This is a genomic window from Ignavibacteria bacterium, from assembly GCA_041649015.1.
Classification (GTDB): Bacteria; Bacteroidota; Ignavibacteria; order Tepidaquicellales; family Tepidaquicellaceae; genus CAIKZJ01.
On record JBAZNU010000003.1, the window covers coordinates 1 to 57671 of the forward strand.

At 37.0% G+C, this 57671-nt stretch carries 44 protein-coding genes (1 of these 44 running past the window's edge); 33 read left to right on the forward strand and 11 right to left on the reverse strand.

Going from position 1 to position 57671, the window contains the following annotated elements:
- Nucleotides 1-727 precede the first annotated feature (727 nt).
- Nucleotides 728-1261, forward strand: coding sequence for a hypothetical protein (locus WC644_05845; protein ID MFA5011459.1), 534 nt, complete (start codon nt 728-730; stop codon nt 1259-1261).
- Nucleotides 1262-1382: 121 nt separating this feature from the next.
- On the opposite strand, the gene WC644_05850 is transcribed toward WC644_05845, so the two are convergent.
- Nucleotides 1383-2075, reverse strand: coding sequence for an RNase H family protein (locus WC644_05850; protein ID MFA5011460.1), 693 nt, complete (start codon nt 2073-2075; stop codon nt 1383-1385).
- Between the two features lie 113 nt (nt 2076-2188).
- Between WC644_05850 and WC644_05855 the strand changes: the two genes are divergently transcribed.
- The 13 genes from WC644_05855 to queG are packed head-to-tail and all read left to right on the forward strand — an operon-like array spanning nt 2189 to nt 13192.
- A complete protein-coding gene (locus WC644_05855) occupies nt 2189-2902 on the forward strand; it encodes a hypothetical protein (GenBank protein MFA5011461.1) in 714 nt (237 codons plus the stop codon).
- A gap of 15 nt (nt 2903-2917) precedes the next feature.
- Nucleotides 2918-3913, forward strand: coding sequence for a succinate--CoA ligase subunit alpha (gene sucD / locus WC644_05860; protein MFA5011462.1), 996 nt, complete (start codon nt 2918-2920; stop codon nt 3911-3913).
- A gap of 4 nt (nt 3914-3917) precedes the next feature.
- The gene (gene folB, locus WC644_05865) at nt 3918-4283 is read left to right on the forward strand and encodes a dihydroneopterin aldolase (GenBank protein MFA5011463.1); all 366 of its coding nucleotides are present in this window, start codon (nt 3918-3920) and stop codon (nt 4281-4283) included.
- Nucleotides 4280-4771, forward strand: coding sequence for a 2-amino-4-hydroxy-6-hydroxymethyldihydropteridine diphosphokinase (folK, locus tag WC644_05870; GenBank protein MFA5011464.1), 492 nt, complete (start codon nt 4280-4282; stop codon nt 4769-4771). The genes folB and folK overlap by 4 nt, the downstream gene beginning before the upstream one ends.
- 5 nt (nt 4772-4776) lie before the next feature.
- Entirely contained in the window at nt 4777-5439 is a 663-nt protein-coding gene (locus WC644_05875) for a deoxynucleoside kinase (GenBank protein ID MFA5011465.1), read from the forward strand.
- Nucleotides 5440-5625 carry a hypothetical protein gene (locus WC644_05880; protein MFA5011466.1) on the forward strand — a complete coding sequence of 62 codons (186 nt, stop codon included), beginning with the start codon at nt 5440-5442 and terminating at the stop codon, nt 5623-5625.
- Nucleotides 5612-6655, forward strand: a complete 1044-nt coding sequence (locus WC644_05885) for a glycosyltransferase family 9 protein (protein ID MFA5011467.1) — start codon at nt 5612-5614, stop codon at nt 6653-6655. The genes WC644_05880 and WC644_05885 overlap by 14 nt, the downstream gene beginning before the upstream one ends.
- A gap of 3 nt (nt 6656-6658) precedes the next feature.
- Nucleotides 6659-8203: a Ppx/GppA phosphatase family protein gene (locus WC644_05890; protein MFA5011468.1), complete on the forward strand. Its 1545-nt coding sequence runs from the start codon at nt 6659-6661 to the stop codon at nt 8201-8203.
- Nucleotides 8204-8215: 12 nt separating this feature from the next.
- Complete coding sequence (gene hflX / locus WC644_05895) at nt 8216-9505, forward strand: GTPase HflX (GenBank protein MFA5011469.1); 1290 nt, start codon at nt 8216-8218, stop codon at nt 9503-9505.
- A 2-nt stretch (nt 9506-9507) separates the two neighbouring features.
- On the forward strand, nt 9508-10683 hold the full coding sequence (locus WC644_05900) for an acyl-CoA dehydrogenase family protein (GenBank protein ID MFA5011470.1): 1176 nt from the start codon (nt 9508-9510) through the stop codon (nt 10681-10683).
- A 17-nt stretch (nt 10684-10700) separates the two neighbouring features.
- Nucleotides 10701-11930, forward strand: a complete 1230-nt coding sequence (locus tag WC644_05905) for a 4-hydroxy-3-methylbut-2-enyl diphosphate reductase (protein MFA5011471.1) — start codon at nt 10701-10703, stop codon at nt 11928-11930.
- Nucleotides 11927-12271, forward strand: coding sequence for a nitrite reductase (NAD(P)H) small subunit (locus WC644_05910; protein MFA5011472.1), 345 nt, complete (start codon nt 11927-11929; stop codon nt 12269-12271). Before WC644_05905 ends, WC644_05910 begins: the two co-directional genes overlap by 4 nt.
- The gene (gene queG, locus WC644_05915) at nt 12272-13192 is read left to right on the forward strand and encodes a tRNA epoxyqueuosine(34) reductase QueG (protein ID MFA5011473.1); all 921 of its coding nucleotides are present in this window, start codon (nt 12272-12274) and stop codon (nt 13190-13192) included.
- On the opposite strand, the gene WC644_05920 is transcribed toward queG, so the two are convergent.
- From WC644_05920 to WC644_05930, 3 genes are all read right to left on the reverse strand, one after another.
- The gene (locus WC644_05920) at nt 13182-14261 is read right to left on the reverse strand and encodes an outer membrane beta-barrel protein (GenBank protein ID MFA5011474.1); all 1080 of its coding nucleotides are present in this window, start codon (nt 14259-14261) and stop codon (nt 13182-13184) included. The two genes, queG and WC644_05920, sit on opposite strands and share 11 nt — an antisense overlap.
- Nucleotides 14262-14366: 105 nt before the next feature.
- Nucleotides 14367-15791 carry a Glu/Leu/Phe/Val dehydrogenase gene (locus tag WC644_05925; GenBank protein MFA5011475.1) on the reverse strand — a complete coding sequence of 475 codons (1425 nt, stop codon included), beginning with the start codon at nt 15789-15791 and terminating at the stop codon, nt 14367-14369.
- A gap of 575 nt (nt 15792-16366) precedes the next feature.
- Nucleotides 16367-17290, reverse strand: coding sequence for a hypothetical protein (locus tag WC644_05930; protein MFA5011476.1), 924 nt, complete (start codon nt 17288-17290; stop codon nt 16367-16369).
- Between the two features lie 1502 nt (nt 17291-18792).
- Between WC644_05930 and ppdK the strand changes: the two genes are divergently transcribed.
- Nucleotides 18793-21591 (forward strand): pyruvate, phosphate dikinase, encoded by a 2799-nt coding sequence (ppdK, locus tag WC644_05935; GenBank protein ID MFA5011477.1) that lies wholly within the window; start codon nt 18793-18795, stop codon nt 21589-21591.
- 65 nt (nt 21592-21656) lie between these two features.
- Here the strand turns inward: ppdK and gdhA are convergent, their stop codons facing one another.
- A complete protein-coding gene (gene gdhA, locus WC644_05940) occupies nt 21657-23015 on the reverse strand; it encodes an NADP-specific glutamate dehydrogenase (GenBank protein MFA5011478.1) in 1359 nt (452 codons plus the stop codon).
- Nucleotides 23016-23221: 206 nt separating this feature from the next.
- Nucleotides 23222-26383, reverse strand: a complete 3162-nt coding sequence (locus WC644_05945) for a DUF4175 family protein (protein ID MFA5011479.1) — start codon at nt 26381-26383, stop codon at nt 23222-23224.
- Nucleotides 26384-26534: 151 nt separating this feature from the next.
- Here WC644_05945 and ptsP point away from each other — a divergent pair, with 151 nt between their 5' ends.
- The 6 genes from ptsP (at nt 26535) to WC644_05975 (ending at nt 34714) form a co-directional block, all read left to right on the forward strand.
- Complete coding sequence (ptsP, locus tag WC644_05950; GenBank protein ID MFA5011480.1) at nt 26535-28274, forward strand: phosphoenolpyruvate--protein phosphotransferase; 1740 nt, start codon at nt 26535-26537, stop codon at nt 28272-28274.
- A complete protein-coding gene (locus WC644_05955; GenBank protein ID MFA5011481.1) occupies nt 28271-29329 on the forward strand; it encodes a bifunctional phosphoglucose/phosphomannose isomerase in 1059 nt (352 codons plus the stop codon). Before ptsP ends, WC644_05955 begins: the two co-directional genes overlap by 4 nt.
- 98 nt (nt 29330-29427) lie before the next feature.
- Complete coding sequence (locus tag WC644_05960) at nt 29428-30879, forward strand: response regulator (GenBank protein MFA5011482.1); 1452 nt, start codon at nt 29428-29430, stop codon at nt 30877-30879.
- Between the two features lie 14 nt (nt 30880-30893).
- Complete coding sequence (locus WC644_05965) at nt 30894-33317, forward strand: heavy metal translocating P-type ATPase metal-binding domain-containing protein (protein ID MFA5011483.1); 2424 nt, start codon at nt 30894-30896, stop codon at nt 33315-33317.
- The gene (gene ccoS, locus WC644_05970) at nt 33317-33481 is read left to right on the forward strand and encodes a cbb3-type cytochrome oxidase assembly protein CcoS (protein ID MFA5011484.1); all 165 of its coding nucleotides are present in this window, start codon (nt 33317-33319) and stop codon (nt 33479-33481) included. Before WC644_05965 ends, ccoS begins: the two co-directional genes overlap by 1 nt.
- 27 nt (nt 33482-33508) lie before the next feature.
- Nucleotides 33509-34714 carry an aminotransferase class I/II-fold pyridoxal phosphate-dependent enzyme gene (locus WC644_05975; GenBank protein MFA5011485.1) on the forward strand — a complete coding sequence of 402 codons (1206 nt, stop codon included), beginning with the start codon at nt 33509-33511 and terminating at the stop codon, nt 34712-34714.
- 59 nt (nt 34715-34773) lie between these two features.
- Here the strand turns inward: WC644_05975 and lhgO are convergent, their stop codons facing one another.
- Both lhgO and WC644_05985 read right to left on the reverse strand, forming a co-directional pair.
- Nucleotides 34774-35973: an L-2-hydroxyglutarate oxidase gene (gene lhgO / locus WC644_05980; protein ID MFA5011486.1), complete on the reverse strand. Its 1200-nt coding sequence runs from the start codon at nt 35971-35973 to the stop codon at nt 34774-34776.
- A gap of 6 nt (nt 35974-35979) precedes the next feature.
- On the reverse strand, nt 35980-36633 hold the full coding sequence (locus WC644_05985; protein MFA5011487.1) for a hypothetical protein: 654 nt from the start codon (nt 36631-36633) through the stop codon (nt 35980-35982).
- Between the two features lie 649 nt (nt 36634-37282).
- Here WC644_05985 and WC644_05990 point away from each other — a divergent pair.
- From WC644_05990 to WC644_06000, 3 genes are all read left to right on the forward strand, one after another.
- On the forward strand, nt 37283-38569 hold the full coding sequence (locus tag WC644_05990) for a Glu/Leu/Phe/Val dehydrogenase (GenBank protein ID MFA5011488.1): 1287 nt from the start codon (nt 37283-37285) through the stop codon (nt 38567-38569).
- Between the two features lie 64 nt (nt 38570-38633).
- Nucleotides 38634-40364, forward strand: coding sequence for a PEP/pyruvate-binding domain-containing protein (locus WC644_05995; GenBank protein MFA5011489.1), 1731 nt, complete (start codon nt 38634-38636; stop codon nt 40362-40364).
- Entirely contained in the window at nt 40361-43528 is a 3168-nt protein-coding gene (locus WC644_06000; GenBank protein ID MFA5011490.1) for a PEP/pyruvate-binding domain-containing protein, read from the forward strand. The genes WC644_05995 and WC644_06000 overlap by 4 nt, the downstream gene beginning before the upstream one ends.
- Before the next feature lie 14 nt (nt 43529-43542).
- Here WC644_06000 and WC644_06005 read toward each other — a convergent pair whose 3' ends face one another.
- The gene (locus WC644_06005) at nt 43543-44412 is read right to left on the reverse strand and encodes a metallophosphoesterase (GenBank protein ID MFA5011491.1); all 870 of its coding nucleotides are present in this window, start codon (nt 44410-44412) and stop codon (nt 43543-43545) included.
- 186 nt (nt 44413-44598) lie between these two features.
- Between WC644_06005 and WC644_06010 the strand changes: the two genes are divergently transcribed.
- The 8 genes from WC644_06010 to WC644_06045 all read left to right on the forward strand — a co-directional run bounded on the left by WC644_06010 (nt 44599) and on the right by WC644_06045 (nt 55312).
- Nucleotides 44599-44949, forward strand: coding sequence for a hypothetical protein (locus tag WC644_06010; GenBank protein MFA5011492.1), 351 nt, complete (start codon nt 44599-44601; stop codon nt 44947-44949).
- A 192-nt stretch (nt 44950-45141) separates the two neighbouring features.
- Nucleotides 45142-46971, forward strand: coding sequence for a translational GTPase TypA (typA, locus tag WC644_06015; GenBank protein MFA5011493.1), 1830 nt, complete (start codon nt 45142-45144; stop codon nt 46969-46971).
- Nucleotides 46972-47030: 59 nt separating this feature from the next.
- Nucleotides 47031-49019 (forward strand): hypothetical protein, encoded by a 1989-nt coding sequence (locus WC644_06020; GenBank protein ID MFA5011494.1) that lies wholly within the window; start codon nt 47031-47033, stop codon nt 49017-49019.
- Nucleotides 49019-50068, forward strand: coding sequence for an endolytic transglycosylase MltG (gene mltG, locus WC644_06025; GenBank protein MFA5011495.1), 1050 nt, complete (start codon nt 49019-49021; stop codon nt 50066-50068). The genes WC644_06020 and mltG overlap by 1 nt, the downstream gene beginning before the upstream one ends.
- Nucleotides 50052-51557: a hypothetical protein gene (locus WC644_06030; protein MFA5011496.1), complete on the forward strand. Its 1506-nt coding sequence runs from the start codon at nt 50052-50054 to the stop codon at nt 51555-51557. The genes mltG and WC644_06030 overlap by 17 nt, the downstream gene beginning before the upstream one ends.
- The gene (locus WC644_06035; GenBank protein MFA5011497.1) at nt 51557-52204 is read left to right on the forward strand and encodes a UbiX family flavin prenyltransferase; all 648 of its coding nucleotides are present in this window, start codon (nt 51557-51559) and stop codon (nt 52202-52204) included. The genes WC644_06030 and WC644_06035 overlap by 1 nt, the downstream gene beginning before the upstream one ends.
- 9 nt (nt 52205-52213) lie before the next feature.
- Nucleotides 52214-52834 (forward strand): leucyl/phenylalanyl-tRNA--protein transferase, encoded by a 621-nt coding sequence (aat, locus tag WC644_06040; protein ID MFA5011498.1) that lies wholly within the window; start codon nt 52214-52216, stop codon nt 52832-52834.
- A 63-nt stretch (nt 52835-52897) separates the two neighbouring features.
- Complete coding sequence (locus WC644_06045; GenBank protein MFA5011499.1) at nt 52898-55312, forward strand: M14 family zinc carboxypeptidase; 2415 nt, start codon at nt 52898-52900, stop codon at nt 55310-55312.
- Nucleotides 55313-55876: 564 nt separating this feature from the next.
- On the opposite strand, the gene WC644_06050 is transcribed toward WC644_06045, so the two are convergent.
- Nucleotides 55877-56290 carry a VOC family protein gene (locus WC644_06050; protein MFA5011500.1) on the reverse strand — a complete coding sequence of 138 codons (414 nt, stop codon included), beginning with the start codon at nt 56288-56290 and terminating at the stop codon, nt 55877-55879.
- Nucleotide 56291: 1 nt separating this feature from the next.
- Nucleotides 56292-56711: a DUF3788 domain-containing protein gene (locus tag WC644_06055; GenBank protein MFA5011501.1), complete on the reverse strand. Its 420-nt coding sequence runs from the start codon at nt 56709-56711 to the stop codon at nt 56292-56294.
- Between the two features lie 162 nt (nt 56712-56873).
- On the opposite strand from WC644_06055, the gene radA reads away from it, so the two are divergent.
- Nucleotides 56874-57671 carry the 5' portion of a DNA repair protein RadA gene (gene radA, locus WC644_06060; GenBank protein ID MFA5011502.1) on the forward strand. The gene runs 570 nt beyond the window's last position, so only the first 798 of its 1368 coding nucleotides appear in the window; it begins with the start codon at nt 56874-56876; its stop codon lies off the right edge, out of view.

Genomic DNA, 57671 nt, shown 5'->3' on the forward strand with positions numbered 1-57671 from the left:
ATGTCTTTAGAGACTACTAATGCTAAGACTACTGCGATTGCTAAGAAGAACTTTTTCATTTTGTTACCTTTCAATTTATTTTTAATTTTTATTTTAATTTTAAGTGTCTACATATCATATTACAAACACCGTGCCATAAAAATACTGCGAAAATAAACAAAAATCGAGGTTTCTTATTTACGTACTATAGTCATATCACTATGTATAAAGTAAGAAAACTATGTTTTTTGCTTCAAGCGTTAGTTTTAATCCACAAAGTGGGATTTTAGAATGAAGAAACTTGTGAGTTTCGTTTGAAGAACAGTTTTAATAGGATTAAACAAGCATTCTGCCTTTATAATAGTCGTAAAATAACAGTTTCTTAAAAGAAAAACAAACATCCTGAATATTGAGAAGCAATATAATGTTGATTAAACATTAAATTAATCAAGTTCGAAGGAAGTCTGTAAATAGTAGTACGAAAACTATGCTTAAAGGAAACAATTTTAAGCATAAACCACAATCAGGCAAAATCATTCTTTAGTGAAAAATAAAGACCTGATTAGAGTAAAGAATTTAGGTTACAAGGTAATAGGAGAAAATGAGAAAAATTTAGGGAGGGTGCGACAAGATTGTCGAGATGGGTATTTGTTCTCGTGATTTTGGGCTTATTTCGCATGTTTTGTTTGGCACGCCATTTGACTGATGATAAGTAAAGTTAATAAATTTTAAATAAAGGGAAACAAAAATGAAACTTTACATTAACATCGCAATTCTTCTGGTACTTATGAGCAGTGCATTATTTGCACAAAGAAATACTCAAACAGACCCGATTACCGTAACTGGTAACGTAACTGAAGTTAATCACCCTATCGCTAATTTTACATCAACCGATGGTACTGTTTACCAGATTCACATGGGACCTTATTGGTATTGGTTGAATAATGGTTACAAACTTAACAACGAATCTGCAACAATTATTGGCTTGGTAAAAACTGTGGACGGCATTAACATGCTCTATCCGAATGAAGTTACTCAAAATGGGACTTCAATCAAACTTGCTGACGAAAACGGTGTTCCGCTTTGGGCTGCTTACAAGAATAATAGCGGAAAAGGAAAAGGATGGAGAAATGGTAATAGAGGTAACTGCGGAAATTGTCCGAACTGTCCGGGATGTAATAGAGGAAACGGAAGATACAAATCAGACGATACTTCTAAAGACAACACACAGAAAGGCTTCGGAAGAGGCTGGAGACAGAATTGTCCGTACAGAAACAAATAAGAACTTTAGCTTTCTCAAATCAAGCTTGCAGTGTATATAAGCCAAAGAATAAAAAGTGCATCACAGAAAATAATAAAGTAATCTAAAAAATTAATAAGAGGTGCAATTCCACGCACCTCTTTTATTTTTGAGTTTTAGTAATTGCGCTCTTTGCAAGTTCATCTACTCGCTCGTTCCAGTAAATCCCTGTGTGGCTGGGGACTTTTATCCATTCAATGTTTATGGTTTGCTTGCTCATGAAATCCTGATAGTATTTTGTTGAGACGAGGTTTGCTTTCCATTTTCCTGCCGCCCAATACTTTAAACCGTTGTAGTCATAGTAAAGTCTTATTTTCCGAATCTTGTTTTCGTTGCAGTAATCGATTGCTTTTATTACCGCCTTCATCTCTCCGGTTATCTGGTTTGAACTCTTTACTTTTGAAGTGTCAACAAGCCCGCTTAATTCTTTTATTACTTTTCCGTTTTTTCTGATGATAGTAGCGTAAGATGTTTTACTGTTGAAGTATGAACCGTCAACATCTATTTCATAACCCTTGTTTGTATATATCCCGTCTTCGGTAACGGATATATCAATACTACTTAAAAGCTCCTTAATCTCTGCTCGGATCGTCTTCTCTTTTATTTCATGAAAACCGAGTTTAAATCCCTTCTTTTTGGGGCTGTAATACAGATTTATAATGCCTATACCTTCTACTTCGATTTTTGCACTGTATTCCCTGAATGAATCATCGTCCATGGATGACGGAAACCCCGCTTCTATAAGCGTTTCAAGGATTTTCCAGCTTTGTTCCTCGAGTATTTTACGGTTTTTCATAATGTAAGTTAGCAATTACACAATTACAATAAAATGTTATTCAAATATTCAATTGAATATCAAAAGCAAATAGACTATTTTGAAATAATATTTTATAAAATTTATTCTAAAAAATGAAACTGACAAAAAATCTAATCGCCGGAGTAATTCTTGTATTGTTAGTTTTATCCATCTCATCGTGTGACAAAAAAGAAGACCAGCAGGCTCTTTTACAACAGCAGGAACAGTTTGCGAATAAAGACAAAGAGCTGAAGGACAAGGAAGATTTTCTGAAAATTAAAGAGGAACAGTTAAGGCAGTGGGAAGAAAGGCTTAAGCAGATTGATTCCACGCTTGTTTCGTCGGGAAGCCTGTCTGGAACGACATTGCAGGACACTTCAAAGACGGTAACGATTCCGACTTCAAAAGATTCCGCAAAGGTTAAAGAAAAATCTTCGAAGCAAAAGAAAATGGAGGAAAAGGAAAAAGAGCTGAACAAGCGTCTCGACAATCCGAAGGTAGCCATAAATGATTATCTTGAATACATAAAGCGCGGCGTCGACGACTCAAAGACTTTCGACGCTAACATGAAGAAAGCGAGCGAGGTATGGGATAACCGCAGTACTGACAGCTTTAAGAAGAACTACAAGAGCACGAAGAAATTCGTGATAACGGAAGAACCGAAAGTTGTATCGCAGAAGGGCGGGTCGGCTGTTGTGAAGGTTAAAGTAAAGCAGACAATGGTCGGTGCTGACGGCAAGGAGGTTGAAAAGGCGAGCGAAATAAGTTACACACTTCGTGCCGATAAGAACGGAAAATGGAAGATTAAAACAAATGTAGTTAAATAAAAATATTATTTTAACATGAGCATATTAGTAAATAAAAGGTCGAGAGTTCTCGTACAGGGTATTACGGGTTCTGAAGGGACATTCCACACAACACAGATGATAGAGTACGGAACTAATGTTGTTGCAGGGGTAACACCCGGTAAAGGTGGTACGTTGTTCAACGATTCGGTTCCAATATTTAATACAGCAAAAGAGGCAGTTGCCGCAACAAAAGCAAATGTTTCCGTTATTTTTGTTCCTGCTGGATTTGCCGCAGACGCAATCATTGAAGCAGTTAATTCAGGGATTAATCTTGTTGTATGCATAACCGAGGGTATTCCCGCGAAGGATATGGTCAATATTTATGATTATGTTCAAAGCCAAAATAAAGACGGACGTAGCGTTAGATTTATAGGACCAAACTGCCCGGGTATAATCAGTCCGGGCGAATGTAAAATTGGTATCATGCCGGGATTTATTCACAAGAAAGGAAGAGTCGGTGTTATTTCGAGAAGCGGAACTCTTACTTACGAAGCAGTTGACCAGTTGACAAAACTTGGTATAGGCCAATCAACTTGTATTGGAATCGGCGGCGACCCGGTTATTGGAACAAGGTTTATTGATGCGATTAAACTTTTTAATGAGGATAAAGATACCGACGCTATAGTAATGATAGGTGAGATAGGCGGAAATGCCGAAGAAGAAGCTGCTTACTTTATTAAAAAGCATGTTAAAAAACCTGTTGTCGGATTTATTGCCGGTAGAACAGCCCCCCCTGGACGCAGGATGGGTCACGCAGGAGCTATCATCGCAGGAGGTAAAGGAACCGCTGCGGAAAAAATGGCTGTATTGAAAGAATGCGGTATTCATGTTGTTGAGTCTCCTGCTGATATTGGCAAGACAATGCAGGTGGCTCTTGAAAAGATAAAGATTAAAAAAGGGAATAAGAAGATTAAGAAAGCAGTTAAGAAAGAAGCCAAAAAAGTAACTAAAGTTTTGAAGAAAGCCGCAAAAAAAGTAAATAAGAAATAATTTATTGAAACTGACAACCATTAAGATAAATAACGCTAAGTTCTTTGCGTATCATGGTGACCTTGAACATGAAAAGGTTTTCGGCAACCAGTTTGAAGTTGATATTGAAATGATTTGCGACCTGAGCGGACTCCTGGATTCAGATAAACTTAGTAAAACGGTAAACTATCTTGCTGTTTATAACCTTGTTAAAGAAATATTTAACAAAGAAAAGTTTAACCTTGTTGAAACAGCAAACATTAAAGTTTGTGAGGCAATTCTCGCTAACTTTTCTCTGGTTCAGAAGGTTATCGTTAAGATAAGAAAACCAAACGCTCCGTTGGGTATCATTGATTCGGTCGAGGTAATTAATGAATTGAGAAGGAATTGACACCCGATGTCTTTCTGGGGCTTGGCTCCAATATTAACGACAGATTAAAGTATTTAGAAACCGCAGCTTCTCTTATAGGAAGCTGCAGTAATATTCAAACAGTTTGCGTTTCATCTGTTTATGAAACTGAACCATGGGGAGTTAAAGAGCAAAACAAGTTTCTGAACATGGTATTAAAAGTTAACTCTCATTTTACTCCTGATGAGTTGATGGTTTTTGTAAAAGATATTGAAATGAAAGCTGGACGCAAGGTAAGAAAGAAATGGTTTGAAAGAGAGATTGATATTGACATTCTGTTCTTCGGAAATAAGGTGCTGGAAAACGATATTCTTTCAATACCGCATAAAGAAGTCCAAAACAGAAGGTTCGTACTCGTTCCAATGTGCGAAATAAGCGAAAGTTTTGTTCATCCTGTTTTAAATAAAACGATGTCAGAATTGCTTGAATTAACAAAAGATATTTCAGAAGTTTCTATTTATAAAATTTAAAGTTATTGTCGTCACCACATATTAAATACATTGCAATCGAAGGTGTCATCGGAGCGGGTAAAACTACCCTTGCGAAAATGCTTGCTAAAAAGATGAATGCTAACCTTGTATTGGAGAGTTATGAAGATAACCCCTTTCTTGAAAAATTTTACAAGAACCCCCGTAGATACGCTCTCCACACTCAAATGTATTTCCTTATGTCGAGATACAAACAACTTCTTGAACTTAGACAGGATGACCTTTTCCACGAGTACATCGTCTCTGATTACATTTTCGAAAAAGATAAGATATTTGCTTATCTTAATCTTGCTGACGATGAGCTTGAACTTTACGAAAGAATGGTTTCCTTTATTGAGAGAAACCTTAAAAAACCCGACCTTGTGATTTACCTCCAGTCAACCGTGGAAAGACTTATGGCAAACATTAACAAACGGGGAAGAACCGCAGAAAAGAATATGAGCGAAACTTATATTTCAGATTTAAACGAAGCGTACAACTATTTCTTCTTCAGGTTCAAAGCTTCAAGAGTTATGATTGTGAACGCAACCGAAATGGATTTTGTAAACAATGTAAATGATTTCAATGACTTGGTTTCTGAAATAATGAAACCGGAACATGGCAATATTGAATACTTCAATCCTTCTGTAAAGAAAGCCGCAGGAAGATAAATGCTTAAGTTCATCTGGTACCTGTTTCTATTCTATTTTATCTTCTATCTTGTTAAATTATTATTTAGATTATATAAAAACGCTAAGAATAAATCATCAGGCATTGTAAAACCCCCTGTCGAAAACAAGAGGAAATCCGAAATTGATAAGGATAAAGTTGTTGATGCACACTATGAAGACCTCTGATACACCTTTCGGTAAAGTTAAGAATATATTAATAGTTCGGCAGCACCATCAGCTCGGCGATATGCTCTGCGCACTCCCAATGTTTGCAGCAATTCGCAAAAAGTTTCCTCATGCTCACGTTACCCTTATTGCTTCACCTGTCAGTTATGAAGTGCTAAATAGTAAAGCAAATCCTTATATAAATCAGGTAATTAATTACAACAAACAAAGCGTTCATTCGCTTCTGGATTTTTTCAATCAGCTGTTTTCCCGCAAGTATGATGTAGGGATAGTGCCTTCAACAGCATCAATATCGCGTACATCGCATTACATTAATTTTATTTCAGGTGCAAAAGTACGCGTCGGGGCGGAGAGTGTTGAGAATAAGATTAATAAATCTGCAAACCTTCTGACGGTAAAGAAAAAGTTTTTCTGGGATGAGCAGAAGCTTCATCAAACGGAGAGAAATCTTGATGTTGTAAGACTTATAGGCTGCGATCTCTCTTTGGAGGAGAAGAAAAACGTAAGGATTTTTCTTGATAAAAAAGAGGAGTCGTATGCAGAGCGGTATTTTGAGAATAATTTCCCGGATAAATCAAAACCCGTGTTTGCGTTTCATGCGGGTGCGGCAAAGGTTCAGAACAGATGGAATAAAGATAATTTCGTGAAACTTATTCTTATGCTTCACAAAAAATATAATCCTTACATTGTGTTTACTTCGGGTTTGATAGACGGAGAAATAAACAGTTATATCCGGCACAAGCTAAAAAATCATTCAGTTGACTCGGAGATTATGTATAAAATTCAAATAAGGAAAGTTGCTTCAATATTAAGACGCGTAACGCTTTATCTTAGCAACGACACGGGTCCGATGCATGTTGCTGCATACGTTAACGCAAGAGTAATAGGATTGTTCGGACCGACAAAGGGATATGAATGGGGACCCATTAATCCGCAGGGAACATTCATTCAGTCAGACACGGAAAACATAGATGATATTCCCTCTGACACTGTGTATAATTTTATAAACAATTATTTAAATAAACAGTAAACAATGCAGAATAAAACGCTTGCAGCGATTGATATTGGTACGAATTCTTTTCATCTTGCGATTGCGAGCGTAAATGATAAGGGTATAATAAAAGTACTTACGAAAGACAAAGAGGTAGTAAGACTCGGAAAGAGTTCAACCGATATGAAGTACATATCTCTTGACGCGATGGAAAGGGCGATAACGGTACTCAAGCGTTTTAAAATAACGTGCGATTCTTTTAACGCTGAAATCAGGGCGGTGGCAACGAGCGCTACGCGTGAAGCATTGAACAAAGACGAGTTCATAAACGAAGCATTCAGAAGAACGGGTATTTCGATTGAGGTAATATCAGGGTATGAAGAAGCACGTTTGATTTATCTCGGAGTACTTCAGGCGCTTGATGTTTACAATAAAAAGATACTTTTAATTGACATTGGCGGCGGCAGCACCGAGTTTTTGACGGGAGAGAAGGGCAACGTGAAATTCTCGAACAGTATAAAACTTGGAGCAGTACGTCTGACGGAAAAATTTTTCTCTGACGGAAAGTACACAAAAGAAAACATTGGAAATGCGCGGCTTCATGTAAGAAGCATTATAAACCCTATTGTAAGAAGCCTTAAGAAAGAAAACTACGATTTAGTTGTCGGCACGTCGGGAACGATAACAAACCTTGGTTCGATAATTTACTGTAAGAGCACAACGGAGGATGTTTCGCTTTTCAATTTCAATAACTATAAGTATTCTGATGCTGAGCTAAATTATGCAGTAAAAACCATTCTGAGTTTTGACAATGCCGCGGCTATTAAAAAAATCGAGGGGCTTGATTCAGATAGGGCTGATATAATCACGGCAGGTGCCATAATACTTGAACAGATATTTAAAGAAGTAAACATCAAACAAATTACGCTTTCAAGCTACGCACTGCGAGAAGGAATACTCTTCGATACTATTGATAAAGAGCACAACACGCTCCAATCGGAAGACATGAAGAACGTGAGGTACAGAAGTGTTATAAACCTCGGAAGACACTGTGGTTTTGACGAAGCCCATTGCAGGAAGATACTTCAACTCTCTTTGCCGATATACAATGCGTTAAGGGATAAATTCGGACTGACTGACCAGGACCTTGACCTGCTTGAAGCCTCAATTTATCTGCATGATATAGGACATAGTATCTCTCATTCACAGCATCATAGACATTCATACTATCTTATAAAAAACTCTGAACTTCTCGGTTTTAATAATGAAGAAATTGAAATAATTGCGAATATTGCAAGATACCACAGAAAATCGCATCCGAAAACAAAACATATAGAGTTCAACAAGCTTTCTCCTGCGAATAAAAGCAAGGTAAAGATGCTCTCTGGGATTTTGCGTATTGCGGATGGATTGGACAGAGGACATAGCTCAGCAATAGATTCTATAAAAGTAACCGTTCAGGATAAAAATTTCCATGTGAAGGTCGCTCCAAGGGAAGGTAAAGACCCTACGCTTGAACTCTGGGGAGCGAACATGAGGAAAGAATTATTTGAAGAGGCATTTGGTTATAATATATTGATTAATTAATTTTCACTATCATTGCTCGAAACACGCAAAGAAATAGAAAAAACGGTGCTGGTATACTTTTCCGTTAAAGACGGAAAGAATTCTTACGACCACATACAATCGCTGAACGAACTAAGTTCGCTTGCTGAAACAGCAGGGGCAGAGGTTGTTAAGTCATTCTATCAGTTTTCTCATAATTACGATTCTCGTTTTATGATTGGCAAAGGCAAAGTTCAGGAAATTGCCGGGTACGTTGAAGATAATAATATCTCTCTTGTGATTTTTGAAAACGAGTTGTCATATACGCATCTGCGTAATCTCGAACAGGAAATTAAATGCAAGATTCTCGATAAATCTAATCTGATTCTTGACATATTTGCCCGCAATGCAAAAACTGCGCAGGCAAAGCTTCAGGTAGAACTTGCACAGCTTGAATATTCTCTGCCGCGGCTGACGAGACAATGGACACACCTCTCAAAGCAATACGGAGGTATTGGTACGAAGGGACCGGGCGAAACTCAGATAGAAACCGACAGAAGACTTATAAAGAAAAGAATTTCCGTACTGAAAGAAAAGCTTGAAAAAATAAATGTACAAAGAAAGACACAGGCGGATGAAAGAAAGAACTTCCTAAGACTTTCGCTCGTGGGGTATACAAATGTCGGGAAGTCAACTTTATTAAACCTGCTTACAGACTCTGATGTTTACGTCGAAAATAAACTTTTTGCAACGCTTGACACATCAACGAGAGTATTAAACATAAAGACAAAAGATACAGAAGCAGTTATTTCAAAATTTCCAAAAAAGGTTCTGATTTCGGACACAGTCGGATTTATTAAGAACCTTCCCCACAATCTTATTGAATCATTTAAGTCAACTCTTTCGGAAGTCGTTGAGTCTGACCTGCTGCTTCATGTTGTTGATGTATCGAACAATAATTTTGAAGAGCAGATAAAAGTTGTAAACGAAACGCTGGAAGAAATAGGTGCGAAGGGAAAACCCATACTGCTCGTTTTTAACAAGGTGGATATTCTTGAAAACAAGGAAATGATTAAGGGTCTAAGCCAGAAACATCCCAATTCGGTTTTTATCTCGGCGAAGAAAGGTATAAATTCCGCCGCTCTTATTCTGAAAGTAAAAGAGATGCTGACTCATGACACGAAGGAAACAGTGATTAAGCTGAAACCTCATGACTACAAGGGTTTAAGCACTCTTTACGGCAACTCAGAAATACGGGAAGTAAAATATTTAAAAACAGGCATTAAAGTAACAATAAAAACAAAGCCTTCAGGCAAAAAACATTTAGAAAAGAAAACAATATAAACATGGCACACACAGAATATAAAGGGGTTGATTACTACAATCTCAACGATATTTTAACAGAAGAAGAAAAAGCTATAAGGGATACTGTAAGAGACTTTGTTAGCAATGAAGTTATTCCAATCATAGAACAATACAACCAGGAAATGAAATTTCCGATGCAGCTTATTCCTAAGATGGCAGAGCTGGGGCTTTTCGGGCCAACGTTGCCCGTGGAGTACGGCGGCATGGGAGTTAATAACATAGCTTACGGTTTAATAATGCAGGAGCTTGAAAGAGGGGATAGCGGTGTGAGAAGTTTTGCATCCGTGCAGTCGGCACTTGTTATGTACCCTATTTTCACATACGGAAGCGAGGAGCAGAAAAAATACTGGTTGCCAAAACTTGCAAGTGCGGAAAAGATAGGATGCTTCGGTCTTACAGAGCCTGATTTTGGAAGTAACCCGGGCGGAATGATTACAAAAGCAGAAAAAGTTAACGGCGGGTATCTTTTAAACGGTGCTAAGATGTGGATTACAAACGGTACCATTGCAGACGTTGCCGTTGTTTGGGCAAAGCTCGACGGCAAAGTAAGAGGGTTCCTTGTAGAGAAAGGCACTAAAGGATTCTCTGCACCCGAAACCAAAGGCAAACTGTCGCTTCGTGCATCAGTAACATCGGAGCTTGTCTTCGAAGATTGTCTTATTCCCGAAGCCAATCTTCTTCCGAAAAGCGGCGGACTTAAATCTCCGCTTTCATGCCTGACTCAGGCGCGTTATGGTATAGCATGGGGAGTTACGGGAATGGCAATGCATTGCTACAGCACTGTTCTTGATTACTCTTTGTCCCGTGTTCAGTTCGGCAAACCTATTGCAGCATTCCAGATTACACAGGAAAAACTTGCAATGATGCTTACGGAAATTACAAAAGCACAACTGCTTAACTACCGTCTTGCACAGATGAAGGATAACGGCACAATGAGACCTCAGCATGTTTCGCTCGCAAAAAGAAACAACTGTGAGATAGCAAAAACAATCGCTTCCATGTCGCGTGAAATGCTTGGAGCAAACGGAATTCTTGATGAGTACCCTATCATGAGGCATCTAAATAACATTGAATCCGTCAAGACTTATGAAGGCACTCACGAAATGCATACCTTAATTCTTGGAGAAGACGTTACTGGTATTGCGGCATTTGAATAAATATAGAGCTTAATGTTATGAAGAAATTTGAAATTCCCGTTTTTTATCGTAGTTCTTTAATCACAAAGATTAAAAAAATTCGTGAATTAAAAGACCCGAGAAAAAGAGATTACTCGCCGACATCGCTTGATTTCGGTCCCGTTGAATTTCTTATTGGCAGACATTTTGGTTTTTGCTACGGTGTCGAAAATGCAATCGAAATCTCATACAGAGCAATTGAAGAAAATCCTGATAAGAAAATATATCTTCTCAGTGAGATGATTCATAATCCTGAAGTTAATAGTGACCTGACTAATAGAGGCGTGAAGTTCATTACCGATACGAAAGGAAATCAGTTGATTGAATGGGATGAACTGTACCCTGAAGACATAGTTATTATTCCTGCTTTCGGTACTACAATAGAAACTCGGAACCGGCTTTCTGAACTTGGTATCGAAGCATTAAAGTATGATACGACCTGTCCCTTCGTTGAAAAGGTCTGGAACAGGGCTTCTTCGCTCGGGAAGAATGATTTCACGGTTATCGTTCACGGTAAGCATAATCATGAAGAAACTCGGGCTACATTCTCCCATAGCAAGGAAGACGCTCCTACATTGATTGTGCGAAATATTCAGGAAGCGGAAATTCTTGGAAAATATATTCTCGGAGAAATATCAAAGAAACAACTTTGTGATTATTTTAAAGATAAGATATCCGATGACTTTAATCCTGAAATTCATCTTAATAAAGTCGGCGTTGTAAACCAGACAACGATGCTCGCAACAGAAACTCAAGCAATCGCTGATTTAATCAGAGACGTTATGGTAAAGAAATACGGCGAAGAAAATATTAAAGACCATTTTGCCGATACACGCGATACACTTTGTTATGCTACACATGATAACCAGCGTGCGACACTCGCCCTTCTTGAGCAGAAAGCAGATTTGGCAATAGTCGTCGGAGGATATAACAGCTCCAATACCTCCCACATTGTCGAACTCTGCGAGGAAAAACTCCCGACATATTTTATCTCAAGTTCTTCGAAAATATTAAATAAATCAAAAATACTTCACTTTAATTTTCACAAAGGTGTTGAACTCGAAACAGAAAACTTTCTGCCGAAAAACAGCAAAACAAGAATTATTTTAACAAGCGGCGCCTCCTGTCCCGATGCCATAGTTGACGAAGTGCTTTTGAAACTTTTGTCTTATTATGATAATACTAAATCCATTGATATAGTATTGAAGGAATACGAACAAACAATATGAGCCTCGAGTTCTTAAAAGCTTGCTCTGTAAACGACCTCGAAGATAACAAAGGGTTCAGGTTTGTTATTGATGATGTGACGGATATTGCCATATTCAAAGTCAAAGGAAATATTTATGCCGTTGATAATGTTTGCCCTCACAATCATACTCCCAAAATACATCTTGGTTATATTGAAGATACACATGTTCTTTGTCCTGTTCACTTCTTTAAGTTTTCTCTTAAAAACGGTAAACATACTGACGGAATGGACTGTACACTTAAAACATATAAAGTTAAAATTGTAAACGATGAGGTCTTTGTAGAAAAACCTTCGGATAAATTCTTTAACTTTGATTTTTGATTGTCCGATTCTCTTTCAAATACTATTAGAGAACTATTTATAAGGGAAGGATTCTTTAAAGTTGGTTTTGCTAAGTACAAAAGACTTTCAACCGAAATCACCCATTACAAAAACTGGCTGTTCGAAGGCAGAAACGCCGGTATGAACTGGATGTCCCGCAATGTAGAAAAGAGGGAAGACGTATCTTTAATACTTAATAACGTAAAGTCTGTAATTTCTCTCGCGTACTTATACGATACACCTTTTGAGCATGATGAAAAGTTTCCGAAAATCTCACGCTATGCCTGGGGTGAGTATGATTATCATAAAGTCATTAAGAAAAAGTTAAAAAACATATGCAGAGAGTTAAAAGCACTTGATGATTCCATCGAAACCAAATTCTACGTTGATGATGGCCCTCTTCTCGAAAAAGTATGGGCTGCAAAATCCGGCTTAGGATGGATTGGTAAGAACGGCAATGTTATAAATCATGATGCTGGAAGTTTTTTCTTCCTTTCCGAAATTCTTATCAACAAAGAACTCGATTATGATAAACCTGCCGACGACCTTTGTGAAACCTGTAGAATCTGCATTGATGCCTGTCCGACAGGAGCTATATATGAAGAATATAAAGTTGACGCTAACCTTTGTATCTCTTATCACACAATTGAAAACAGAAATGAAATTCCTTCATACATTGATTTATCCGGCTGGATTTTCGGTTGCGATATCTGTCAGGATGTTTGCCCATACAACAAAAAGAAGTTTTTCACCGAAGATAAAAGTTTTTATCCCTTGAAAGAAGTTTTTAATACCTCACAAAATAAATTAGAAGAAATCACAGAAGAAAAATTTAACATCCTGTTTAAAAACTCTCCCGTTAAAAGAACAAAATATTCTGGCTGGAAGAGAAACCTGAGACACTCATCTCTTAATAAGTAAACCCCGCTGAAAGATTCACGTCTGTTCTGCTGCTTGAATTATCATAAAACACTTTTTGGTCTCCGTCAAGGCTCAAATAACGTGTGTGAATCCTTATGTATGCTTCTTCAACGGGCTTGTATTCTAATCCTAATGTCACGCCATTCCCCTTAATGCCCGTATTGTTCGCTATTACACCCGAATAGACTCCGTCAAGATCCTGAAAATAATCTCCTCTCAGCGTTACGCTGAATTTATCGCTGAAGTGGTACCTGAATGAAACTAATCCGCCGTATGTCAATGCTGTTTTTGTTGAGTCCGAAAGACCGGATTTATCCTGCGTTCCAAGGTCACAGCTCAAAAGTATATCAATCCTTTTGTCAGGAGAGCTGTAGTCAAGGATAAGATTGTTAAGAATGCGTGTTCTGCCCTCATCGCCGGCATCCTGCTCGTTTCCGATGATGTTATTGTAAGTCAGCGTAATGTTGTCATTCAAAAGATAATTAACCTGCATTCCAAAAGATTTGTTTTTGTTATTATCCTCAATAACATTGTACCCGTTAAGCAGATAGACCGAGGCATCAAGATTTTCAGTAAAATCAAAACTTGCTTTAATACCGCTTTGATAAAACGGTTCGTAATATGCAGGTAATGAATTTGAATTTAAAAAATTATCTTGCGGAAGTCCCTCTGCCCCTAAATGCGTCAGAAAATAACCTGCATCTATCCAGAGCCCGTTAACTATCCTGAAACCGATATTTGCTTCCTGTATGTTCGGGTTTTCAGTTTCCCAGTAGTACTTAGGAATATCTCCGTAATGCAGTGTGACAATACCCCTGATGATATCTGAATCATACTTTAAAGATACCTGCGCAATGTTAAGCCTGAATTCATCCCTTATCGGATCAACGCAGTCAAAAAGTCTGAACCTGCTCTCTTTGTCAGTATTCCAGCCGTAATAAGCGTCTGCATGTGCTGAGAGGGAAAAATTTTTAACGAATTTCAATATTCCCTCTCTGTCCTGTGAGACAGAACTTCCAACAAATGAGAAGAATATTAATAGAAATAAAAAGTATTTGTATGTTTTCATACCCGTAAACTGTTAAAAGTTTAGCTCTTAAAGAAAGATGATTAAATTACATAAAGGCTTGTTCTGTATTTTCAGGCAAGCCCTTTAAAAATAATTTCAAAACTATTACGGGAAAATTCCCAAATCAAGATAAGACGTTGCAATCTTGTCAATCGCCACAACAAACGCCGCTGTCCTGAAACTGTCAATCTTCCTGTTTGACATCTTAACGTCTCTTATCTGGTGATATGCGTGAATCATCGTGTCTTCAAGACCCGAGTTCACAAGGTCAAGCTCGTTAGGACCTGTAATGACAACGCTTCTCTGATGTGAGGTTAATTTTTTACCCGTTATATTTTCAATCACGTTTACAAGGTTTGAGTGTGTTGCTTCGTCATACCTTCTGTCCATTCTTCCGAAAGAAACATGCTGAAGGTTTTTAAGCCATTCAAAGTATGAAACCGTCACACCGCCCGCATTTGCGTACATGTCAGCGAGTATAAGTATTCCTTTCTTAAGAAGTATTTCTTCTGCTTCGGCGGTAATAGGTCCGTTGGCACCTTCTACTATCATCTTTGCTTTTATCTTTCCTGCATTCTTAATCGTTATCTGATTCTCAAGTGCTGCCGGTACGAGTATATCACACTCTTTTTCAAGCGCTTCAACCGAGTTTTTTATATTCTTTGCTTTCTTGAAATTTAGTATCGAACCTGTTTCCTGTCTGTGTTTAAAAACTTCCTCAACATTCAAACCCTTTGGGTCATAAATTGCTCCCTCTCTTTCGGCAAGCCCTACTATTACTGCTCCGCCGTCGTTCTGCATTAAATATGCTCCCCAATATCCAACGTTTCCAAGTCCCTGAACAATTACTTTCTTTCCTTCAAGTCCGGGTGTCAAGCCCAGCTTCTTCATATCCTCGCCGACTCTGCAGGCTTCTCGTGCTGCAAAATAAACTCCGCGTCCCGTTGCTTCTTTTCTTCCGAGTATTCCTTGCTGGCTCAGAGGTTTTCCCGTGACGCATGCCATCGAATCTGTCTGCGAACCGTTGTAAGAATGAAACGTCGAGTATGTATCCGCTATCCACGCCATCTCTCTCGGACCCGTGCCGTAGTCGGGTGCGGGTACGTCTATTCCGGGACCTATAAAATTTTTCTTGATTAATTCTGTTGTATATCTTCTTGTTATCCTTTCCAATTCGCCAACCCTGAATTTCCATGGGTCAACTTTTATTCCCCCTTTAGCTCCGCCGAATGGAACATTTACAACAGCGCATTTGTAGGTCATCAGTGCCGCAAGAGCTTTTACTTCGTCCTCGTTAACCATTTCGCTGTACCTAATACCGCCTTTTACTGGCAGCATGTGATGTGAGTGCTCAACTCTGTAAGCATCAACCGTTACATAATTATTGTCATCAAGTCTCAGTGGAAATTGAAAGTGATAAATACTGTTGCACATTTTAATCTGTTGTAATAGACCCGCAGGATAATTCAGATGCTCTGCTGCTTTATCAAAAAAGTCGCAAACTGACCCGAAAAAGTTTGAGTGTTCCATATTCAAATTTATAGTTTTTAATTTTATTAATAATAATAATTATCACTGATATAAAAAACTTAAAAATATTATTTTTGAATATAATTCTTCTCGTGAATTATTAATCAGCTTTTATCGAGCGAGTAAAAAATCCTTTGCAGTATTTGTCTTTGTAGCTGCGTCAGCTATTAATTTTATTAATCCACATATTTTTGTTTTAACCTATCGACGTATCTTATAGGTTACATTGTCCATCTATATGTCAAAGCAATAATATATCGAAAGAAGTTTTTGAATGGTACTTGAGAAATTTTGGTGCTGCTAAACCTCTATATTTTAATAACTTAATTTTTAAATCCTTTTCCTTTAGTTACTCGGTTACCAAAATATCGGTCAGTAGTGTGTTGACCTTATTTCAACCGACCTGTACTTCATCACTTAATGTGGGAATTAACCTAAGAGATAAGACATCATTCATTTGCATATTTATATAATTTTGTGAATACAAAAGCATTTATATTAATGTCATTAATACCACAATTATATATTTTAGAAATATAATACTCATAATAATATTTAATACAGAATATTATTTGTTATTCATATTTATAATGTATTGATTCATAATTATTAATGAATCCATTTATGGATTTATCTATCTTTTCTTTAAGAGTATCATCATTAATTTCTTCTTTAAAATTATTCAGATATTCTAATGCACTATTTTTATTGCTTAAATTATCTATCAATCTAAATAACCTGCCTATGAAATCCTCACAACCTTTTTCATTAACATTATTAATCAAATAATATTTTAAGTCTTCTGCAAATGATTCATCATATTTATATTTATATACAATTCTTGCATCATCGAAATTTGACAATAAAGTATATAAATATATTGATTTCGGGTATTTTCGAAGAAAATTACTGCTTCTGTCTATAGCGTTTTTCATATTTTGTAGGGTTAGATTTTCTTTTTGATAAACACTAAATATTTCATTCATTTCTTTAAACTCTTCTATTTCGCCATTATGCAAGGGTATGATATCAAATGTTTCGGTGATTGTTATAATTGGAAGGTTAGTCCTATCCATCAATTCTACAAGTACTTTAAAGGTACCAATCGGAAAGTATCGAAAGAAAATAAATCCAAGCATACCCTTAATATTAACTCTCATTTCTATGGTTTTTGATTCACCAACTTGAAATACTAAATAATTTATTTGTTCCGGACTCAATGTCATACTTGTATAATGATAATCTTTATTTTGCTCATTCCATATTTTAGTTTTTGATAATAAAGTTTCTTCATTAATATTTAACAACGAATCTATGTATGGTTTATTGTTAGTGAACGTCAAATTGAGAATAACCTGTTCGCCTAATTTAAATTCTTTTTTCAAAGGGGTTACCTTTAATGAAAAACACTCTTTACTGGTTGTACCTATATTTTGCGTGTACATAATAGAAAATAATAATATCGCTAATGACGATGATATTAATATAATTTTTTTCATTTATTGTATACCTTTTACAATTAAAATGGATTAATGCTTAAAAGACATTTATGTTCATCACAATAAAATAATGTTGTTGTGAAAACAGAATCATTCTGCACTAGAAAATTATGATTACCGCTTGAATTCTTTTTCATTTTAACATTCCATAATTTCTTTGTTTTGTAAGTGAGTGTAGAGCAACATAACCAAAAACAATAAATACATAAAGAGTGTAAACAGTTTGACCAGGTGTTGTACAGTTCATTTCTATTCGATATCGGCTATTGTCATTATTACAATTAGAATTGAATGAAGACTTTTATTATGCAAGAATATTTACTTCTTGACCATTATTGTTACAATTTTATCCACTTGCTGTTAAAATAAATAAATTATTCAGAAATACCAACATCAATAACTGAATCTTCCGGCATTATTCGCTTCATTCTGACTGTACAGGCTCCGTTCTAAAATAATTACAATGTTTTAAAATCTTCTTTAATGTGTAAATAACTTCTTAAACATCATAGGCTTAATCCTTTTATTCATGGTCTCTTGTTCATTGCACGATCGGGTTTATTTTTCTTCAAAATTAAGACTAATTAATGAATGTAATATAAAAGTGGAAGCAATAATGTAAGAAAAAAGATGAGTTGTGTTACCGTGTTGAACTATATTATTAATGTCAGGAAGAAATATGAAGCTGCAAAGAAATAATCCGTTCTCTATATTAACAGATATTAAAATACTTCTGCAGTCAGCAGTATATGCAATAATAATTCTACTGCGCATCATCTCTTCTGACTTTTATTATCCCTAAGTTGGTTAAAAATAACCTTAATAGATTTTAATGTCCCAATTATTTTTCCCGGTGGTAACTTTTATATTATTTATGATTAAAGTAATTCTCATCTAATATATTTATTATTCCCATTTCTGCAGAAACAATACCTCCATGTACCGAGATAAGTTGTAAATTTCCACATTCGATAATCCCCAATAATCTTGTTATCTAATCAAACCTTTTTAAAGAAAATTCAAAAATTCACCTGATTATCATCAGGTATTGAGTCCGGACAAAATCCTCGGTTTATATATGTAAACCTTCCCAAATATGTTTTTAACATTTAGTTAATTCAAATGAAAGCCATTATTTTTTGTATGCCTGCGATATGCCTGCGATATGTCTGCGATATGCCTGCGATATGCCTGCGATATACTAACTAATTAAAATTATCAGTTTTTATGCATTTTTTGCATAAAATGGCAGTATATGGCTTTACCGCAACATCTTCCTAAAATTATGTAAATTCACTAAAAAAATACCCGTGATTATCAGTTTTTTCCGTGAGAACCTGTCTGCTTCTCGTTGGCAGATCAGTGTTCTATCCATTATGCCTTTATTATTAGTCAGATTCGAACGAAAAACCAAGTCCCGACTGTTTTTTGACTGTAAATTGTTGTTTAAAATAAGTAATTTTAACGATGTTCTTATTTAATATTAATTAATATTTATTATTATGTCCACAAAATATGTTTATTATTTCGGCGGTAAAAAAGCCGAAGGTAAAGCAAACATGAAAAATTTGCTTGGAGGAAAAGGTGCAAACCTCGCAGAAATGGTTAATATTGGATTACCGGTGCCTGCAGGATTTACTATCACTACAGAAGTTTGTACAGCTTACTATAAAAACAAAAAGAAATATCCAAAAGAATTAAAAGGTCAGGTCTTAAAAGCACTCGAAAAAACCGAAAAACAAATGGGTGCTAAATTCGGCGACAGCGTTAACCCGCTGCTGCTTTCCGTCCGCTCTGGTGCAAGAAGCTCTATGCCCGGAATGATGGAAACTGTTCTGAACGTTGGTCTGAACGATATTACACGCGAGGGTCTTATCGCAAAAACAGGAAACCCAAGATTTGTCTATGACTCGCAGCGTCGTCTTATTCAGATGTACTCCGATGTCGTCATGGAAAAAGCTGCAGGTATCGAACCCGCAGAAGGTCAGAGCGTTCGCCAGCAGCTCGAAAGAGAACTTCATAAGATGAAGGAATCAAGAGGATGCAAACTCGATACAGACCTTACAGCCGACGACCTTAAAGAACTCGTCTCAATATATAAAGCAAAAGTTTTTGAAGTACTCGGCAAACCATTCCCCGAAGACGCTATGGAACAGCTCTGGGGTGCAGTCGGTGCTGTGTTTTCAAGCTGGAACGGTAGAAGAGCAATCTCTTACAGAAAAATTGAAGGTATTCCCGATGAATGGGGTACTGCAGTTAACGTCCAGTCAATGGTGTTCGGTAACATGGGCGATTCTTCCGCAACAGGCGTTGCCTTCACGCGTAATCCTGCCACAGGTGAAAATTATTTCTACGGCGAATGGCTCGTTAACGCTCAGGGCGAAGATGTTGTCGCAGGTATTAGAACCCCAAACCCTATCAATGAAGTCGGAAAGAGTGAACATAATATGCACCTCGATTCTCTCGAAGTCGCAATGCCCGATGTTTACAAGAAATTACATAAGATAGAACTTAATCTCGAAAAGCACTACCATGATATGCTCGACCTTGAATTCACTATTCAGGAAGGCACGTTATACATGCTTCAGTGCAGAGTCGGCAAAAGAAACGGTGCCGCAGCTGTAAAGATGGCAGTCGATATGTACAAAGAAAGACTCATTACAGCCGAAGAAGCCGTTATGAGAGTCAGGCCCGATCAGCTCGATGAACTACTTCATCCCGTCTTGTTGCCCGCAGCTGAAAAAGCTGCACACCTTATGACTAAAGGTCTACCCGCAGGTCCGGGCGGAGCAACGGGTCAGGTTGTTTTCACCGCTAACGATGCTGTCGAATGGCGTAAAGCCGGCAAAAAAGTTATACTCGTTCGCGAAGAAACTAACCCCGAAGATATTGAAGGTATGAGAGCCGCAGAAGCTATCCTTACTGCACGCGGTGGTATGACCTCTCACGCAGCACTTGTTGCACGCGGCTGGGGTAAATGTTGTATCGTCGGTGCTGGCGCAATTGAAGTTAAACTCGATGAAAAATATTTCAAAGTCGGTGATACGGTTGTCCGCGAAGGCGAATGGATTTCTTTGAACGGAACAAAAGGTGCCGTTTATGTAGGTCAGCTTGAAATGATGGATGTTGATGTTGAGAATGAAAACTTTTCAAACTTCATGAAGATCTGCGATAAGGTTCGCGTAATGAAAGTCCGTACTAATGCAGATACACCCGAAGATGCCGCAAAGGCAAGAAGCTTCGGCGCAGAAGGTATCGGACTCTTCCGTACAGAGCACATGTTCTATGGCAAGAACTCTGAAGAGCCTCTTTTCCTTCTCAGAAAAATGATAATGTCAAATACCGAAGCAGAAAGAAAAGCAGCTTTGGAAGAACTCTTCCCTTACATCAAACGCGATATGAAGGGAACCATTGAGGCAATGGATGGCCTGCCTGTTACAATCAGAACTCTCGATCCGCCGCTTCATGAATTTGTTCCTAATAACGAAGTAGAAAGAATAAGGCTTTCTGAAAGTCTCGGTATCTCACTTGATGAATTTAATCAAAGAGCAGATGGTTTGCATGAAAACAATCCAATGCTCGGACACAGAGGCGTAAGGCTCGGTATTACATACCCCGAAATAACAGAAGTGCAGATTCGTGCAATCTATGAAGCAACCGCAGAACTTATTCTTGAAGGTAAAAAACCTTTGCCCGAAATTATGATTCCGGTTACCTCAACTTCGCGCGAGTTAAAACACCAATATGTTATTATTGAAAGAATTTATAAACAAGTCTGTGAGAAGTTCGGACTAAAAAGCTTCAAACGTATGACAGGTACGATGATTGAAATTCCAAGAGCTGCTCTCGTAGCAGATTACATCGCTAAATACGCGGAGTTCTTCTCTTTCGGTACTAATGACTTGACACAGATGGCATTCGGCTTTTCACGCGACGATATTGGTGGTTTCCTTCCAGATTACATTAAGCAGAGGATTCTTCAGAACGACCCGTTTGAAGTCATTGATAGATTCGGTGTTGGTGAACTTATGAGAACTGCTGTTAAACTTGGAAAAGCAACAAGACCCAATATTAAACTTGGTATTTGCGGTGAGCATGGCGGAGAACCGAATTCAGTTGAATTCTGTCACATGCTTGGACTTTCTTATGTCAGTTGCTCTCCTTTCAGAGTACCTATAGCAAGACTTGCGGCTGCCCGTGCGTCAGTTGAACATAAACACGGTGAATTATTTACATCAAAGAAGATTAATAAAAAACCTTCTCCTAAAGTAGTGGGAAAAAATAAATCTAAGAAGAAATAATTAATTCATAAATAACAAAAAGGCGGGTTACACCGCCTTTTTTGTTTATACTGTTAATTGTAATGTTACACTATTCCCTGATCCATCATTGAATCGGCTACCTTTAAGAATCCCGCAATGTTTGCACCATTTACGTAATTGCCCGGTGTGCCGAATGCTTCCGCTGTATCATGAGCTGCTTTATGAATGCTCTTCATTATTCCGCGAAGTTTTGTATCCACTTCTTCTCTTGACCAGCCGTATCTCAATGAGTTCTGTGACATTTCAAGTCCTGATGTTGCTACGCCCCCTGCATTAGCTGCTTTGCCTGGACCGTAAAGTATCTTCGCATCAATGAATTGATTTACGCCTTCGATTGTCGTTGGCATGTTTGCACCCTCTGATACAAGTTTAACACCGCACTTCAGGAGGTTTGCTGCATCCTTTCCGTTGATTTCATTCTGAGTCGCCGCTGGGAACGCACAGTCTGCCTTGTGGTTCCAGAGCGGATTGTAATCAAGCTTTGAATCTACTGGTGTGTAAACTGCTGACTTGAATTTCTTTGAATACTCTTCAACTCTTCCGCGTTTTACATTTTTAAGATCCTTCAGATATGCAAGTTTTTCTCTGTCAAATCCCTGTTCATCATATATGTAACCCGATGAATCTGAACATGTCACTGGCTTTCCGCCGAGATCTAATAACTTTTCAATAGCATATTGTGCTACGTTACCGCTTCCTGATACTAAACAGGTTTTGCCTTCATAAGTATCATTCTTTGTTGCAAGCATTTCTGCACCGAAATATACTGTACCATATCCCGTTGCTTCTGGACGTATTAAAGAACCGCCCCAGTTTAATCCCTTACCTGTTAGAACACCGACAAATTCATTCCGGAGTTTTTTGTACTGTCCGAATAAATATCCGATTTCTCTTCCGCCGACACCTATATCACCCGCAGGTACGTCTGTGTTTGCACCTATGTGTCTGAAAAGTTCACTCATGAACGATTGGCAGAATTTCATTACTTCATTATCACTCTTCCCCTTTGGATTGAAGTCAGAACCTCCTTTACCGCCGCCCATCGGGAGTGTTGTCAGTGAATTTTTGAAAACTTGCTCAAACGCAAGAAACTTTAAAATCCCAAGGTTTACTGAAGGGTGAAATCTCAATCCGCCCTTGTAAGGACCTATTGCGCTGTTCATCTCAATCCTGAACCCGCGGTTTACTTGTACATTCCCTTGGTCATCCAGCCATGGAACCCTGAATAAGATTACTCTTTCAGGCTCCACTATTCTCTCAAGAATCTTGTACTTGATGTATTCAGGTCTTTTTTGAAGAACTATCTCAAGTGATTCAACGACCTCTGTCACTGCCTGAATAAATTCCGGTTGTCCTGCATCTTTTTGTTTAACATTTGCAAGAACTTCCTGTGCATACGACATAAAAAATTCCTTTCTTTGTGATTTAATTATAAATGAGGTATAAAATTGTTCGGAGAAAAATCTTTCTTGAAGATACAATATAAATGAATATTCATCTGGTATTAATAATTGAAGAAAATTATACATAAATCATAATCGAAACAATGCATAATATTTTCATATTTATTGGGAATTATAAAAGGGAATTATTCGGTCAGGCCGGTCGGTTATCTGTTTTTAATCAGCTTGTTGTATTCCAGTATTAATTTTTCATAATCTTCATAGTAACTCTCTTTCTCCAGTCTCAACAGCTCCTCTTTTAGCGAGTTCTCCGTTCTCGGTCCGCTTATTACAACTTCTCTTGGTGATTGTCTGCTGTAACTTTCTCCCGGCTTAGACTCCCTTTTCTGTTCAAAGTCTTTTTCTCTTTGCGAAAGTCTTGCATCAAGCATCCTCGAAAGTATTCTGTTCTGTCTCTCAAATAGTTTCTCATCAACCTCATATTCGCTTAATTGTCTTACGGTTTCCTGCATTTCTTTCTCAACTTCTTTCAGGTCGCCTAAAAGTTTTTCTCCTGATCTTTGTTGTTCTCTTTCAAATTCTTCATTTAGTTGTTCAAGTGATTTCTGTGCCTCCATCTGTTCAATTCGTAATCTGTCGAGCTGTTCCTTCTGTATTTGTGAAAGTTCTTCCTTACCTCCCTTTCCGTCTCTTCCTACCTGTCCGTCCTGTCCCATCTTGTTCATCTTACCGTTTACACCTTGCTGCTGTCCGATTATCTCTGCAAGCTTTTGCATTAGCTGACCCATCTTGCCGTCGCCTTTGCTCCCCTTTCCTTGCTGTTTACCCATTTTGTCAAGCATATCTCCGAGCATCTTTGCTGCATTATCAAGCGATTCTTTTGCTTTGCCCTGATTGCTCATCGCGCTGTTTTTCTCTCCTTGCATTAAATCCTTTCCAGCCTTATTCATCTTATTGTATGAATTCCCCAGTTCCTTTCCAAGCTCTGGAGAAACCTGCATCCCGTCCTTTGTCGCATTCATTAGGTCATTAATATTTTTCGATAACTCCTGTTGTATTTCTCCTTGATCTTTTGCGAGATCGTTAAAATCCTCTTTATCGCTTTTGTCTAATTTACTCGTCTCGTCTTTTATATCCTGTTCCTTCTCACTTAGTTCTTCCAGGTTCTTCTTGATTTGCTTAAGTTTGTCCATCATCTTATTTTGTGTATCCATATTGCTCATTGCACTTTCTAATGAACTCTGCATCTGTTCGTTAAACTCTTCAAGGTCTTTTGATATTTCTTCTTGTGTCTTTTCCGATAGTTCTTTCTGCTGCTTGAATAAGTCTTTAGAGGATTGTTTCATTTTATCCTCCGTCTTCCTTTCATTCATCTTTTTTAAGAGATCTTCCAATTCTTTAGGGCTCATTTCTCCCTTTGTGTTTTTCATATTCTCTGTAAGCTTCTTCATATCTTCTTTCAGCTTGTTAAAATTCTCTTGTATCTGTTTCTGCTTATCACCCAGCGTGTTCATCTTTCCTTCATTATTTTTATCTGCGTTCTCTGTTTCTTTACGAAGTTCTTCCTGTGCTTTTGTAATGTCATCAAGTTTCTGCGTAAGCTCTCCCATCTTCTGCAGGTTCTCTATTTGCTTCATTAGCTCCATTACCTGCTCAAGTTGTTTCTTAAATGTTTCTTCATCAAATTTAAGATTGTCTAAATCACGTTTCATTTCTTCGTTGCTCTTCTTCATCGCCTCCTGAAGTTTCCTTAACATATCCCTGAATTCTGGTGTGTTAATTCTCTGAAACAGCTCCTGTAACTTCATAAATTGCTCAAGCGTCTTTTCGCTTAAATTCGGATTTTGCTTCAGGTCGTTCAAAGTCTGGTCAATTTTATTCTGTGCATTCTCGAGGTTTTTCTGCAGATTCTCTACCTTGTTCTGAAGTTCCTTTTTTCTCTGTTCGTTTATTGCATTTTCTTCTTGAGTCTTCTTTATTTCGTTTATGTTTTTCTGTAAATCTTTAATCTCATCAAGTACTGCTTGGAAATCAGATTTTATTTCCCTCGTCGAACTCTCGAATTTCTTTAGCACTTCAGTACTTTTTGCAAATGTGAGTTTTCTTAAATCGGATTTTGCTGACTTGCCGGAATTATCTGTTACCTCCATGTAATATTCTGTTTGCATCCCCCTGGAGCTAAAATTAAGAAGCCACAAATAAGATACTTCCAGCGATGTTGCATCTTTATTCTCTATAAGTATTTCTATCTGGTTGAAATTACCTCCTGCCGCGGACACATTATTACCGCTTCTGAACCATAAAACAAGCTTCGAGAATCCGTAATCATCGCTTATTATAGTCTTAAGTTCAATTTCTTTCTCGTTAAATAAAGAATAGTTTGCATCCCTCGGCTGTACAATGGTTATTTTCGGAGGTTCATCCGGTAGAACTCTTATTGAATACTTTTTCCTCTTGAGGTTTTCTTTTCCCTCGGTATTTTTTAATAGAATATAATATTCCCCGTCTTTGTCCGCTCTGAATTCTCCCGTAGCCGTAATACCGGAAATATTCAATGGGGTCTCTGTTCCGTTATACATAATTGACGCATAACTTAGATTATAAACGCTCTCAACAGTTATATTTATTATGCTACCCTCTAAACAGACAACGTCCCCATTGTTTTCTTCCTGTGTTTTTTCGGGAAGCTTTGTGTACTCAGGATATTCTATCGTTAAATAAAACCTTTTGATAAATCCGTCTTCTTCTTCCGTCGTGTTGTTTAAGAAAGTATTGTTAAATTCTGTATTATAATTTATAAGTCTGTTAAATGCTTTTGATAGTGTCGGTACAAGCACTATCAGCATAATAGTAGTGAGCAGCAAAGCAAAAAATATCGCTGCATATTTTTTCAGCTTCTGAACATCAATAATGACATTAAAATCTACCGTCTTTGATTCCTGATATACTTTTTCAAGATTCACCTCTGCAAGATTTTCTGATGAATATACTCCGATGTTGGTATTCTTGCATATTGAAATCGCATTTCCCAATTTATCTTTTATATCCGGTAAAAACCTCCCGATTTGCAGCGAATATTTAACAGAGTCAAACCTGTTCTTGTTAACGCTGAGTACGTAAGAGAGTATTATATATGTGATGGTTGTGAGAAGTGTTATTATGTATAAAAAGAAAACCACTTTCCTTGCCGCTGCAGAAAGCTGAAATACAGCTTCAACTCCCGATAACAGTAGCACAAACAACGTATATATCGATAAGACCGCCACAATGCTAATTACAGCCATGAAAACCCGTTCTTTCCTGAATACTGAAAATAGAAGATTCTCCAAATACGTTAGTTTCGGCTTTAGTCTCGCTGTGTTATCCATATAAAATTTAAACGCTTAATAAACTCATAATGTTTCAATAAAATAATACATGTTTCTTCAAACATAAATATATTTAATAAATCCAAGATGTATTTATTTATACTTTGATTTTTTATCCGTAATTCTTGATTTTATTAGTAATTCAGAACAATTGCATAGAGAAAAAACATATAAAGGAATACCCGCATCACAGGGTATATCAATCGGCAAAGCATATTTGTACAAACGCCAGCAGATTAATATTAATACTGCCGTTATTAATCCGTCGGAAGTCGACAGCGAAGTTAATATGCTTAGGAATGCCGTGGAGGTATCACTGAAAGAGCTTAACAAAATCTATGCAATTTCCGTTGAAAGAATTGGCGAGAAGAATTCGAAAATATTCGAAGCTCAGCTTGAAATTTTAAAGGACAACATTTTCCTGGAAAGCGTTATAAACAGGGTTAGAAAGGAACTCCATTCCGCAGGTTTTGTCTTCAACGACGAAATTGAAAAACTCGTTGCCCTTTTTCTCAAATCGGAAAATCAATATATGCACGAACGCTATGCTGATATGATAGACGTGAAAAACCGCGTTATCCGTAATATGAAACGTGATAAGCTTGTTTCCAAAGTTGAAGAAAACTCTATTATTTTCGCTCATGAACTTTCTCCTGCCGATACAATTCTCTTTAGCAGAAGAAAAGTTATGGGGTATGCTACCGATACAGGCGGTGTTACTTCTCATGCGGCAATTATCTCGCGTGCCTTGCGTGTTCCCTCTGTAGTTGGCTTGAAAGTTATTTCTAAGCACATTAATTCTGGCGACAGCGTTATTGTTGACGGCTCTGAAGGCTCGGTTATTGTTAACCCGACTGAAAAAACAATCGAGTTGTATTCGCAAAAACAGAAAGAATATAAATATCACGCTCAATTACTCGGTGAACTGACTGTTAAACCGTGTGAAACTACTGATAAAAAGCGGATAGAAATAACTGCCAATATTGAATTTCTTGAAGAAACAGAATTCCTGCGGAATTGCGGCAATTGTGGTATCGGTCTCTATCGCACCGAACACTTGTTCATGGAAAAAGGTGATTTTCCCTCTGTTGCTGAACAGATTGAAGATTATACCCACATCTCAAACATTACTTTCCCAAAGAAAGTTACTATACGTACTTATGACCTTGGAGGTGATAAAGTGTTTACGGAAAATCATAAAGAACTGAATCCTTATCTCGGATGGAGGGGTATTAGAATGTGTCTCGATCGCCCTGAGATTTTTAAATCGCAGCTTGAAGCTATTCTGATTTCATCAACAAAGAAAAATATAAAGATAATGCTTCCTATGATTGCTTCTTTGGATGAAGTAAGAAAGACAAAAGAATTGCTTAAAGATGTTAAAAAGTCCCTCGATAAAAAAGGTGTATATTATGACAAAAATATTCCTCTCGGCATAATGCTCGAAGTTCCTTCTGCATTCATTCTCGCAGAGGAGCTTGCAACTGAAGTAGATTTCTTCAGCATCGGTACAAACGACCTTATTCAATACATTCTCGCAGTGGACAGGGGAAACGAATATATTTCTCATCTTTACCAGCAATTCCATCCGGCGGTTATTCGTGCACTCGATAAAATCGTCAAAGGAGCACGGAAGCAAAACCTTAAAGTTAGTATATGCGGAGAGCTTGCCTCCGTTCCTCTCGCAGTACCCGTTCTTGTTGGACTTGGTTTAGATGAGCTAAGTGTCCTGCCTTCAATGTTTAACGAAATTAAACAAGTAGTTAGGTTAATTAGCTTTGCTGAATCAAGAGAATTGGTTGATAAATTGCTGAAACTGTCCACGGAAGAAGAAATAACAAAGAATATAAATAATTTTTTTGACAGTAAAATCAAACCCCAAATATTATGATTAATAAAAAGATTATTTCTCGTATTGATAAGCAAAATATGTTTAAAGTACTTTACGATTTCCCCGTTCAGATTTGTAATGCGGTGGATATAGCCGCTAAAGTAAAAACAAATAAGGTTAGTGCTAGAAATTTGAAAAATGTTATTGTTAATGGTCTCGGTGGCTCTGCTATAGGAGGCGATTTGCTGAGAAGTTTTGTAGCAAATGAAATCAGTGTCCCCGTTTTTGTGAATAGAAACTATACTCTTCCCCAATTTGCAGGGAAAGATACTCTTGCAATTATATCTTCTTATTCAGGTAATACCGAAGAAACTATTTCGGCATTTAATGATGCACTCAAAAGGAAATGCAGAATTATCTGTATTTCAAGCGGTGGAGTGGTTGAGAAGCTTGCTAAAAAGCACAAGAAACTTCTTGTGAAAATTCCCGGCGGTCTGCAGCCCAGATGCGCTCTCGGATATTCTTTCTTTACTCTCCTTGTTTTGTTCACAAAATTGAAATTTATTAAAGATAAATCTGCAGATATAAACGAAACCCTGGTTGTACTCGAACAGTCCCTTGATGAATTTTCAAACCTTACATTCGATTCTAACCCGGCACTACAGATTGCTGCTTTACTAAAAGATAAACTTCCTGTTATTTATTCCTCGGTAGATGTTCTCGACGTTGTGAATTTACGCTGGCGTGGTCAGATTTCTGAGAATGCAAAAATACTTTCTTACGGAAATCTCTATCCCGAAATGAACCATAATGAACTTGTAGGCTGGAAATTGAACAAAGATATCCTTAAAAAAATTAACGTTATATTCCTTGAAGATATTTTTGATAATCCACGCATTAAAATGCGTATGAAAATAACCGAAAAGATATTAAAAAAACATGCAGCTAATATTCTTCATCTAAGCAGTGATTGTAAATCTAAACTCGCTCGTATTTTTGACCTTATTTTTCTTGGTGATTGGGTAAGTTATTATCTCGCAATTCTAAACGGAGTTAACCCGACACCCGTTAACGCTATTTCTTATCTTAAAAAAGAGCTCGATAAAATTAAATGAATATGATAGTCTCTTGAATGTTTTAATAGATTTTATTTCTTTATAATTGCATAAAGTATTCATTTTGCATAAATTAAGGTTAACTAATATTCCGTAATATGACTAAAGAGAAAAACAACTATTCTGCTGCTGCTCTTAAAATCACGTTTATTTATCTTTTGTTGAGTATGCTTTTTGTGGTGTTTATGATTAACTCTTATAAAGATACATTAAGCAATATCGTGCTCGGGATTTCCTTTGCAGTCATTACTTCCGTGGTATTTTATTTCCTTATAAGTCAGTTCTTAAAGAAAGAAATACAACCGCCCGTTGAAAAACCGGTCAGTGAGATTAATTATAAGGAAAAATATGAGGAAGCACAAAAAGCTCAGGCGTATTCAGAATTAATGAATAATGCTAAATCCCAGTTTCTCTCAAACATGAGCCAGGAAATTCGGATTCCAATGAGCGGGATTATCGGAATGACAGAACTGATGATGCTTTCAAACCTTACTAAAGAGCAAAAAGAGTATCTCGATATTATTAATTATTCCTCTAGCACTCTGCTTGCTATTATTAACGACATCCTCGATTTCTCAAGAATCGAAAGCGGACAGTTGAAACTGGAATCCATTGAGTTCTCAATAAATGAACTTATGCAGAAAACTTCCCAGATTCTTGAGTTCGAAGCGAAAAGGAAAAATGTAGCATTGACCGTTAACATCGACCCTAAAATTAATTATAATATTCACGGCGACCCGCTTCGTATAAATCAGATTCTTATTAATCTTGCTAAGAATGCTATTAAATACACAGATAAAGGAACCGTTGCTCTTTCCTTAACCGAGATTAAACGGATAAACAACAAAGCCTCGTTGTGCATTACTGTTAAAGATACAGGGAGAGGCTTTGATGCGGATACAGTGAAAAACTTATTCGGGTCTCTTGACGAATCAGGAAAAACTATTCTTGATAAAAATTTTCGCTATTCAGGTTACGGATTCGGTGTCCCAATTATTAAACATCTTATTGCTTTAATGGATGGTGAAATGTCCGTTAAAACAATTTTAAATGAAGGTTCTGAAATAGCCGTTAATCTTCCGTTTGAAATATCCGCAAAGGAGGTTGTTGATTATCAGCAATCAGCACCCACAAAGGATATTCCGGAAAAACAGAAAACAGAAAAACCTAAAGAAAAGGTAAGTATTCTCGTTGCCGAAGATAATATAGTCAACCAGAGGCTGGTAAAAGAACTTCTTTCGCGGAAAAATTATGACGTTACTATTGTTGAAAACGGTCTTAAGATTTTCGATGTACTCGAAAAATCAAGGTTTGATTTAATATTAATGGATATTCAAATGCCTATTATGGACGGCTTGGAAGCTACTTCTATTATCAGAGAAATTGAAAAAGGTACGGGTAAACACATTCCTATCATCGGGATTACTGCCTATGCTGTTAAAGCTGACAAGGAAAAATGTTTGTCCGCTGGTATGGATAACTATATGTCAAAACCATTCGTAAAAGAGGAATTTTACAAAATGATTGATTCCTATGTATCCGATAATTAAACACTTCTGATTCTATGAGCTCTGACTCTGTAAATGCAGGAAAAGATATTCTCTGTTTCCACTGTGGTGATATTTGTAAGGACGATTCAATCAATATCGACGACAAGAAATTCTGTTGCCGCAGCTGTAAGCTCGTGTACGAAATTCTGCAGGAAAATAACCTCTGCAAGTATTATGATTTGGAAAATCAACCTGGTAACTCACCTTCCGTCAGAAGTAATATAAAATATGAGTATCTCGACGATGAAATTACGAAGAAGCAAATGCTCGATTTCAGCGACGGTAAAATTAGTACTGCAACTTTCTTTATTCCTCAGATGCACTGCAGTTCGTGTATATGGCTGCTCGAAAACCTTTATAAACTCGATAGCGGGATCACTCATTCTCAGGTGAATTTTCCTCAGAAGAAACTTGTATTCAAATTTCTTGAAGAAAAAACCTCTATCAGAAAAATTGCCGAACTACTCGATTCTCTTGGCTATGAGCCGCTTATTAACCTCGATGCAACGGAAAGAAAATCAAAACAAAAACATATTAAAAGCCTTTATTACAAAGTCGGTGTTGCAGGGTTTTGTTTCGGGAATATTATGCTTCTTAGTTTTCCGGAATATCTCGGACTTGAAAAGTTAACCGATCCGGAGTTTCATAAATTGTTCGGATATTTAAATCTGTTTCTCTCTTTGCCTGTTTTCTTCTATTCAAGCTCGGAGTATTATTTGTCAGCGTATAAAGGTCTGAAAAATAAAATTATTAATATCGATTTCCCTCTGTTCCTCGGTATTTTTACTGTTTTCATAAGAAGTGTTTTTGAAATAGTAACTCAGTCAGGCGCAGGGTACATGGATTCCATGTCCGGTCTTGTTTTCTTTCTTCTCATTGGAAAAATATTCCAAAGCAAAACTTATGAGGCTATGAGTTTTGAAAGATCTTATAAATCATATTTTCCTCTTTCTGTAACTGTTATTAAATCTGTAAACCACAAAACTATTCCTCTCGCTAATCTCAAAGTGGGGGATAGAATTTATGTTAGAAATAACGAGGTCATTCCTGCCGACTCCATTCTGTTCAGGGGAGAGGGCAATATTGATTACAGCTTCGTTACTGGAGAGTCTCTTCCGGTTCAAAAGGTTCTTGGAGAAATTATTTATGCCGGAGGCAGGCAAATTGGCAGTGCAGTTGAACTCGAAGTCTTGAAAGAGGTCTCTCAAAGCTACCTGACCCAGCTGTGGAATAGTGATGCTTTCACGAGGGTTAAAGATAGCAGGCTCGTTAGTTTCTCCAATGCTATTAGTAAATATTTTACTCTTGCCGTTCTGACTCTGGCATTTGCATCCGCTGCGTATTGGATGCCCGTTAGCTTTGACATGGCGGTCAATGTATTTACAGCAATCCTCATCGTGGCGTGTCCATGTGCTCTTGCTCTTGCAATTCCGTTTGCTTATGGAAATGTTATGAGAATTTTCGGGCGGAATAAATTCTATATTAAAAATACAAACGTAATAGAAAAACTTTCAAAAATTACATCTGTAGTTTTTGATAAGACAGGTACTTTAACTCAAAGCACAAAATCTGAGATAGTTTTCATTGGCTCTCAACTTGATTATAATCAGTTAATTCTTGTTAAATCTTTATCTACTCAGTCAACTCATCCGCTAAGCCGGAAAATTTTTGAGTTCTTATCAGATTTTGAAATAATTGAGGTTAAAGAGTATAAGGAATTTACAGGCGCTGGAATTGTCGGAACACTCGGCAATCATGTTGTTAAACTCGGTTCCGAAAGTTTTGTTAATGATGTTCAACCTCTTTCCCGAATGACTGGCGAAGTAAACTCATCAAAAGTATTCTTAAGCATCGACAATGATTATCTCGGTTATTTCAGCATCAGTAATGCATACAGACAGGGTTTATCGGAATTGATAAATAATCTTGAAAAAGATTATGAACTTCATTTGCTTTCTGGCGACAACGAAAGCGAAAGAAGCTTTCTGAAGTCTTTCTTTAAAGACCCTTTGCATATGCATTTTCACCAGTCACCTGAAAACAAACTTAAATACATTAAAGCTTTGCAGAATGAGGGACAGGAAGTCCTGATGATTGGCGATGGACTTAATGATGCCGGTGCACTCAAACAAAGCAGCGTGGGTATTTCAATTTCCGAAGATGTTACTAATTTCTCCCCTGCCTGCGATGGTATTTTGAACTCCTCCGAGCTTTCAAAAATTTCTGATTTGCTGCGTTTCTCAAAGGACAGCGTTAAGGTAATCATCGTTAGCTTTGCCCTTTCGTTTTTGTACAATATCGTTGCTCTTTTTTTTGCTGTTGAGGGACTTTTGAAGCCGATTATTGCGGCAATCTTAATGCCTGTAAGTTCAATCTCAGTTGTTGTACTTTGTGTGGTAGCAACAAACTATCTGTCTAAAAAACGTAATCTTAAATAATGTCTGTCATTGTTGTCTTAATTGGAGTAAGCGTTCTCGTCGCACTTGGATTCTTGGCGGCTTTCCTGTGGGCTGTGAAGTCTGGTCAGTATGACGATAAATATACCCCGTCCGTTAGAATGCTGTTCGACGATAACGACAAAAAAGAAGAAAATAACAACTAGTTCTTTTAATATTTAAATATCACGATTATGAAAAAATTTGACCCCAGTGTTGCCATTCATGATTATCTTGTGTTTGGCGAATTTGGTGACGTGAATCCGTCAATAACTGATTCTTCAACTTTTACGTTTCTTTCTACCGATAAAATGTCAGAGATTTTTGAACATGAGATAGAGGGATGCTTCCTCTATTCGCGTCATTGGAATCCGATTAATAAATATCTTTCCGATACTCTGGCAAGGTTCGAAGATACTGAGTCTGCACAGGTTACTGCCTCTGGTATGGGCGCAATCAACTGTGCCATTATGCAGCTATGTAATGCTGGTGACGAAATTATTTCTAGCCATACTATCTATGGCGGTACTTATGCTTTATTTAAAAACTTCCTTCCGAAGTTTAATATTAAAGTTAAATTCGTTGACATCACAAACCTTGCACAAGTTAAACGTGCGGTAACTAAGAAAACTAAAGTTATCTATTGCGAAACCATCAGTAATCCGCTCCTTGAAATTGCCGATATACCTAAGCTTTCTAAAATTGCTAAATCAGCAAAAGCTAAGCTAGTTGTCGATAATACTTTCTCGCCTATGATTGTATCTCCCGTAAGGCTTGGTGCCGATGTAGTGATTCATAGCATGACCAAATATATTAACGGTACAAGCGATTGCGTCGCAGGATGTATTTGCTCTTCTCATGATTTTATTTCAAAACTGAACGATGTCAACAGCGGTGCTTCGATGCTTCTCGGTACCGTACTCGATAGCACCCGCGCCGCAAGCATTCTCAAGAATCTTCATTCTTTGCATCTTCGACTTCAAAAACATAGCGGGAATGCAATGTACATGGCAACTCAGTTTAAAAAACTCGGCATTAAAACTTATTATCCGGGCTTCAAAAACCACAAAGGTCATAACACCTTATTATCAATGATGAACAAAGGATTTGGCTTCGGTGGTATTGTTGCTATAGACCTCCTCGATGAAGTTAAAGCAAACAATCTTATGGAAATGATGCAGCTCGAAAAAGTTGGCTACCTTGCAGTATCACTCGGCTATTTCAAAACTCTATTCAGCTCGCCAAGCCATAGCACTTCATCAGAAATACCCGAAGACGAGCAGAAAAAAATTGGTCTCGGTAAAGGTCTAATCAGATTCTCTTTCGGTCTCGATAATAATATACCGGAAACCTTCGACAGAATTAAGAAGTGCATGAAAAAACTAAACATTATTAAATAATTATATATAAACATGTTATTTCTCCTTCCCAAGTTTTTGCTTGGGAAGGAGGTGTATAATTACTCCCCACTCACTCTCTCAACAATCGCCTCTCCAATAGCTAAACACGACGTCGCCGCAGGCGATGGTGCATTGCAAACATGCAGAACATTCTTATTTTCTATAAACAAAAAGTCATCAACAAGCTTCCCGTCTATATCGCATGCTTGAGCTCTTACACCCGCTCCACCTTCTGCTAAATCGTTTTTGGTTATTGCAGGTGTAAGTTTTTGAAGTGCACGGGTAAATGCCGGTTTTGAAAACGACCTGTAATACTCCATCAATCCCGTTTTCATAAACTTCCCCGCAACCCTCTGAAAACCTCTCCACGATAAACTGTTAATCAAATCTCCAAAGTCAATATCAAACTTTTTGTATCCCTCTCTCTTAAAAGCAAATACCGCATTCGGTCCCGCTTCAATTTCTCCGTTCATCTTTCTTGTGTAATGTACACCAAGAAATGGAAAATTCGGGTCGGGCACAGGGTAAATTAAATTCTTCACAAGATAAGATTTCTCTTTCTTTATCTTATAATACTCTCCCCTGAATGGTATGATCCTTATTCTTAAATTCTTGTTGTTAAGCCCCGCAGCCTTATCTGCCTGCAAACCGCAGCACGTTATCAGTTTATTTGCAGTGTAATAATTCTTATTTGTTCTTACCTCAACCGAGCACTCATGTTCTTTTATCATCGTAAGTTTTTCTTCAAAAATAACCTTCCCTCCGAGACTTAAAATGTTCTCGTAAATTTTATTCGATACAACCTTGTAGTCTATTATACCCGTCTGCGGAACAAATATCCCCTTAACGCCAGTCACATAAGGCTCCAGCTCCTTTAGCTCCGTCTCGTTCAGTATTTTAAGCCCCTCCAAACCGTTATCGTTTCCTCTTTCATAAAGAGTCATCATCGCTGGTATCTCTGAATCATCTGTCGCAACAATCACTTTCCCGCATATGTCATAAGTCACTGCATTTTCATCACAGAAGTCCAGCAGCATTTTATAACCCCTAATGCAGTTCGTCGCCTTCAAACTACCCGGCTTATAGTAAATCCCTGAATGTATCACTCCGCTGTTGTTTCCCGTCTGATGCCGTGAAACCCCCGGCTCTTTTTCTATAAGAAGTAGTTTAATATTCTTGTTCTTTTTCAGAATTGTATAAGCTGTAGCCAGGCCGACTATACCGCCGCCCGCTACTATCACCTCAAAACTTCTATCCATTATTAATTAATGATGGTGAGTTAAAAAAGGTAGGAATGAAACAATACCCAATATTATCAATATTATTCCTGTTATTAGTTTCTCGTAATGTTCAAGAAAATGAAGTTTCATGTTCAATGAGTTCAGACTCTTCCTGCTCAGTTCCACAACTACTATCATTACAGCAACCGTTACAAAAAGATATATTAGAGATAACATTATTATTCCGGCCCATCCCTCGCGTCCTGCCGTGAAATAATATGCCTCTATTTCTATACACGGCGAAAAAAACATCATCGTACTTAAAGCAGTAACTATCGCAGCCTTCGATTTCTTAGATGCCTGCTTTATCTGCTCTGGATTGATGTGGCAATGCGTGTGTGATTTGTTCCTCAAATTCTTTATAATAAAAAACAGTCCCAGTCCTATTAATATTATCGGTGCGTAATATGTCGCCACATCTTCAACCTCGTGCTGTAGCTTGTATCCTATGAACCCGATTAATATTCCTATAATTACCGTACTTAAAGTATGTAAAAATCCTGTCAGCATTGTCACCTTCATTGTCTCCCGTTTCGTCCAGTTTTCTGATTTGCTTACCGCCGCAATCGGAAACCAGTGGTTCGGTATCAATGCATGTGTTACGCTTAATAATAAACTTCCAATAAATAAATCTAACAACTCTATAAATCTCCCGTAATTTTTAAATATTAACCTTATCGGAACATTATTTCAGTTCCGATTTTCTGTTCATTTAATAAATTGCAATTTATACATATTGCAACATAGTAGAAATGTAAAAAATACTGTTAATGCATTCTTCTTTCTTTAATCAGTATCGCGGACAACATTCTTTTTTATCTTATAAATTTATATAATATCGTCTCTTGACAATTACAAAAAATTATTGTATATTGGAACAAATTAATTGAACACTTTGTTAGTATTAATAACGATTCAAAATCGAAGTTTTCCCCTGCTCTTTTATAGATTATCACTTAAAACACCCCAAATATTATATAATAAAACATATATTTAATCTATTTACCGCTCCACAACCACTCTAAACGCACTTTACCTCCACGTCAACTTCGCTCTAACTATCTCCTTCTTGCACCTTATTTAGCTCCTGCTTGGCTCTAAAACATGTCCCAATAATATAAAACTGTAATTTCATTTCGCTCATTTTCTCCATCAGATTTTCCCTCATAGATTACAGGGTTATTAATTTTTATACTGTAAATGCGGATTAATCTTGATATATTTGCATATATCTGATTCATCTACTTAAACAAAATTCTACAATATAAACATTTTAAGGACTAACAAAATGGCAACAAAAAATTTCAATGCTTTTGCAATGGCTCAGGCACAGTTTGATAACGTAGCCGAGATTTTAAATTTAGACCAGGCAACTCGTGATTTGCTTAGAACACCCATGAGAGAATACCACGTCTCTATACCTATTAAAATGGACGATGGTACTTCGAAAGTTTTTAAAGGATTTCGCTGTCAGCACAACGACGCTCGCGGTCCCAGCAAAGGCGGGATAAGATTCCACCCCCAGGAGACTATAGATACCGTTAAGGCTCTTTCTATGTGGATGACCTGGAAATGCGCTGTTGTTGATATTCCGCTCGGCGGTTCTAAAGGTGGCGTCATCTGTGACCCGCACAATCTAAGCATGAGAGAACAGGAACAGATTTGCAGAGGCTGGGTTAGACAAATTTCTAAAGATATCGGTCCGCTCAGAGACGTACCTGCTCCTGACGTTATGACTAACGCTCAGCACATGCTATGGATGCTCGATGAGTATGAAGCTATCAATGGTGCAAAATATCCCGGTCTCATTACAGGTAAACCGGTCGGGATGGGCGGCTCACTCGGTAGAACTGAGGCAACGGGTTACGGTGTGATTTTCACTCTCCGCGAAGCTTTAAAGGAGATGAAGATTGATCCTAAAAACACTACTGCAAGTGTTCAGGGTTTTGGAAACGTTGCACAGCATGCTATTGATTTATACACTAAGCTCGGAGGTAAAGTTGTAGCAGTCTCCTGCTGGGACCAGGAAGACCAAACATCTTATACTTTTGTTAAGAAAGACGGCATTGACAGAAACACTCTTCGGGGGATTACTGATAAATTCGGCGGTATAGATAAAGAAAAAGCTAAAGGACTCGGATATCAGGTGCTTCCCGGTGAAGCCTGGATTGAACAGGATGTTGATATTCTTCTTCCATGTGCGCTCGAGAATCAGGTCACGGGCGAGACTATTAAGAAGATTAGTAACAAGGTTAAGGTTATTGCAGAAGGTGCAAACGGTCCCACAACACCCGAAGCAGATGCTGTCATAAAGCAAAAAGGTCTTATGGTCATTCCGGACTTCCTCGCTAATGCAGGCGGTGTGACTTGCAGCTATTTTGAACAGGTTCAATGCAACATGAATTATTACTGGGAAAAGGAAGAGGTTTTAAGCAAGCTCGACCTTAAGATGACAGCTGCTTTCCTTGCTGTAAGTGAACTTTCCAGAAAGAAAAAGCTTTATATGAGAGACGCTGCATACGTTATAGCTGTTGACAGGGTTGTTCACGCTTGTAAAGATAGAGGTTGGATTTAATCCGTTTATGAATTTAAAACTCCCGCTCGTTAAACGCGGGAGTTTTTGTATATAATACTATATTATGAGTAACTACCATAGTTTCTCGAGATATCAAAGAAAGTTTTTTGATGCCGACGATGACTTTACTATTATTGGTAACGGCTCTATAGGCGCTAAAGCTAAGGGTTTAGCTTTTATTAAAAAGCATCTTCTCGAAAACAAAGAAATCAAGGAGTTTAAGGATTTCATTGTTACAATTCCCCGCCTTACAGTTATAGCTACAGATTTTTTTGACGAGTTCATGGTTTTAAACAATCTTTACGACGTTGTTTACTCCGACGATTCCGATACTTACGTTGCTCACAAGTTCCAGAAAGCAGAACTTCCCGTTGCTCTTGTCGGTGACCTGCGCTCTATAGTTACAAATCTTTCAACCCCTCTAGCTGTGCGTTCTTCCAGTTTGTTCGAAGACGCTGTTGACGAACCCTTTGCGGGCATATATGCGACCAAGATGATTTCTAATAACCAGCTCGACGAGGATACAAGGTTTAAGCGTCTGATTGAAGCCGTAAAACTGGTCTATGCCTCTACTTTCTTTAAAAAAGCAAAAGACTACATGGCTTCGGTTTATAAACGCCCCAAAGATGAAAAGATGGCAGTTATCATTCAGGAGGTTGTTGGTGATAGATACGGCGATAAATTCTACCCGATGATTTCAGGTGTTGCACGCTCTTATAATTTCTATACTACCGGCAAGTCGAAACCCGAAGAAGGTGTGGTAAATCTTGCTCTGGGTCTTGGTAAGACTATTGTTGATGGAAGCGTTTCATGGACGTTCTCGCCCGCTTACCCGAATGTGTCTCCTCCGTTTAGTTCGATACGTAACCTGATGGATAATACGCAAAGAAAGTTCTGGGCTGTAAATATGAGTAAATCCTGCCTGTACGACCCTGCTAATGAAGAAGAATATATGGTACATACTGATATTAATGAGGCTGAAACAGATGGTACCCTCGACCTTGTTTGCTCTACTTATGATGCGGGCTCCGATAGGATTAAACCGGGTATTAGTATAAATGGACCAAGGGTAATAAATTTTAATCCTATACTTGACCTGAATATAATATCATTAAATCCCGTTATTAAAAAATTATTAAAAGTAAGCGAAGATGTTTTAGAAGCTGCCGTAGAGATTGAATTTGCCGTCAATATTAGTGATGACAGGAAAGTACTTCCACGATTTGGATTTCTGCAGGTTAGGCCTATGACAGTTACAAACGAGACGGTTAACATTGAGGGGCATGAGTTTACTGAATCTCTGTTCAATTCAAACTTTGTGCTCGGAAATGGTGTAGTGGATTTTATTGATGATGTCGTTTTTTTAAAGCCGGAAGTTTTCGATATAGCCCGCTCGAAGGATATTGCTCTGGAGCTTGAATCAATAAACAAGATTATGAAAGCTGAAAACCGCAAGTATCTTTTAGCCGGTTTCGGCAGATGGGGAAGCTCTGATGAATGGCTGGGTATCCCGGTTGAATGGGCGCAAATTTCAAACGCGAAAGTTATAATCGAAGCTATGCTTCCCAGCTTTAATGTTGAACTGAGCCAGGGTTCTCACTTTTTTCATAACATTAATAGTTTTCAGGTGCTATATTTCTCTATTAAATCCGACAGGGTTGAAAACATTGATTGGTCATGGACTTTAGATTCAGAAACCAAACATGAACTAAACTTTACTAAACATATAAAACTTAAAAAACCTTTAATAATAAAAGTTGACGGCAGAATCGCAAAGGGGGTTATCTTAAAATGAGCAAACAGGTTTCAATAGAAAATATTCTGAATGAACTGAAAGAAAGGGCAAAAGAACTGAATTGTATCTATAACATAGAAGAAACTCTCAAAGATTTTGAACTGCCCCTTAAACAGGTCCTCTCTGCTCTCCCTGATATTATCCTTACTGGTTGGCAGTATCCTGAACATACAAGCGTTTTGATTCATCATGATGACATCAATTATACATCCAAAAATTTTTCCGAATCGAATTGGTTTCAGGTCTCGGATATTTTTATTGATAAAAAACTCGATGGTTACATAAAAGTGTTCTACAAATCCGAACAATCTGATTCCGATGAAGGTCCTTTCATGAAAGAAGAACGCAAACTTCTCGACACCGTTTCAGGTAAAATTGGTCAGTATATTTTTCATAAAAACCTTAAAACGCTCTTCTCAACCTACGGCAATAATGGAAATGCTATAATTGAAAGTGCAAGCGAAAAGAAGTGGAAAACTATAGTTGACCTCCTTAAAGAGACAGATAGAAATCTTTACATTCTAATCGCAAGAAAAATGATGAACCTCCTTTACTGGAGCGGTATCAGTGAAGCCGGTAATCTTTTGAAAGAAAACGGCGAACAGTTTAATGAGGATTCTGACAGCAGTATTGATGATAATAAACCCCTTGCAAAACTTAAATTCCGTGAAATCACGGACGAGGTGTTTCGTATCGCATCTGAACATTTAAGCGAAGATGAGGTCCTTTCAAGACTTGAAAAATGGATTCAGGAAGAAAAGTCAAGTAATCTGCTCGGTAAACTCGAAGACCAGGGCTCTTCGCTTAACGAGATATACGACGCACTCCGCCGTTATATAAGTAATTTTCCCGAATATACAAAACTTGTAAGTGAACTTGATAAGAGTCTGAGAGTCTCGCTTACCAGAAGATTTCTTTCTGACAGCCTTACTTTTATCGCGGTTGCTAAAAAGTATATTTCAATTCATGACTTCGATGAAATATTCAAGAATATTATTTTTACAGCAAACAGTCATGGTAAGCTCGGCGGTAAAACATCGGGTCTTTTCCTTGCCTCAAACATACTTAAAGAAGAGGTTCCTGAATTATTCGAAAAGATAAGACTTCCCAAGACTTATTTTATCGCTTCTGACGGAGTAATGGATTTTATACATTACAATAATCTCGAAGAGGTTTTTGAACATAAATACAAAGACTTTGAAATTATCAGACAGGAGTATCCTTATATTGTACAGCTGTTCAAAAATTCAAGTTTCTCTTCCGATATGATTAAGAGCCTTTCAACTATGCTCGATAATTTTGCTGAGGTTCCGCTTGTGATTAGAAGCTCGACATTGCTTGAAGACGGAGTAGGCTCATCATTTTCGGGAAAATATAAAAGCCTATTTATAGCAAATCAGGGCTCAAAGCTAAAACGTTTGGAAGAACTTACGTCTGCTATTGCTGAGGTCTATGCTTCTATCTTTAACACAGACCCTATAGAATACCGTGCGGAACGCGGGCTGCTTGACTATAATGAACAAATGGGGATTATCGTCCAGGAAGTCGTAGGAAGAAAAGTCGGTAAATATTATCTGCCGGCTTTTGCTGGTGTTGCGTTTAGTCATAATGAGTTCAGATGGTCTCCGAGAATAAAAAGAGAAGATGGCTTGTTAAGACTCGTTCCTGGTCTCGGTACAAGAGCTGTTGACCGCATTGGCGACGATTACCCCGTTCTTGTTGCTCCCGGTGTTCCCGGACTTAGAGTCAATATTACCGCAGAAGATGTATTAAAATATTCTCCGAACAAAGTTGACGCAATTAATCTCGAATCCAGTGTATTCGAATCCATTGATATTCGAGACCTGCTTAAAGAATACGGTAACGAATATCCGGCCGCTGATAAAATATTTTCTGTTTATAAAGACGGTCAGTTGAAGAAAACTTTCCTGGTAGATTATCAGGATGAATGCGATAATTCTATTGCTACTTTTGATAATCTTATCAACAATACATCTTTCGTTAAAGATATTAACACTATTCTGAACACTTTAAAAACATGTATTGGGTATCCGGTGGATATTGAATTTGCTTCAGACGGAGATAATTTCTTTCTTTTGCAATGCAGGACTCAAAGTGCTTTCGGAAAAACCACTCCCTCTCCTATACCAAAGGATATACCTCCTGAACAGATTGTATTCACTGCAAACAAGCACATCTCTAACGGTCGCATTGCTGATGTAACGCATGTTGTTTATGTTGACCCTGACTCTTATGATAGCATTTCCGAATTGAAAACTCTCCAGGAAGTAGGTAGAGCCGTTGGCAAGCTGAATAAAATACTGCCGAAACGTCAGTTCATCCTAATGGGTCCCGGAAGATGGGGAAGCCGCGGTGATATTAAACTCGGTGTTAATGTGTCTTATTCTGATATTAACAACACTTCAGTTCTGATTGAAATAGCAAAGAAGAAGGGTAATTACGTCCCCGACCTTTCTTTCGGTACCCATTTCTTTCAGGACCTTGTTGAAGCATCTATTAAATACATACCGCTCTATCCTGATGAAGAGAACATTCTCTTTAATGAAAATTTTCTCAAGAACTCTTCAAACATCCTAAAGGAAATATTGCCTGAATATGAACACCTTAGCGATACGATTAAAGTTATCGATGTTAAGAAAAGATGTGAGGGCAAAATTTTAAAGATACTTCTGAATGCTGATCTCGATGAAGCTTTGGCTTATATTGCAACTCCAACCGATACAGGAGAACAATACATCGTTCCGAGTGACGTCGAAGAAAAACGAACGGATGTTCATTGGAAATGGCGTCTAAGAATGGCAGAAAAGATTGCATCTGAGATTGATCCCAAAAGGTTCGGCGTAGTTGCCTGTTACGTGTTTGGCAGTACTAAAAACGCAACGGCAGGATATGGAAGTGATATAGATATGTTGGTGCATTTCCGTGGTGATGATGAACAAAGGAAAGAACTTGAGGTGTGGTTTGAGGGCTGGGGCAAATGCCTTGCCGAAACGAATTATCTTAAAACAGGCTACGAAATGTCGTCGTTACTAGATATACACATCATCACCGACAAAGATATAGAGAATAAAAATAGTTACGCTGTTAAGATTAATGCTGTAACTGACCCGGCGCGCGAATTGAAAATGAAAACAGAAAACTAAGTATTAATTTAATTTTATACTAAAATACATTCTGCTTTTATTGTTTCTTCGTTTATTGAAAAACGAACGACTGATAGTTCTCTTTTATTCGTAGAAGCATTTATACAATAAGTCCTACCTATTGTGTCATGCCACTCACCTGTAATGCTCGTTGATTCGTGTATATGTCCATGAAGTGTCAGAAGTGGCTGATTTCTCTGAATAAATCTGTGTATTGCTATGCTTCCTGCATGATCATCAGGTTGTACGTGGTCAACCATTTTCCCGTTTGTGTTAATCCTGTCAAGCTTTGTGTTATATGGTGGTGAGTGAAAAAGGAAAATAGACCTTTTAAAATCCATTCCTTCTGCAAGTCTTTCAAGGTCTTCTGCTATTGTTTCATGTCTGATTATATGTTGTTCTTTCTTTTCAGACCTGAAGCCCTCTTCAGGTGAAACACACCCTACATCAACAAACCGGGAAACATCGTATTTCTCCCAGTCTTTCAGAAGAAACGGAGTTGGCGGTACATAAGCATAACCGGCTATATCATACTCATTGTATTTATAGACCCTTTGGTTAATATATTTCCAGAGACCAATTTCCTCAAACTCTACATATTTTTTCTCGAAAATCTTTGGGTCATCATTACCTTCAATTACAAGAATAGTTGGAAAGTCTTTTCCCATCTTTTCTCTTAATTTTGTAAGCTTTACTTTCAAATAATCCTCAAGGAAGTCTCCGTTAGTTCTCTCATCGCTTAATATTGAAATACCGGATGGCAGTGTATCCCCCCCTATAAGTACAAGCTCGGGTATATCTTCGTATATCAGCTCGCATAATTTGTCACATCTCGATTTTCTTCCATGAAGGTCTGCAACAAAGTAAGCTTTTTCAATCGGCATAACTATAATTTTTCTCCAAACTATATATTTAATAAAAGTAATTCTATTCACAAATAAAGGGCATAAGCATTATCACTTAAGCATTCTTTATTCTTCCGGTGCATCGAATTGTGACTTGCTTCATATTTTATTAATTATATATTTATTAATAATCTACGTATTTTATAAACTTTAACTATATTGGAAATGAAAACTCTAGCTAAGTCTTTGGTTGCTTGCGTCATTTTACTCTTTTTGTTTCTTCTTACTGACGCCTATTCTCAACAATCCGTCTATGGTGAACAAACAAAGGGTACTTCGGGTAAAAATGCAGAACTTAATTGCGACGGAATTTCATTATCTTCTACTGCTACTATTGTTAAAGTTACTGGTAGCAATGACGGATTTTGGATCGCCGATAGCTATGGTGTTCTCGTGCAAAACTTTAGCTCAATGGAGGAAGCAATCGGTTATCAACTAAAAAAGGGTACATATTTTGTGTATCCAAATCTGAAATCAAATCAAAATAAAGCATCTGTTAAAGTTACTTTTAACTGACGTTTTAAAAGTAAAAAGTTATTGATGGAAAGCGAATGGGATTCTATATTTACATTTAGTAAATGTAAATATGGAATTCTATTTTTGTTTTAAATTCTATATAGTGTTCGTTAATCAACTTATTCCCACTTTGTTTATCCCTGTTTTATCAGTCTTCAAAAGAGTATTTTGCACTCTAATTTAATCAAATAGATGAATAAAACTCTTAAATTTAATGATAAGATACGAAATATAGCTATTATTGCTCACGTTGACCATGGCAAGACTACACTTGTTGATTTTATGTTTAAACAAAGCGGGATGTTTCGTGCTAATCAGGATGTTGAAGACCGTGTTATGGACTCAATGGACATTGAACGCGAACGCGGGATTACGATAGCTGCAAAAAACTGTTCTGTCTTCTGGGGCGATGTTAAAATTAATATCCTTGATACTCCGGGACATGCGGACTTTGGCGGCGAGGTGGAACGCGCACTTATGATGGTTGATGGGGCTATTCTGCTCGTTGATGCCTCAGAAGGACCCCTTCCGCAAACGCGTTTTGTTTTGAAAAAAGCTCTCGAATCTAATAAGAAAATTGTAGTTGTAATTAATAAAATTGATAGAAAAGATGCGCGCACATCCGAAGTGCTCGATGAAATATATGGACTTTTTCTTGACCTTGATGCTATTGAAGAGCAGATTGAATTTCCTGTTCTTTATGCAATTGGAAAAGAAGGAATTGCTAAACGTAAACTTGAAGATAAAGGCGAAAACTTACAGCCGCTCTTTGAAGAAATAATTAAAGAAATTCCTCCGCCGGCTTATAATCCGGATGAGCCGTTTCAAATGCTTGTCGCTGATTTGGATTATTCGGATTATGTTGGCAGACTTGCAATAGGCAAAGTTGCGAATGGAAAAGCTGTTTGTAACGATAAACTTGTTTGTATCAACGAAGAAGGTTCGGCAATTCCGCTTAGAGTTACAAGACTTCAGGCTTATGCCGGACTTTCGCTCAAAGAAGTCGATACTGCAGAACCCGGTGATATCATTGTTGTCGCCGGTATTGATGATGTTCATATTGGTGATACAATTTGTAATCAGGATGCACCAAAAGCGCTTAAGCGCCTAGCTGTCGATGAACCAACTATATCAATGATGTTCGGAATTAATACGTCTCCTTTTTCCGGTCGCGAAGGTAAATATGTTCAGTCAGCAAAATTAAAAGAAAGACTCTTTAAAGAAACACTTAGTAATGTTGCTTTAGGGATTGAAGAAAGTAAGACCACTGATAGTTTTGTTGTGAAAGGACGCGGCGAGTTTCAGATGGCTATTTTAATTGAAACACTCCGCCGTGAAGGTTATGAACTAAGCGTTGGCAGACCGAACGTAATATACAAACATAAAGACGGTAAAAAACTTGAACCGATAGAACATCTTTTTGTAGATTGCGGAGAATCATTCGTCGGAATAGTTACCGATAAACTCTCACAACGAAAAGGAAGAATGATTAACCTTGTTAATCACAGTCATGGAAGAGTTCGCATTGAGTTCTCAATTCCGTCCCGCGGTTTAATAGGTTATAGAAATGAATTTCTTACGGATACAAAAGGAACAGGAATTATGAATAGCTATCTGCAAGGTTATGAAGAATACCGAGGTGACTATCCCGTACGCCTTACCGGTTCATTAGTCTCAGACAGGCAGGGAGAAACAACCGGTTATGCTTTGTTCAACCTTGAGCCGCGGGGAGTGCTTTTTGTAAAACCGGGAGAGGCGGTTTATGAAGGGATGGTTGTCGGGGAGCACAATCGCGATAACGATTTAAATGTGAATGCATGCAAACCTAAAAAGCTATCTAATATGCGCGCCTCAAGCAAAGACGAAGGAATTATACTGACACCGGTTATTCCCTTAACACTTGAGCGTGCGATTGAATTTATAAATGATGATGAGATGGTTGAAGTGACTCCAAAAAATATTAGAATTCGAAAGTCGGTTCTTTCTGCACAAATTCGTTATAGAGGTGATAGACCATTCTAATTGAATATACTTTTCAAATTTGATATTTTTATTGTTTATTCTGAAAGATAATAAGTTAAATGGCTAAGTCTAAAAAACAAAAACAACAGGTTAAAACTCCAGTGGCTTTCGACACTTCGTTTGTATATGAACCAAATCAAACGCTTAAGATTGCAATTTATTCTGGTATTGCAATTATAAGTTTTCTGCTTTCATTTATTTATATTTATTCTGCAAATGGAGCTAACAATATTCTCGGCTTTCCACTAGATGACCCATGGATTCATCTGACTTTTGCAAAGAATCTTGTCGATTACGGTAGCTTTTCATATTTCAAAAATGAAATGGCAACAGCAGGCTCTACTTCTCCTATATACACATTGCTTTTAGCAGCAGGGTTCTTAATTACTTCGAACGAGATGGTTCTTAGCTATGTTTTGGGCATTACTTTTTTTGTACTTTCTTCAGCCTTCTTTTATAAACTGGCATCCTTCGAATTTGCCAAAGAAAATGTTTACGCTTTGCTGGCATCACTAATATTTATTGTTGATAAATGGATGAATTTTGTTTCTGTCAGCGGTATGGAAACAACAATGTTTATCTTTATCCTTGTTGCGACTGCATATTTCTACCGCCAAAAGAAAACCGTTCCTTTTGGAATATTCTTATCCCTTATCATGTGGACCCGTCCCGATGGTATTGCATTCATCGGAGCTCTTGCTGTTGATTATTTACTGCAAAAACAATTATCAAAATCAGATACGACAATTAAACTGTTTACAAAGCAGGACTTTACTAAGGTTGGCGTTATCGCCGCCGTTTTTCTTGCGATTTATTTCATAATGAACCTTACTCTTTCAGGTTCTTTGCTTCCAAATACATACAATGCAAAACTGACTTATTATGCACCCGAATTTAGAAGTCGCGCAGAGTTTCTTAAGTTTGAAGTATGGGATTATTTTACAAAAGGATCCTACGGTATTATAATGATAGGATTCTTTGCAGGTCTTTATTTCACTCTTGCTGACTTATTTAAAAAGAAGTACAATGCTAATTTTCTTTATGTAGTATTTATCGTTGCGTTAGTGTTCATTTATTGGTATAAACTTCCTTATGCTCATAGATTTGGTAGGTATCTTATGCCGATAATTCCGTTTATGATTATCGTTTCATCAACAGGATTCAGGGATATATTTAAATCATTGGGAACATTTCTTAAAAATCGTACTTTTGCTGTCTATGGAACAATAATAATCTTACTGATTATCTCGGCTGTTACGTTTAATAATTATCTTGAGAATAAGAAAAGTTACATAGATGAGTGTAAGTATATCAATGACAGACAGGTCGAAGCCGCAAAATGGATTGCTGCCAATACTAATGAAAACGATATAATAGCAACTCACGACGTCGGCGCCATTGGATTTTACAGTAAAAGAAAAATTGTTGATGTTGCAGGACTCGTTACTCCCGAACTTATCACTAAAATTTCTGATATGAATTATGTCGAAGAAATGAAACAATATCTCAATAAATGTGGAGTTACCTATGTTGCTTTTCTTCGAGAATGGTATAGGGTAGTTAATCAAATCCCGCTTTTTACGACTCAAGATATTTCACCCTTGGAAATCATGGAAATTTTCAAATACACCCCTAATAGCACTAACATCCTTTCAAAGATTTCTAACAGCATTATTATGGAAGTCCAGAACAGGTTATCATCAAGAAATCCACAGCAGCTGCAAAACTCTGCACAGCTTCTAATAAGAACCTTGCAGACAGACCCTAATTCTTCTCTTACTTATTTTTATTTGGGAATTGTAAGTCTGATGAATAATGATGCTAAAAATGGTGAGGCTTATCTTCTCAGAGCTGTTGAGATTTTCCCCGATTACAAAGACGCACTGCTTCAGCTTGGTATTTTATACAAAACAAATAAACAGTTCGAAGAATCAAAGAAATATCTTGAGAAGTATTTAATTTTAAATCCTTCGGATCAGAAAATAAAAGAGCAGCTCAATGAGGTGATTTCACTAATAAATAGCGGGAACAGTACCACTGGCAAATAATGAAATTTAACATCAAAAATTTCCCGGATTTGTCTCTTAAAAGTTTATTCTTGATTCTTTCGTCATTATTTGTTCTTATTATTCTTTTCGCACTTTTCTTAACATATAAAATTAATTATCAGGTCAATACATTCTCGGAAGATAAAACAATTCGTATCAAGCCGGGGACACCATTTTCCATCATCTCTGAAAATCTTGAGAAAGATAGTATTATCAAAAGTGCATTTTGGTTTAAGATAGCAGCAAAAATTCAGGGAAAAGATGATAAGATTATTTCAAAGTCATTTATAATTAAACCCGGGCTTAATAACCTTGAACTTTTAGATATTCTTGTAGACCCATCCTTGAAGTTCACTGTTAAAATCACAATACCCGAGGGGATGAGTTTGCGACAGATTGGTAAGATATATTCAAAGAAATTTAATTATAACGAAAATGATTTTATTAAAGAAACTCGGAATGATTCGCTTTTACATATACTTGGCCTTAAAGGCAAAGTCCAAAACCTTGAAGGTTTTTTATTCCCTGATACTTACATATTTAATTTTGATATTACCCCTAAAGAGATTGTTTATGAATTATTCAATGAGTTCTATAAGCGGGTAATAAATGTAGAAAAATATGGGCTTAAGAATAAACCCGATAAACTTCTTAAAATCATAACTCTGGCCTCAATTGTTCAGGGAGAAACACAACTGGTATCGGAGATGCCTACCGTGGCGGGTGTTTATACGAACCGGCTGCTAAAACGGATGAGACTTGAAGCTGACCCAACAGTTCAGTATGCCTTGCCCGATGGCCCTAAACAAAGACTGCTTAACGAAGACTTGAAAATCAAATCTCCCTATAATACCTATTTAAATTTTGGCTTGCCTCCCGGTCCTATCAACAGTCCCGGTATAAAAGCAATTGAATCAGCTTTATATCCCGAAAAACATAACTACCTTTTCTTTGTGGCAACAGGAAAGGGAGGGCATACTTTTTCGACTACCTACAGCGAGCATCTGAATGCCGTAAAAGAATATAGAAAGAATGTTCAACAGAAATAACATAATACTCTCTAAAGTTTTTCTCAAGCTGGATTATAGAAATTCTGAGGATTCAGGTATAAGAAAGCTGGCTGGTATGATAATTACTTATTTGTTTATTAATACTTTGATTTCTCTGGGTAATTATCAGAAGTTTGATATAAACGCATTTATATTCTCCTCACTCACAATAAACCTGTTTCTTCTCGGTTTTGTGGTCGTCTCGGATTATGCCGATCTATTCTTTTCTCCGAAACATGCTCTTGCACTGGCCGGTTTGCCTGTTAAAGAGGAAAATATTTTCGTCTCAAAGATATTTTCTGCATTTATATATCTTTCTGTATATCCGCTCGTTGTATCATTTCCGCCCGCAGTTTATGTATTTTTCTATAATCACAGCATTTCGGAATCCTTGTTGTTTGTTCTAATCTCTTTTCTTTTCTCTTATTTTGTTATCGGTTTTATTTTCCTCGTAAACAGCATCATTATCATAAGATCAAAAACAAAAAACCGAATACTTATACTCATAATGCAGATTCTTTTTGTAGCTTTTATCTTCAGTATGAATAAATATACTGCTGATAATGCTGCTGACCTTCTCAATCTAAACTATATAAAATATCTTCCTCAGTATTACCTTTTGCTTAGCTTCTACAATATTTATTATTTATTAATATTTATTGTAGTCACTTTTCTCCTTTTTGTTTTTATCTACATTTTTCTTAAGCATAATTATTTTCGATTGTTCGGTTTGATAAATGCCCTCGGTTCGCAACCAAAAAGAAAAAGATCCCTGACCTTAAACCCTGATTGGTTTCTAAATGTATTTCTTCGCAATAATCTTGAGGTGGCTTCCTACAATCTGTTTAAAAATCATCTTCAGAATACAAGTGCGCTCAGGCTTAGACTAATACCATTGCTGCTTTTACCCTTAGTGGCAACCGTAATCACTGTCTTCAGCGGTATGAATGAAATGCTGTTTCTTTCAATAATGACAAATACAAGCCTGCTTGTTTTAAGCCCCGCAATTTCTATGACCTTTATCATATCATCAAGAATATTATTATCTAATCTTGTAATAGGCTTTGATGAAGACGAAAACATTTCTTCTCTGTACGCTGCTCTTCCGGTTAAAAGTCGTTATGCTTTTAATAACGGCGTCTTAAAATTTATCTATATTAACTTCTTATTCCCTGTGTTATTTTTATGCAGCGTCATCATTGCTTTCAAAATACAAAGTGTCGACATTGTTTTTAATTTCTTGTATATATTTCTCTTTATAGTACTCATTAACACTGTATTCGCAAAACTGGATAGGCATTTCCCTTTTTCTGTACCCCCGTCAAAATTTAATAACACCTCAAAATATCTGCAGCTTCTCGTTTCATTACTGCTTGGAATTGTGTTTATTCTAAGCCAGATATTCATATTCGCTAATTTTATATTTTTCATAATTACAATATTTGTTATTTTGTTGATAATAGTATTTTTAAATAAAATATACACATAATGGATCAGCTGGAAAATCCCGATATTGCGGTTCCTAAAACGGAAACAAAACCCTTAGTCAAATCTTTTAAGGGTGGAGGTAAAAATGTTATTCTTGGTATTACCGGAACAAGTGGAGCCATTTATGCCATCAGAACCCTCCGGGCTTTGATTGTAAATAACTTTAATGTAGCATTGATTATTACGGAATATGGACATTATACTATGACAAGAGAGTGCGGTATGGAGCTTACACAGAGTAACATTCAAAGCTTTTTCCCGGAGCTGATAATCAATAAATGTTCTGTCTCTTTTCATAGCAATCTCGACCTTAAATCTGAAATATTCTCCTCCGCTTATAATGCGTACGGAGTGATTGTTGTTCCGTGTGCTATGAGTTACGTCTCACAGATAGCTAACGGCGAATGTCAGAATCTTATCGTTAAATGTGCTGATTATGCTATGTCGTATTCTAAACCCCTTATTGTCGTTCCTCGTGAAACTCCGGTTAATAAAATTCAACTCGGTAACATGATTAAAATTCTCGATGCTGGCGGTAAAATCGCTCCGGCTATGCCGTCTTTCGAAAACAATCCAAAAGATATTAACGACCTTGCTGATTTCGTAGCGGGAAAAGTTTTGGATTTACTCATGAACGGGCGGGAATAGTTTCCTGATATGCCTTATAATTACCTGGGTACAACTTTTGAACCTGATTCTTTAACATACAAAGATGTGCTTTATGCTTACGCAAATGGATATTTCCCTCTTGGTGATGAAGATGGACTCATAAGTTGGTTTGATTATACCCCCCGTGCAATTATTCCATTAATCAAATATAAACTTAACATCTCCCGCTCTCTTAAACAGGTTGTTAATAGACAAATCTTTCAAATAGAAATTGATAAAGATTTTTATTCTGTAATAAAGCATTGCTCGCTGCTTCATGGCGATACATGGATAACAAATGAAATTGTAAAACTTTATCTCGAGCTCTACAATAAAGGTTATGCTCATAGTATTGAATCTTATTTTGAGGGCAAGTTGGTCGGAGGTCTGTATGGCGTTGCCTATAGATCTGCTTTTTTCGGAGAGTCCATGTTTCATCTTAAAAACAACGCCTCAAAAGTTTGTGTGCTAAAGCTTTATGATATTCTCACGAAAAATAAATTCGATTTGTTTGATATTCAGATGAAAACCGCTGTCTTTGAATCTTTTGGCTGCACTGAAGTCTCAAAAGAAGATTATTCTTTTTTGCTTAAAAAAGCGCTAAAAAAGTGCTCAACGTTCACTTATTAATATACTTGATATCACTATTCAAATTTTATAAGTTACTATAATAAGATTTAAAATAAACACAAAATGAAAATTAAATTATTTCTATTTCTCACGATTTGTTTGATTTTTTCGTTCTCCTTTAAGAGTATTCAATCAAACAAAATCCCCCTTGAAAAATACAGCACCGTTAAAGTATTTATTAACTCTTTACAAGATATTAAAACGCTTCAATCAAACGATATTGACGTTGAACATTATCGTGGCGGTATCAGCGAGGGGATTACAATAGTTATTAATCAGATTGAACTTGGTAAGCTTAAAAATACTGGCTTAAAATATGATGTAACTATTCCGGATATGGATGAATACTATGCAAACAGACCCGCTCCCACAGCAGCTGAGCTCCAGTTTGCTGAGAACACAATGTCTGTCGATAATGTAAACGGCTTTGGATACGGTAGCATGGGAGGTTTTTATACTTATGCAGAGGTTGTCCAAAAACTTGATTCCATGAGGATTCAATATCCAAACCTGATTTCCATTAAGCAAGAAATTGCAACGACTACCGAAGGCCGCAAAGTCTGGGCTGTTAAAATTTCAGACAATCCCGATATTGACGAATCGGCGACTGAGCCCGCAATCTATTTTGACGGTCTGCACCATGCTCGCGAGCCGCAGAGCATGGCTTCACTGATGTATTTTATGTACTGGCTCCTTGATAACTATGCTTCAAATTCCGAAGCTGCATATCTGGTCAACACAAGAGAGATCTTTTTTATTCCTGTTGTAAATCCCGATGGCTATGCTTATAATCAACAAACAAACCCAAATGGCGGTGGTGGGTGGAGAAAAAACCGTCGTAATAACGGCGGCTCTTATGGTGTAGATTTAAACAGAAACTATGCCTATAAATGGGGCTATGATAATATTGGCTCAAGCGGATCTCCCTCTTCTGACACCTATCGCGGACCTTCTGCCGCATCTGAACCCGAAATCTCAGGTATTCAGAATTTTGTTAATTCTATACACCCTCAGATTGCTTTCTCTATGCATTCTGTTGCTGAAAGAGTATTGAATCCTTATGGATATGCTGATTCAATTATTGTGTTCGATAAATATTCAGAATTTGCTAACGATTTTACATCAGGAACTAATTATCTTTTTGGTACTGTTTCTCAAATGCTTTCATACACATCAAATGGGACGACAAGAGATTATTTTCAGTCGATTGGTTCAATGTGTTGGGTTGTTGAATGTGCGGGTTCAGGATTTTGGCCTTCTCAAAGCGAAATAGTTCCAATTGCATCAGTTAATCTCAAAATGCTCCGCTATCTTTCTTATGTTGGTGGCAGCATGGTAGATATGCAGAACTATTTTGTGGTTGGAAAAGGTTATGCAGAGAAGAATGATACCTTGTTACTTCAGGTTGGCGTGAAAAACAAAGGACTTTCTCAAACGGCTAAAAACGTCACCGTTACACTGACCACTAATTATCCAAATATTTTACCTATAGTGTCGAGTATTAATTATGACAGTATTCAGTCAAGACAAATAAAATCGAATATCGCTCCTTTTTCATTTAAGTTAAATAATGATGCTGCCCTTCTTGATGAAATATCTTTTGTTGCTAGCGTTAAACAGGAGGGTGTAGAAGTGAATGTTGATACTATAAAAGTTGTTGTTGGAAAAACTAATGTTATTTTCTTCGATGATGCTGAAAGCGGTATCGGAAACTGGACAAGAAGTGGAAATAAAATTCAGTGGGATACAACGTTCTGCGATTCCTGGAGCGGTTCAAAATCTTTCTCCGATTCAAGATACGGCAACACTCAAAATAGTACTAACAACCAGTTCACAACAACAAATGCAATTAGTCTTACAAACGCCGTTAATCCGCGCCTTGAGTTCTTTGCTAAGTGGGCAATAGAAAGGACTGTTTCTACTGTATATGATTATGCAAGAATACAAATATCCTCAAACAACGGATCTACATGGATAAGCCTGCCCGGCAAATATACTGTTACTGGAGGCGGTCAACCTTCTTTCTCTGGTATTAGAACATGGGTTAAAGAGAGCATAAACCTTAATGCTTATATAAATCAAACCGTTAAGTTCAGATTTACAATGTACACCGATGGCGGCGAACCGGGTGACGGTTTCACTTATGACGATTTTAAGGTGGTTGATTATACGAGCACACCAACAGCAATTTCCGGAATATCTAACGAAGTACCGGAAAGATTTAATCTGTATCAAAACTATCCGAATCCGTTTAATCCCGTTACAAATATTAAATTTGATATTGCTAATGCATCGTTTGTAAAAATTGTTATTTTCGATGTTCTTGGTCGTGAAGTAAAAACCCTTGTTAACAACGAAATGCAGCCCGGTAAATATTCAATAAACTGGGATGCATCTTTACATAATAGTGGTATCTATTTTGTGAAAATTAATGCAGGTGATTATTCGGAAATTAAACGTATGGCTCTCGTAAAATAGTTTTAGTTTTCTAATAAAGAAACAAAATTTTTTATTCAAGTCCCTTTCATCGTAAGACGAAAGGGACTTTTTTCTATATGCAGCTTTGCATTCCAACCAACAATCTTATTAATTTCACTTCTGAATATCCACAACTTTCAAAATTATAAATTCTCCCCTTTTTTAATTGAAATGATTTGAAATTCATATCGAAATTGTAATATTTGTATAAAAAAGCATAAGATTTGAACCAAACACAAGAAAAATCAAAATTTATCCCCCCAAAGATCATGAAAAAGTGATTTTTTATGTATGCCTGCGATATGCCTGCGATATGTCTGCGATATGCCTGCGTTTTAGTACTATTCCTGTTGCATACAAGAATAATCTCGGTTTAATGCAGGAGAGCACCCTAAATAGTTGAATTATCATGTGATTAATATTATAGGTTTACACTTCTCGTCAAAATTATTGATTTAAGCAATTTAAATGTAAAATTAAGACTAAATTTCAATTGCCTATAATTTTTTAAAAAAGGAAGAAGGTAATGAAGTATTTAAGAAAAAGGACTTTTTTAGTATACTGCTATTTTGTTTTTCCTTCTGCTATTTTCTCATATTCGCTGTCGTTTGGTTCCCATAACTCAATTTTATTACCCTCAAGGTCAAGTATATGTACAAATTTACCGTACTCAAAAGCTTCTATTTCGTCTAATATTGTTACTCCCGATTCCCTTAGTTCTTCAACCAATTTCTCTAAATCTTCTACCCTGTAATTTATCATAAATTCTTTTTCGGATGGCGTAAAATATTTTGTATTTTCAGGAAAAGGACTCCATTGCAGAAATCCTTTTTGCTCAGGATTTTCACTATATCTCCACTCAAAGCTTGTTCCGTACTTGTCAATATTCAAACCTAAGTGTGCTTTATACCATTCTTTCACTTTTTCAGGATCTTTGCATTTAAAAAAGATTCCGCCAATACCTGTTACCTTTTTCATATTAATTTGAAAGTTTAATATTTATTAATTCTTTTATGTCTTTAATTGCTTCTTTGCTTTTTACATCAATCCTGATTCCTCTACCCTCTGCATAAACCCGTGCATTCTGCAGTTCTTCCTTTATCTCTCTTGAAACATCGCTTTTAATAATTTCGTCTGTTGCCTTCTGTCCGAACATAAACGCAGCCTTGAAGAATCCTTTTCTCGGCAATAAATATATAATAACCCTTTTCCTGTCTTTTATCCTGAAACTCCATCCGTATTTTGCACCAGGATATTTCCATTCACTCACGGAATTAAAATATTGTGAATAAACAAATTCAGAAATTAAGCCCCAGATTGAATATGTCTTTCCAAGCGCTGATTTTAAATCGGTATCACTCGGCATAATAGATTTATCCATGAATATGCTTGTATCCATATTAAGTGATATTATGATTATTAAACAATAATAGATTAAATATAATAATTACCATAACTTTAAAACATCTTATAACTCTCCCAATATAAATTGCCAAGAGTATTTAATTCCCTTTAATAAAACATTTCTTTGTTTTACTTTTAAATAATTTTATTCTAAACTTTGTCTAAAACTAAAACAAATTTCATTTGTCAGAATTGTGGCTATTCTTCTCCGCGCTGGACTGGAAAGTGTCCTTCATGTGAGCAGTGGAATACATTCGAAGAAGTTTTATTAGAGCCTAAAAGATTCAAATCCGGAAAAACAATTTCCGATAAATCCGTTAAAGATAAAATTCAAACACTCGAACATATTATTCATGAAGATAACGGAAACAGGAATCCTACTAAAATAAGTGAGCTCGACCGTGTTCTTGGTGGAGGAATTGTTAATGGTTCTGTAATACTAATCGGAGGTGACCCGGGGATTGGAAAGTCAACGCTAATGCTCCAGATAGCAAGCAATCTGAGCGGAAAGAAATTTCTATACGTTAGCGGTGAGGAGTCTGCATCTCAGATTAAAATGAGGGCTGATAGGCTTTGCGTTAAAGTTAATAATTTCTTTGTTCTGTCCGAAACAAACCTTGACACTGTTCATTCTGCAATTGAAATTGAACGTCCGGATTATATAGTAATTGATTCAATTCAGACAGTATATCTTCCCGAACTTGAAAGTTCGCCCGGTACGGTTTCTCAACTTCGTGAATCAACCTCATACCTGATTAAAATAGCAAAAACCACAAACATACCCATTCTCATCGTTGGACATATTACTAAAGATGGTACAATAGCAGGACCTAAAGTTATAGAGCACATGGTTGATGTTGTCCTTCAGTTTGAGGGTGAACGAACCCATTTTTACAGAATACTTCGAGGAATTAAAAACCGCTTCGGCTCTACGAATGAGATCGGTATTTTTGAG

What these genes read in the sequence shown, in the direction of transcription:
- WC644_05845 (MFA5011459.1), top strand. Translation starts at nt 728, where the DNA reads ATGAAACTTTACATTAACATCGCAATTCTTCTGGTACTTATGAGCAGT.
- WC644_05850 (MFA5011460.1), bottom strand. Translation starts at nt 2,075, where the DNA reads ATGAAAAACCGTAAAATACTCGAGGAACAAAGCTGGAAAATCCTTGAA.
- WC644_05855 (MFA5011461.1), top strand. Translation starts at nt 2,189, where the DNA reads ATGAAACTGACAAAAAATCTAATCGCCGGAGTAATTCTTGTATTGTTA.
- sucD (MFA5011462.1), top strand. Translation starts at nt 2,918, where the DNA reads ATGAGCATATTAGTAAATAAAAGGTCGAGAGTTCTCGTACAGGGTATT.
- WC644_05880 (MFA5011466.1), top strand. Translation starts at nt 5,440, where the DNA reads ATGCTTAAGTTCATCTGGTACCTGTTTCTATTCTATTTTATCTTCTAT.
- WC644_05885 (MFA5011467.1), top strand. Translation starts at nt 5,612, where the DNA reads ATGAAGACCTCTGATACACCTTTCGGTAAAGTTAAGAATATATTAATA.
- WC644_05890 (MFA5011468.1), top strand. Translation starts at nt 6,659, where the DNA reads ATGCAGAATAAAACGCTTGCAGCGATTGATATTGGTACGAATTCTTTT.
- WC644_05900 (MFA5011470.1), top strand. Translation starts at nt 9,508, where the DNA reads ATGGCACACACAGAATATAAAGGGGTTGATTACTACAATCTCAACGAT.
- WC644_05905 (MFA5011471.1), top strand. Translation starts at nt 10,701, where the DNA reads ATGAAGAAATTTGAAATTCCCGTTTTTTATCGTAGTTCTTTAATCACA.
- WC644_05910 (MFA5011472.1), top strand. Translation starts at nt 11,927, where the DNA reads ATGAGCCTCGAGTTCTTAAAAGCTTGCTCTGTAAACGACCTCGAAGAT.
- WC644_05920 (MFA5011474.1), bottom strand. Translation starts at nt 14,261, where the DNA reads ATGAAAACATACAAATACTTTTTATTTCTATTAATATTCTTCTCATTT.
- WC644_05925 (MFA5011475.1), bottom strand. Translation starts at nt 15,791, where the DNA reads ATGGAACACTCAAACTTTTTCGGGTCAGTTTGCGACTTTTTTGATAAA.
- WC644_05930 (MFA5011476.1), bottom strand. Translation starts at nt 17,290, where the DNA reads ATGAAAAAAATTATATTAATATCATCGTCATTAGCGATATTATTATTT.
- ppdK (MFA5011477.1), top strand. Translation starts at nt 18,793, where the DNA reads ATGTCCACAAAATATGTTTATTATTTCGGCGGTAAAAAAGCCGAAGGT.
- gdhA (MFA5011478.1), bottom strand. Translation starts at nt 23,015, where the DNA reads ATGTCGTATGCACAGGAAGTTCTTGCAAATGTTAAACAAAAAGATGCA.
- WC644_05945 (MFA5011479.1), bottom strand. Translation starts at nt 26,383, where the DNA reads ATGGATAACACAGCGAGACTAAAGCCGAAACTAACGTATTTGGAGAAT.
- WC644_05955 (MFA5011481.1), top strand. Translation starts at nt 28,271, where the DNA reads ATGATTAATAAAAAGATTATTTCTCGTATTGATAAGCAAAATATGTTT.
- WC644_05960 (MFA5011482.1), top strand. Translation starts at nt 29,428, where the DNA reads ATGACTAAAGAGAAAAACAACTATTCTGCTGCTGCTCTTAAAATCACG.
- WC644_05965 (MFA5011483.1), top strand. Translation starts at nt 30,894, where the DNA reads ATGAGCTCTGACTCTGTAAATGCAGGAAAAGATATTCTCTGTTTCCAC.
- ccoS (MFA5011484.1), top strand. Translation starts at nt 33,317, where the DNA reads ATGTCTGTCATTGTTGTCTTAATTGGAGTAAGCGTTCTCGTCGCACTT.
- WC644_05975 (MFA5011485.1), top strand. Translation starts at nt 33,509, where the DNA reads ATGAAAAAATTTGACCCCAGTGTTGCCATTCATGATTATCTTGTGTTT.
- lhgO (MFA5011486.1), bottom strand. Translation starts at nt 35,973, where the DNA reads ATGGATAGAAGTTTTGAGGTGATAGTAGCGGGCGGCGGTATAGTCGGC.
- WC644_05990 (MFA5011488.1), top strand. Translation starts at nt 37,283, where the DNA reads ATGGCAACAAAAAATTTCAATGCTTTTGCAATGGCTCAGGCACAGTTT.
- WC644_05995 (MFA5011489.1), top strand. Translation starts at nt 38,634, where the DNA reads ATGAGTAACTACCATAGTTTCTCGAGATATCAAAGAAAGTTTTTTGAT.
- WC644_06000 (MFA5011490.1), top strand. Translation starts at nt 40,361, where the DNA reads ATGAGCAAACAGGTTTCAATAGAAAATATTCTGAATGAACTGAAAGAA.
- WC644_06005 (MFA5011491.1), bottom strand. Translation starts at nt 44,412, where the DNA reads ATGCCGATTGAAAAAGCTTACTTTGTTGCAGACCTTCATGGAAGAAAA.
- WC644_06010 (MFA5011492.1), top strand. Translation starts at nt 44,599, where the DNA reads ATGAAAACTCTAGCTAAGTCTTTGGTTGCTTGCGTCATTTTACTCTTT.
- typA (MFA5011493.1), top strand. Translation starts at nt 45,142, where the DNA reads ATGAATAAAACTCTTAAATTTAATGATAAGATACGAAATATAGCTATT.
- WC644_06020 (MFA5011494.1), top strand. Translation starts at nt 47,031, where the DNA reads ATGGCTAAGTCTAAAAAACAAAAACAACAGGTTAAAACTCCAGTGGCT.
- mltG (MFA5011495.1), top strand. Translation starts at nt 49,019, where the DNA reads ATGAAATTTAACATCAAAAATTTCCCGGATTTGTCTCTTAAAAGTTTA.
- WC644_06030 (MFA5011496.1), top strand. Translation starts at nt 50,052, where the DNA reads ATGTTCAACAGAAATAACATAATACTCTCTAAAGTTTTTCTCAAGCTG.
- WC644_06035 (MFA5011497.1), top strand. Translation starts at nt 51,557, where the DNA reads ATGGATCAGCTGGAAAATCCCGATATTGCGGTTCCTAAAACGGAAACA.
- aat (MFA5011498.1), top strand. Translation starts at nt 52,214, where the DNA reads ATGCCTTATAATTACCTGGGTACAACTTTTGAACCTGATTCTTTAACA.
- WC644_06045 (MFA5011499.1), top strand. Translation starts at nt 52,898, where the DNA reads ATGAAAATTAAATTATTTCTATTTCTCACGATTTGTTTGATTTTTTCG.
- WC644_06050 (MFA5011500.1), bottom strand. Translation starts at nt 56,290, where the DNA reads ATGAAAAAGGTAACAGGTATTGGCGGAATCTTTTTTAAATGCAAAGAT.
- WC644_06055 (MFA5011501.1), bottom strand. Translation starts at nt 56,711, where the DNA reads ATGGATACAAGCATATTCATGGATAAATCTATTATGCCGAGTGATACC.